Source organism: Tritonibacter sp. AK171 (genome assembly GCF_030127025.1).
Taxonomy (GTDB): domain Bacteria; phylum Pseudomonadota; class Alphaproteobacteria; order Rhodobacterales; family Rhodobacteraceae; genus Epibacterium; species Epibacterium mobile.
Genome location: NZ_CP126134.1, coordinates 2,491,545 through 2,546,565, shown reverse-complemented (window position 1 = coordinate 2,546,565; position 55,021 = coordinate 2,491,545). Strand labels below are relative to the sequence as shown.

Sequence of the window (55,021 nt, the reverse complement as noted above, 5' to 3'; positions counted from 1 at the left end):
GCGCGTCTGCTCTGGCCCTGACTGTCATCCTGCGCTAAGCCTTCGTGCAAAGACGGTTGCGGCAAGAAGGGGCTGGAATATGCGGGTTATCTTTATGGGAACGCCGGAGTTTTCTGTGCCGGTACTGGATGCCTTGGTGCAGGCGGGACACGAGATTGCTGCCGTATACTGCCAGCCCCCCCGTCCAGCCGGACGCGGCAAGAAGGACCGTCCGACACCCGTTCATGCAAGGGCCGAGGCACTGGGGCTTGAGGTGCGCCACCCGGTGTCGCTGAAAACCGCAGAAGCGCAGTCGGAGTTCACTGCGCTTGAGGCCGATATCGCCGTGGTGGTGGCCTATGGGTTGATCCTGCCACAAGCAATTCTGGACGCGCCGAAAAAGGGCTGCCTCAACATTCACGCAAGCCTTTTGCCGCGCTGGCGGGGGGCGGCTCCGATCCACCGGGCGATCATGGCCGGGGATGTAGAAACCGGCGTTTGCATCATGCAAATGGAAGCGGGTCTCGACGCTGGTCCGGTGCTTTTGCGCAAAAAAACGGCCATTGGAGCCGAGGAAGTCACATCTGAACTGCAAGATCGCCTCTCGGTGATGGGCGCGACACTCATTGTTGAGGCGCTTGAAACCCTGCCGGATCTCAGGTCCGAGCCGCAGCCCGATGCAGGCGTCACCTATGCCAGCAAGATCGACAAAGCTGAGGCGCAGATCGATTGGTCGCAGCCTGCCGAGGAAGTGGATCGCAAGATCCGGGGCTTGTCTCCCTTTCCCGGGGCTTGGAGTGAAGTGCAGGGGCAGCGGATCAAGGTGCTCGCATCGCGACTGGCTGAGGGCAAGGGGCCGGCAGGAACGGTGCTGGATGAAAACCTGACGGTGGCCTGCGGCAAGGGTGCGGTGGAGTTATTGCGCCTGCAACGCGCAGGCAAAGGCGCGCAGGATCGGGAGACTTTCTTGCGCGGGTTCCAGATGCCCAAAGGTATGCAGCTGTCGGCAGCGGAGGACACGCAATGATGCTGGCCCTTTTTGGTACCGTGGTGATTGCGGGTATTGTCGGTTACGCGTCCGAACGCAGTGGCTTTACGCAAAATGGTGTGGTGCAATCCATTATTATCTGTGTTGGCGGAGCGTTCCTGTTTTTCTTTTTGCGGCTGATGTTTGGGATCGGCTTCAACGCTCCGGGCTGGAATGCTGTGGCGTCATCAATCGGGGCGCTTATCATCGTGCCGTTTCATTGGCGCCGCTAAAGTCATCCCGTGGTGCAGGCGCGGTTTTGATCGGGGCCTGAGTGAATGTGAAACGAATGGCTCTGAGGTGAGCCGGAAAGTGGGGCGGAATGCCAGTTGTTTTCCTGATCATTGTCGGCGCGGCAGCCGGATTCATCGCAACGCGCATCATGCGAATTGAGACGGACGTGATCACGACCATTGTGATTGGTGTTGCTGGCGCTTTGATTGGCGGGCTGGTGTTGCGAACTCTGCTGGCGGTCATGGGGATGCTCGCAGGGCTTGTTGGGGCCATACTGGGAGCCGTGGTGCTGATCCTGCTGTGGCAGAAAATTCAAAATAAATAGCTATGTGTTGAGGTGTTTCGCTTCGGGCTTTGCCCGAAGCGACCAGCCCGGCAGCGCGCCCATAGGGCGCGCTGCCGGGCGAGACATAGGCTGGTGTCTGAAGATCCAAAAGACCAGCGTTTGTCTTGTTGGCGGTCGCAGCTATTGAGTTATTGCCGGGGTGGGCGGGGTTTATAGACGGGCAAGTGCCAGCCAAATGCCAGCGAACCCGCCCGCGTAACCCAAGTGACGCCAGCGCAGGCCAACAATGCGGTGGCGGCAGGAAGGTTCAGCCACACCAATGCAACGGCAGTGATCGCCCCGGCCATTGCACAGGAAATGTATAGCTCTCCCTGTTTCAAAACCAATGGCACCTCATTGCAGACAACGTCTCGCATCAAACCACCAAGACTGCCGGTCGCCATGCCCATCAGCACAACAATCACGGGGCCGTGCCCCAGCTCCAGCGCGGCACCTGTCCCTGCAGGAACCGCAATGGCAAGCGCGAAGGTATCGAGCCAGATCACCCAGCGCAGGCGGCTTTCGACGAGATGAGCCGTAAAAAACACCAAAATGGCCACACCGGAGGCAAGGAGGATCGGCATGGGATCGCCAACCCAGAACACAGGATGCCGGTCGAGCAGCACATCCCGCACAGTGCCGCCGCCAACCGCTGTCAGACAGGCGATGAACGCAAAACCTACAATGTCCAATTGCGCGCGGCTGGCGACCATCGCACCCGATGCCGCAAATACGATGGCTGCGGCGTAGTCCAGAAGGGTCAGAATGGTCATGCTGGAACCTCTGCGCCGGGTGCGCTCCTACCCGCGGTCAGACGCTCTCCACCGACTGCATGCGCAAAGGCCGGCCATTCTTCGCGACGAAGGACGACCGAACAAGCATTGCGCAGGAGGGATGCCATGTTTAACCCGCAGAAGCCTTGCCAGAAGATTTGAAAGGGGCCATGCCCGCGCGTGCCAACTCATCCGCACGTTCGTTTTCTGGGTGGCCTGCGTGCCCTTTGACCCATTCCCATGTGACATCATGGCGGGCCTGCGCTGCATCGAGTCGCTGCCATAGCTCGACGTTTTTCACAGGTTTTTTGGCAGCGGTCTTCCAGCCGTTCTTTTTCCAGCCGAAGATCCAACCGGTGACCCCGTTTTTCACATAGGCCGAGTCGGTGACGACGGTGATTTTTGAAGGCCGCGCAAGACTTTCGAGCGCGTGGATCGCAGCCAGAAGCTCCATCCGGTTGTTGGTGGTCTCTTGCTCGCCACCTTTGAGTTCGCGTTCTTTCACGACGGTCTCGCCGTCCATGGCACGCAAGAGGGCACCCCAGCCACCGGGGCCGGGATTTCCGGAGCAGGCTCCGTCGGTATAGGCAAATAAATCAGGCATGTGCGGTCAGTACGATAAAGGTCTCTTCTGCGCCAGCTAATCCTTTGCCATTGCCGCGTCTTGCGCCGAGGGGGGTGAAGCCAGCCTCGGATAGAAGAGTGCGCAGTTCGTCCTCGCTGTAGTACGCATAGAAACGGCCCAGCTCGTCACGCCCTTCCGCTGTGCCAAGCTTCATGCCCAGTGCCAACATGCCGCGTGGTCTGAGCGCGTTGTGCAGGCGCAACAGGTGGCCCGGGAACTCTGAGCGCGGAGCATGCAGCAGGCTGAAGAATGCCCAGATCCCATCATAGCTTGCCTCAGACGTGATATCCTCGAACCGGCCAACGGTTACTTCGAGGTCATAGGCGTCTTGTGCATATGTGGCCATTTCGGGCGATGCGTCCATTGCAGTGACAGTGTAGCCGTCATCGCGAAACCGCGCGGCCCAATGCCCCGGCCCGCAGCCCAGATCCAGCACTGAGCCGCCAGATGGGAGCCCTGCGGTAAAGGCCTCGTAATCGGGTTCGTGAAAGGTATCTTTGGAGCGGGCAAAACCCTTGGCATAATCCGCTGCGGCCTTGGCGTAGACGGCCATGGTTTCTTTGTCGCTCATAAGAACACCCCAACGCTGAGGCACAGGACAACAACGCTGGTGAGTAGCAGGCGTAGCTTGACCCACCACGAGGGCGTGAGACGCCACAGGCTAAACATCATATCGAGTAGCAATAGGCCTAAGAACCCCCAGATGAGGTTCATACCGGCGCTGACAGGCCCGCCCCCTGTCATGAAGAACGCCCAGAGGGCCGGGATCACCGAAAGGGCGTAGCAGGCCGCTGATTGTAGTCGACCTGAGGCGCGGGTGGCATAGCCCCAGAGGACGCCAGACATGAAGCTGAGGATCACCGAGCCGTAAAAAAGCTGCACATAGGGGCCAACGAAACGCGGACCTAGATTGTTGATGCCCCATCCCTGCAGGGAAGGCAGCAAAAGCGTTAGCGCGCCCCACACGAAAGGTATGAGTCCCGCAAGCCCCAGTGCGAGCGGGGCCGTCGGGATGCCACGCAGCATCAGGCGCGCTCCATCGCGAGGCGTAGAGCGAGTGCCGCAAAGATCGCCGCAAAGCTGCGGTTGAGCCATTTTACAACCGCTTCTGAACCGAGGATCAGACTGCGGGCCTGGGCGGCAAAGAGGCCGTACAGCGCAAAGACGGCAAAGGTCATACCCATGAAGACCGTGCCGAGGAGCATCATTTCCTGTGTCGCCGTTGCGGCGCTGCCGGATAGGAACGGCGGCATCAGGGCGAGAAAGAAAATCGAGAGTTTCGGGTTCAAAATGTTAATCAGCGCCCCACGTTTGGCGATGGTAATACCCGGCTGGGGGTCTGGTTTTGCCGCCGAAACAGAGAGTGCGCCGTCTGATTTCAGCATCTGCCACGCGAGATACAGCAGGTACAGAACACCTGCGATTTTTACGCCTTGGAACAGCAGCGCCGAGGAATGCAGGACCGCTGCGAGACCGAGCGTTGCGGCAATCAGGTGCGGCAGAATTCCGATAGTGCAGCCCAAAGCCGCCCAGATTGCGGCACGCCGACCGCGCCCAAGGCCAAGCGCGAGTGTGTAGATCACACCGGTTCCCGGCGCGAGGACGACGACAAATGCGGTGAGAAGAAATTGCAGAGAGATCAAAGCACCCGTTCCTTATAACTCAATAGACGGCACCCGAGAGGCGCACGGACCAAGGTAGCTGCGCTTTGTGAAGTTGCAAGCGAAGTTCAGTACCTTGAGGGGAGCCTGTTTCGGCGAGACATGCCGCTATGGGTTTTGTTTCGTTGGTGTCAGGCCGTGCGCAGGACGCGGGGCACTTTAAATTCGACGCGCTCCACTGCGGTTTCGACCAGTTCCACGGTCACATCATAACGCTCGCGAAAGGCGTCGATCACTTCGTTCACCAAGAGTTCTGGTGCTGACGCGCCGGCGGTAATAGCGATGGAGCGAATGCCGTCGAGCGAACGCCAGTCAATGTTCTCAGCGCGTTGAACCAATTGCGCATAGCTGCAACCGTTTTTGGCACCGACCTCAACCAAGCGACGGGAGTTCGAAGAATTTGGCGCTCCCACCACAAGAAGTGCATCAGATTTGGGTGCAACCTCTTTAACGGCTTCCTGACGGTTGGTGGTCGCGTAGCAGATGTCTTCTTTGTGCGGGCCGATAATCGCAGGGAAGCGCGTTTGCAGCGCGGCTACGATGTCTTTGGTGTCGTCGACAGAGAGCGTGGTTTGGGTCACGAATGCGAGGCGCTCAGGATCGCGCACGTCAACATGTGCCACATCCTCGACGGTCTCGACCAAGAGGACTTCTCCTTCGGGCAGCTGACCCATGGTGCCAATGGTCTCCGGGTGACCCTTGTGGCCGATCATGATCATCTGCAGGCCAGCCTCGGCGTGGCGCTGGGCCTCGATATGTACCTTCGAAACCAGCGGGCAGGTGGCGTCGACAAACACCATCTCGCGCGCCTGCGCGGCGGCGGGGACGGATTTCGGCACACCATGCGCAGAGAAAATAACCGGGCGATCATCGGGGCATTCTTCGAGTTCTTCGACGAACACGGCCCCCTTGTCGCGCAGACCATCGACCACGAATTTATTGTGCACGATTTCATGGCGCACATAGACTGGCGCGCCCCATTTCTCTAGCGCCATTTCCACGATTTTAATCGCGCGATCCACCCCGGCGCAAAAACCGCGCGGGGCTGCAAGGTAGAGCATGAGAGGAGGTTTGGCGGTCATTGGCGCGGGTCTCCGCAGGTCTGAAAGGAGGACATTGGCCAAGAGGTAAGGCTTGCACCGCCTGAGGTCCAGAGCTGGGCAAGTCCAGCGCGCAAAAGAAAACACCCGACGATGTGATTGCGCCGGGTGTATATCAGAGCTTGAAGGCCGGTAAGCGTCGACAGCGGGCGCTTTAGTCTTCGACTGTTGCGGCGCGCGGTTCGCTGGGGATGTCGCGCGGAGGACGGCCAATCACATCGCGCAACTCTTCGAGTTCGATGAAATTGTCGGCCTGACGGCGCAATTCGTCCGAGATCATCGGCGGCTGGCTGCGAATCGTAGAGACGACCGAAACGCGGACGCCCTGACGTTGCAGGCTGGCGATCAGAGGGCGGAAATCTCCGTCACCTGAAAACAGCACGATATGATCAACGCGGGGCGCAAGCTCCATGGCATCGACAGTCAGTTCGATATCCATGTTGCCCTTCACCTTACGGCGGCCCATGCTGTCAGTGTATTCTTTGGCGGGTTTGGTCACCATGGAGAAACCATTGTAGTGCAACCAATCCACCAAAGGCCGAATGGGAGAATATTCGTCGTTTTCCAGCAGCGCAGTATAATAGAAAGCCCGTACAAGTTTGCCGCGACGCATGAATTCTTGGCGCAGAAGCTTGTAATCGATGTCAAATCCCAATGCCTTTGCCGAGGCATACAAATTCGAGCCATCTATGAACAGCGCGAGCCGTTCGTCTTTGTAAAACATTAAATGTGTCCTTCTGGTGTCGCGGGCCAAAGTTCCGTGAGTGAGTTAAATAAATCTCCGGCTCCGCGGGTGGACTTAATTTAGGTTATTTGGCACTCCCCGCAAGAGTTAGGTCTTATGGAATTGGGGTCAACAATGGCCGAAAACCGGTCAAACTATCTTGTCGCTTTGGGGAGCAACCTCGAAGATGAGGGTACTACACCGCTCGAAATTCTGCAAACCTGCCTTGCGGAGTTTCACGCAGAGGGCCTTGATCTTTCGGCTGTTTCACGCTTCTTTGCGACACCTTGCTTCCCTGCGGGAGCAGGGCCTGACTATGTGAATGCGGCAGTGATGCTGGAAGGTAACTTTCCAGCAGCGGAAACGTTGCGTCGCCTTCACAAAATCGAAACTAAGTTCCATCGCACCCGAACGCAGCGCTGGGGCATGCGAACACTGGATCTGGATCTTCTTGCGGTGGGTCGAGAAATTATTCCAAACATTCAGTTGTTTAGATATTGGCGTGACCTGCCATCGGCGGAGCAACGTGTCAGCGCCCCGGATCAACTGATTCTTCCGCACCCTAGATTGCAGGATCGCGCATTTGTGCTCGTTCCGCTTGCGGACATTGCCGGTGATTGGGTCCATCCGGACTTGGAAAGGTCTGTGCGTCAGATGCTATTGTCGTGCCCTGCGAATGATGTTGAGCAGGTGAGACCACTATAACGGCGGCTTTTGCAGCATTCGTGCAATTGTGAACGCCTCCGCCTTGTCAAGCCCCGTGATTCATCATAGAAGCACGTCTTCTGGACCCAGAACTGTATTGGAGAGTCGCCCATGGCCCGCGTGACGGTCGAAGACTGCGTTGACAAGGTTCCCAACCGATTTGAGCTGGTGATGCTGGCCGCACATCGTGCGCGTGAGATCTCCGCCGGTGCTGAACTCACTGTGGACCGCGACAACGACAAGAACCCGGTCGTCTCCCTGCGCGAGATTGCCGAGGAAACTCAAAGTGCCGACGCCCTGCGTGAGCGCCTGATCGAGAGCAACCAATCTCAGATCGAGGTCGACGAGCCGGAAGAAGATTCCATGGCTCTGCTCATGGGTGGCGAAGCGGACAAACCTCAGGAAGACGACATGAGCGAAGAAAAGCTCCTGCGCGCCCTGATGGAGGCTCAGGGTCAAGGCTGATCCGGGCTGTTTGACATGAGAGAGGTTGCGGACCGGCGATGACTTCTGCTGACGACCTGATTTCCCTGGTCCGCGACTATAACCCGAAGACGAATGAACAGCGCCTGCGTGATGCCTTTGCTTTTGGCGAGGAGATGCACGAGGGGCAGTTCCGTCATTCGGGTGAACCCTATTTTACGCATCCCGTAGCGGTGGCCGCGATCCTGACGGAGCAGCGGCTGGACGATGCCACGATTATCACCGCGCTCCTTCACGACACCATCGAAGACACGAAGGCCAATTTTGAGGAGGTCTCTTCCCGCTTTGGCGAGGAAGTTGCGATGCTGGTCGATGGGGTCACCAAGCTGACCAACCTGCAGCTTTCGTCGCGCGAAACCAAGCAGGCGGAGAACTTCCGCAAACTGTTTATGGCAATGTCCAAGGACCTTCGGGTCATTTTGGTCAAGCTTGCGGACCGGCTTCATAATATGCGGACCATCCGCGCCATGCGTCCTGAAAAACAGGCTCAAAAGGCGCGGGAGACCATGGACATCTATGCGCCGCTGGCAGGCCGCATGGGGATGCAATGGATGCGTGAGGAGCTGGAAGACCTCGCGTTTAAGGTGCTGAACCCTGAAGGGCGCCAGTCGATCATCCGTCGTTTTGTCACCCTGCAACGGGAAACCGGCGATGTGATCCACCGGATCACCGGCGACATGCGGCTGGAGCTGGAAAAGGCGGGCATTGAGGCCGAAGTCTTTGGTCGCGCCAAGAAACCCTATTCGATCTGGCGCAAGATGCAGGAAAAGGATCAAGGCTTTTCCCGCCTCTCCGACATTTATGGGTTCCGCGTCATCACCCGCTCTGAGGAAGACTGCTACCGCACCCTTGGCACCATCCACCAGCGTTGGCGCGCGGTGCCGGGGCGGTTCAAGGATTATATTAGCCAGCCAAAATCCAATGGTTATCGCTCCATCCACACCACGGTGTCGGGGCGCGATGGCAAGCGGGTCGAGGTACAGATTCGCACCCGCCAGATGCATGACGTGGCCGAGTCGGGCGTGGCGGCGCATTGGTCCTATCGCGACGGCGTGCGCACCGAAAACCCCTTTGCCGTTGACCCTGCCAAGTGGATTGCATCGCTGACGGAACAGTTTGATGGCGAGGACGATCACGACGAATTTCTCGAAGCGGTCAAGCTGGAGATGTATTCGGATCAGGTGTTCTGCTTCACCCCCAAAGGGGATGTGATCAAGCTGCCCAAGGGCGCGACACCGATTGATTTTGCGTATGCGATCCACACCCGCATCGGTCATGCCTGTGTCGGCGCAAAGGTTGATGGCATCCGCGTGCCGCTCTGGACCCGTCTCAGAAATGGCCAGTCGGTGGAGGTGATCACCGCCGAGGGGCAAACTCCGCAAGTCAGCTGGTTGGAAATCGCCACCACGGGGAAGGCGCGCACAGCCATCCGCCGGGCCTTGCGCGAAGCAGACCGCGAGAGATTTGTGAAGCTCGGTCACGAGCTTGCTCGGTCTGCCTTTGAGCATGTGAACAAGAAGGCCACCGACAAAGCATTGGAAACCGCAGCGCGCGCCTTGCGGGTCAGTGATGTCACCGAGCTGCTCGCACGTCTGGGTGCTGCAGTGATCACCGCCCATGATGTGGTGCAGGCAGTTTATCCTGAACTGACCGACAAAGAAGGCGATGAGGTCTCGCCGCGCCGCGCGGTGATCGGTCTGGAACCCGGGCAAAAATTCGAACGCGCCTCCTGTTGTGAGCCGCTTCCGGGTGAGCGGATCATTGGCATCACCTCACGAGGGCAGGGGGTTGTGGTACACTCTGCTGATTGCGACCGTCTGGGAGAATTTGAAGATCAAATGGATCGCTGGGTGGATGTGCATTGGCATTCCGGCACCCATCCGGCCGTCTATGGTGTCACGCTGGAGTTGACCATTGGCAACGATGCGGGCGTTCTGGGGCGGATCTGTACGTTAATTGGTGAAAAAAAGGCCAATATTTCTAACCTTGAATTCAAGGATCGGAAACCTGACTTTTACCGCTTGATGATCAATGTGGAATTGCGTGATGTGGAACAGCTGCATTCGCTGATACTTATGTTGGAAGCTGAAAGCGACGTCGCCGCGGTCGCGCGCCACCGGGAAACGCCTGGAACGCAACTCCGTACGATCTAGGCTCTTCAGTACGAAGAATAGGGACGATCTTTTGGTATTCAGGCGCCGAGACAGACGCCCGCCGCATAGGGCGGTTGCGGAGTTTCTCTGGCCTCGTGGAGGTTGGGGAAGGGCGTTTTTGTATGTCAAACATCGGGTGCGCCGTCTGCCGGACAAGCCGGAGCGCATCGCGCGTGGCATCTGGGCCGGTCTCTTCACCACCTTTACCCCGTTTTATGGTCTGCATTTTCTTGTTGCCGCAACCATTGCGCGGGTCATGAACGGCAATATCCTTGCGGCGCTTTCTGCGACCTTTTTTGGAAACCCGCTGACTTATGTGCCAATCGGTGTGATTTCTTTGCAGACCGGGCACTGGTTGCTGGGCAGTCAGCCGGTGGCGGAGGTTGATGCGACATTGGCGGACAAGTTCCTCGCGGCAGGGTGGGACCTTTGGTACAACATCTACGCCTATGCGACTGGAACTCCCGTTGATTGGACGGGGCTAAAGATCTTTTATGACGAGGTATTCTACCCCTATATGATTGGCGGCATCATCCCGGGCCTCATTGTCGCGACTGTGGGCTATATGCTTTCTGTTCCATTGATCCGCACCTACCAGCAGCGGCGTCGCCGCAAGATCAAGGCGAAGTTCGAAGCGATCAAGAAACGTGCAGAACTTGAACCAGTCAACAGCCCACATGCACCGAGCGGAACCACCCCGCCGAGCCGCTCTCCGAAGATTGGCCGCACAGACTAAACGCGCTTGGCGGCGGGAGAATTGTATCACTCTAGTTCTTGTGCCTTGCCTCTTTGGCCTTGCCCGCTAGGCTCTGCCGCAAAAGACATCCCTGACAAAGAGACGTTCTCATGTCCCAAAACTCCCTGCGCCTTGGCGTCAATATCGACCATGTGGCCACAGTGCGAAATGCCCGTGGCGGAGCTTATCCAGACCCGATCCGTGCGGCGAAACTGGCAGAAGAGGCAGGTGCCGACGGCATCACCGCTCACCTGCGCGAAGACCGTCGCCACATCACAGATGCGGACATTGACGGGCTGATGGAGGCGCTGTCGGTGCCGCTGAATTTTGAGATGGCCGCAACCGATGAGATGCAAAAGATAGCGCTTCGGCATAAGCCGCATGCGGTCTGTATCGTTCCAGAAAAGCGTGAAGAGCGCACCACTGAGGGCGGTCTTGAAGTGGCCCGTGAAGAAAATCGTCTGGCCCATTTTATCGCGCCATTGCGTGATGCGGGGTGTCGGGTGTCGATTTTTATCGCCGCAGACCAAAAGCAGATCGAAGCCGCGCATCGCATCGGTGCCGAAGTCATCGAACTTCACACAGGGGCCTATTGCGACCACCACGCCGAAGGCAACTTTGCCGCGCGGGACAAGGAACTGGCCGCGCTGCAGGACATGGCAACGTTTGCGCATTCACTGGGGCTAGAAGTACATGCAGGGCATGGGCTTACCTATGAAACAGTCGCGTCCGTTGCGGCTTTTCCGGAGGTGATGGAGCTAAACATCGGTCATTTTCTGATTGGCGAGGCCATTTTTCGCGGTCTCACCCCGGCAGTGCAGGAAATGCGCCGCCTGATGGATGAAGCACGCTGAGGAGACAGCACATGAAGCTCGGGCGCTTTGCCGTAGTTTATCTCGCCATCATGGTCGCGTTGATGGTTCTGATCCTGCTGGTTCAGGCGATTTTCCGGTTCGACATCTCCAACGCAGGCATGGCGATTATCCCTGCGATGGGGGCTGCGATGGCGGAGGGGCAGGCCTTTGCCAAGGCAGAGGATCGCGCACCTGAGACCTCTGAAATGTGGGCGTTTGCGCGGCGTGCCGGGCTGGTCGTTCTTGGTCTGACGCTTTTGTCGACCGCGGCGTTCAGCATCGCCGTTCCAGAGATCAAATTTGTGCTCAGCCAACCCGGAGGCGCATTGGTGCTTCTGGCCGCGATCCTGTTCCAGACCTTGATTTCATTCGTGCTGGTGCGGTTCTTCTTGGCGACAGGTGCGAAATCCATACTGCGCGCCCAGAAGCGTGGCTGAGTATCAAGAACCTGATAAGAGGCCCAAATGATCCTAGGAATCGGCACTGATCTGGCAAACATAGAGCGCATTCAAGCTGTGCTTGATCGTTTTGGTGACCGGTTTCGAAACAGGGTGTTCACTGAGGTGGAGCAGGCGAAGTCTGAACGTCGCCTTGATGTAGCAGGCACCTATGCCAAGCGCTGGGCTGCAAAAGAAGCCTGCTCCAAGGCGCTCGGAACAGGGCTACGCATGGGGATCGCGTGGAAGGATATGTCCGTGTCCAATCTGCGCAGCGGCCAGCCGGTCATGCATGTGACGGGTTGGGCGAAGGAGCGGCTCGACCAGATGACCCCGGCTGGGCATGAGGCTGTGATCCATGTGACACTCACCGATGATCACCCCTGGGCTCATGCGATGGTCTTGATCGAGGCGCTGCCAGTGTCCCGGCCCAGTCCAGAGACCTAGACCACTTGTTTGGTGCGCATCGAAAGTGCGGCAGAGTTGCTCACTTCTGCGCCACATCCCATATGTCTTGCCTCCACCGCTTGACTTGCGCCGGACAGCCCCGCATGTACGCGCCTGACCCGTCCACAAATGACCGGAGAGCCTGATGGCGTCGAAAACCACGACCGGGAACTCAATCGTCGAGACGATCAAGACAATCGTCTACGCACTTTTGATTGCCGGTGTCTTCCGCACCCTGTTTTTTCAACCCTTCTGGATTCCTTCCGGCTCGATGAAAGAGACGTTGCTGATCGGCGATTTTCTCTTCGTCAATAAGATGGCCTATGGCTATTCCTATGCGTCCTGTCCAACCATCCGCATCGGTGCTGTTGGCCTCAATATCGATGCCAAAGACATCTGTGGCTTTATCGATGGTGACAACACGCGCATCCTCGCCAGTGAGCCAGAGCGCGGCGATGTGGTGGTGTTCCGCCATCCGGTGAATGGCACGGACTACATCAAGCGTCTTGTGGGGCTGCCCGGCGATAAGCTGCAGATGAAGGACGGCGTCCTCTACATCAACGGCACCGCGGTAGGGCTGATGGATGATGGCGAGTTCGAGGAAGAAATGGAACGTCAGGGGCCGCAGGGTAACTTCCCGCGCTGTGAAAACGACCCTGTCGGGCAGGGCGGGATCTGTAAGAAATCCCGCCAGATTGAAACCTTGCCGGGTGGAACTTCTCACGCTGTCATCAATATCGGCAACCAGTCGAGCGATCATACCAAGGTCTATCATGTCCCCGAGGGTCATTTCTTCTTTATGGGGGACAACCGCGACAATTCCACCGACAGCCGCGTGCCACAGGCCGTGGGCGGCGTGGGATATGTACCGTTTGAAAACCTGATCGGGCGCGCAGATCGCATCATGTTCTCGTCCGCTGGCCGCTCCATGCTGTTCTTCTGGACATGGCGCAGTGATCGGTTCTTTAAGGGCATCACATAGTCAACGGCGCTTTGTGACGTTGAACAAGGCCGTTGGCAGTCCCTGCCTGCGGCCTTTTTACTGTGGTAGGGGATGCGAGGTGCTATCTTAGCGCATGCGACACGCAGAGTGCTTTCCTCTGGCGCTTTGCTGGGATAAGGAACGAACCCACCGGGGCCGAAACGCCCCAATGATGCTCAAAGGACCACATGTGAAGCTATCTCGGGATATCCTCGCCTTTCAGGCAAGGCTGGGGCATGAATTTTCCAGCCCGGAGCTGTTGATCCGTGCGCTGACTCATCCTTCGGTTTCCTCGCCAAACCGTCAGGACAATCAGCGGCTGGAATTTCTCGGCGACCGCGTGCTGGGGCTGGTGATGGCGACGGCGCTCCTTGAGCATGACAAACACGCCACAGAGGGCCAATTGGCACCGCGGTTCAATGCGCTGGTGCGCAAGGAAGCCTGCGCGGATGTCGCGCGCCAGATTGATCTTGGTGCGGTGCTGAAACTTGGCCGATCTGAAATGCTATCCGGTGGGCGGCGCAAGCAGGCGCTGTTGGGCGATGCGATGGAGGCCGTGATTGCCGCCGTCTACAAGGACGCAGGTTTTGAGGCTGCCCAGAACGTGATCCTGCGCCTGTGGGGTAAGCGCGTTGGCACGGTTGAAGATGATGCCCGTGACCCCAAAACAGCGCTGCAGGAATTTGTGCAGGCGCGCCGTCAACCGCCACCCGCATATGTATTGATCGCCCGTACGGGCCCCGATCACGAACCCGTCTTCACCATCGCTGCCCGTCTTGAAGATGGAACCGAAGAACAGGCCACCGCAGGTTCAAAACGCCTCGCAGAGCAGGCCGCCGCCAAGGCCCTTTTGGCCAAACTGGAGCAAGAGACATGACCACACGCGCAGGCTTTATCGCCCTCATCGGCGAGCCGAACGCCGGGAAATCCACGCTTCTCAATCGCATGGTGGGGGCAAAAGTCTCCATCGTGACCCACAAGGTGCAAACCACCCGCGCGCGCATTCGTGGCGTGGCGATGGAAGGCGAGAGCCAGCTTGTGTTCGTCGATACCCCGGGCCTGTTCCAGCCGCGCCGCCGCTTGGATCGCGCTATGGTTGCGGCTGCATGGGGCGGTGCTGCAGATGCGGATGTGATCGTTCTGCTCATCGAGGCGCATCGCGGCATCACAGAAGGCGTAGAACGGATCATCGAAAACCTTGGCGAAGTTGTTCAGGGCCGCCGCGTCGCACTGGCGATCAACAAGATCGACAAGGTGCAATCCGATGTGCTGCTCGGCCTGACCAAGGATCTGAACGACCGTTTCTCCTTTGCTGAGACCTTTATGATTTCCGCAGAAAAAGGCTATGGCACCGACGATCTGCGCCAATGGCTCGCGGCCGAGGTGCCCGAAAGCCCGTGGCTCTACCCCGAGGATCAGATCGCGGATCTTCCACTCCGGATGATTGCCGCCGAGATGACGCGCGAGAAGCTCACCCTGCGCCTCCACCAGGAACTGCCTTACCAGCTCACGGTTGAGACTGAGAAATGGGAAGAGCGTAAGGACGGCTCTGCGCGCATTGATCAGGTGGTCTACGTGGTTCGCGATGGCCACAAGGGCATCGTGCTGGGTAAGCGCGGCGAGACAATCAAAGCCGTGGGACAAGCGGCCCGCGCAGAACTTGAGGAATTCCTGGATCGCAAAATCCACCTGTTCCTACAGGTCAAGGTCCGCCCGAACTGGCTAGAGGAATCCGAACGCTACTCGGAAATGGGGCTCGATTTTAAGGACGGGAACTAAACGCTCGCTCCATCATCTTTTTACAAATACCTCCGCCGGAGGCACATTAAGGGTGTCGCGCAGGTCGCAAGGAGCACTTATGTCCCGTCTCACTGCTCGGTTTTGGGTCGACGCCTATCTGGCCCGCTTGCGTTTTCAGGATATCCCCGCCTTTGTCACCGCACATGGCGATGACACCGCCGGCGCGGTGCTGGTGAAGCTCAATACGCTGGACGGTGAGGCCCGCGCGTATCAGCGCAGTTTCGATCTGATGACAGGAGATCGCAAATGGGTCGAACTGGTCGCGGGTTCGGACGAAGATGTGGAGGCATCAATCGCCAAGCAACGCCAGTTTGACAGCGATCTCTGGGTGATTGAGGTAGAAGATCGGCAGGGCAGACACCTGCTGGATGAGCCGGGGCTGGACTAGGAAATGGACTGGCGTGATCAGGGCATCTTGTTGACGGTACGTCGCCACGGCGAATCTTCCGCCCTGATCGAAGTATTCACTCAAGCACATGGTCGGCACGCGGGCCTCGTGCGCGGTGGGGCCAGTCGCAAGATGGCACCACATTTACAGCCGGGGGCGCAGTTGGATCTGACGTGGTCCGCCCGTCTCGAAGATCACTTGGGCACCTATAAGGCGGAACCGCTGCGCAGCCGTGCTGCTTCGGCGCTGTCGGGACGACTGGCGTTGTCAGGGTTGAATGCGGTCTGCGCGCTTCTGGCTTTTGCGCTACCGGATCGCGAAGCATATCCAGAGCTGTATCACCGCAGCGAAGCTTTGCTGGACCTGCTCGACAACGAAGATCTCTGGCCGCTGGGGTATCTGCGCTGGGAACTCTCGCTGCTTGAGGATCTTGGCTACGGTCTTGATCTGTCTTGCTGCGCGGTGACCGGCGCCACTGAGGGGCTCATGTATGTTTCACCCAAAACGGGCCGTGCGGTCTCTGAGGCGGGCGCGGGGGAATGGGCGGATCGCTTGTTGCCCCTGCCACCGGTGATGCGAGGCGAGGGCGATGGCGAAGACATAGAAATCCTGACTGCGCTGAGAACCACGGGGTTTTTCTTCGAATCAAAGCTGGCACCAGCCTTGGGCAATCGGCCTGTTCCCGAGGCGCGCGGGCGTTTTCTGGATGCGCTGTCGCGTCGCCTGTAGGCGCGTTCGGCGAAATATCGCATCCGCCCCTGGCAATCACCGCCGGAGCGGGATGGCGTCACACGCATGATACATCGCCCGGAGATGAACGCTGTCGCGGTTGGGCCCACGCATTTCGGGTCGCATCCCAGCCTTTATGACAGCTAGGAGCACAGTAAAATGGTTGAAAAGAGCCTTATCGATCTTTCGTGGGACGACTTTGATGAACATCGCGATCCCCGCCCGAATGAGAATCAGTTTGATGCCGTGGTTGAGCGTGCCGTCTCTCGCCGGGGCTTTCTCGGTGGTGCGCTGGCCTTTGGCTCTGGTGCGGCGGTCTTTGGCACTGGCTTGATGTCCTCCACCACAGCGTCGCGCGCGGAAGGGCACGCAAGATTTGCGTTCAAGCCCATCGATATTGCCACCGATCACGCGGTTCATGTCCCCGAGGGCTACACCTCACAGGTTTTGGTGCGTTGGGGGGATGCGCTTTGGTCCGAGGCCGAAGGGGCCTATTCTCCCGAAACCGGTGTGTCGGCAGAGATGTCCGACAAGGTCTTTGGCGAGAACACGGACGGTATGGAGCTCTTTGAGGTCGACGGGCGCGAGATCATTGCTGTGAACTCGGAATATGTGAACCCGAAGATCAACTTGCCTGCAGCCTCTGAGGGCGTGCCGCAATCTGCCGAGGAGGTGATGCTGCTGAAGAACCTTCAGGGCGTCACTGTCATGGAAGTCGCGCGGGGTGACAACGGCTATCAGGTGGTCAAAGACAGTCCCTACAATCGCCGGATCACCCATGAGACAGAAATTGTTCTGGCGGGTCCGCTGGCCGGTCATCCACTGGTGCAAACCCACGCCGACCCAGCGGGACGCCGGGTGAAGGGCACCATGAACAACTGTGGAGCGGGGAAGACCCTTTGGGGCACCTATTTGACCTGCGAAGAGAACTTTAACGGTTACTTCGGTGCCACCGGTGCAATGCCCGAAGGCGAAGGTTACATTCGTTATGGCATCGGCGGCGAAGGTCGCTATGCCTATGAAAAGTTCGACGAGCGGTATGATTTGTCGAAAGAACCCAACGAGCCACACCGCCATGGGTTTGTGACCGAAATCAACCCGGCGGATGCATCGTCCACACCGGTGAAACGCACAGCACTCGGCCGTTTCAAACATGAAAACGCCGAGATGGTGCAGGCTTCTGATGGTCGGATCGTCGTCTACCTGGGCGATGATGAGCGCGGCGAATATCTATATAAATACGTCTCGACCAACACTTGGGCCGAAGGTGAGCCAACCGAGGGTCTGTTGGATGATGGCCAGCTCTATGTGGCAAAGTTCAACGACGACCAGACCGGTGAATGGCTGGCATTGACGCCAGAGACGACCGGCATGGAGCAGGCAGAGATCCTCTGTTTCACGCGCATGGCGGCCTCTGCTGTTGGTGGTACCACCATGGACCGTCCGGAATGGGTGGCCTGCAACCCGCTCAAGGCGGAGGGCTATTGCGCGCTGACCAACAACAAGAACCGTGGCGTGAAGCCTAATGCGGGTGGGGATGATACCTCTGTCAACGGACCAAACCCCCGCGAGACCAACAACTTCGGGCAGATCGTGCGCTGGGCTCCGGCAGATGAGAATCACGCCGCAGAGGCCTTTACGTGGGATCTCTATGTGATGGCGGGCAATCCGAAGGTCTACAACAATGCCTACGCCGGGTCTGCCAACATCAACGAAGGCAACATGTTCAACTCGCCCGATGGCATGGCCTTTTCTTCCGACGGTATGCTTTGGATTCAGACCGATGGGGACGACGACAACGAAGGCGAATTCGAGGGGCAGGGTAACAATCAGATGCTGGTTGGCGACCCAGAATCCGGCGAGATCGCCCGGTTTATGACGGTGCCGAATGGTGCTGAGGTCACTGGCTTGTGCTGGTCGCTGGATAAAAAAGTGGCCTTTGTCGGCGTGCAGCACCCCGGCGGTGCATGGCCGGATGGCGCTGGCAAGCCGCGTTCTTCTATTGTTGCCGTCTGGCGCGAGGACGGTGCGCTGATCGGCTGAGGCGCGTACCCCCCCCTTGGGATTGGCCCTCATCGCGGGGCCAATCTCTGGGTGTCAGCGTTTGAGGTCTGCTGGGTAGACGCCCAGAATTTCCACATCGGTTGTGAAATAGTTCAGTTCATCCATGGCGAGGCGCACATTTTCGTCCTCGGGGTGGCCGTCAATGTCGGCGTAAAACTGAGTCGCTGTGAAAGAGCCGTTGACCATGTAGCTCTCCAGCTTGGTCATATTGACCCCATTGGTCGCAAAGCCGCCCATCGCCTTATAAAGCGCAGCGGGGATGTTGCGCACCTGAAAGACAAAACTGGTGATCATGCCGTTTTCGCCCCGGCGGCTGGTGTCTGCCTCACGCGCCATCGTCAAAAAGCGGGTGGTGTTGTTGCCTTGATCCTCGATGTGGCGGGCCAGCACGTTTAGACCGTAGATTTCTCCGGCCAGTTCAGAGGCTAGTGCTGCGTGGGTTACGTCGCCGCGTTCGGCCACTTCGCGCGCCGCACGCGCATTGTCGGGGCTCACCCGGCCCTGAATGTTGTGATCACGCAGGAAGCTTGCGCATTGTGGCAGCAAGACCAAATGCGAATGCGCCTCGCGGATGTCTTCGAGTTTTGCACCCGGAACACCAAGCAGATTGATGTGAACGCGCACGAAGGCCTCGTCAATGATCTTGAGACCAGAATGCGGCAGCAAGCGGTGAATATCGGCCACCCGCCCGTAGGTGGTATTCTCCACAGGTAGCATCGCCAACTCCGCCTCGCCCGAGCGCACAGCGTTGATTGCATCCTCAAAACCACGGCAGGGCAGCACCTCCATATCGGGCCGCTTGTTGCGGCAGGCCTCATGGCTGTAAGAGCCGAGTTCGCCCTGTATCGCGATTTTTTGGGTCATAGCTGCGTCATCTTTGCAAAAACTTGGGAATTTGGTCGTTTAGTCGCGGTGTCTATACCTTGCCAGTTGATAGGGGAAGCCTTAGACACCGTGGAAGACAGCTGAAATGGACACGCTATCATGTTTGACACAATGACACTCACCAAAGCGACTGCAGGTTTCTGTGGCGCGTTCCTTGTGTTCCTCTTGGGCAAATGGGTTGCCGAGGAGCTTTATCACGTTGAGGCACACGGCGAGGCGTCTTACGTCATCGAAGTGGCTGACGCTGGTGGCGCAAGTGACGAGCCTGAAGTGGACTTTGCGACGCTGATGGCGGAGGCTGATGTCGACAAAGGTGCCAAGGTCTTCCGCAAGTGTTCTGCTTGTCACAAGGTTGACGGCACAGATTCGACAGGTCCGCACCTCGATGGCGTCGTCGGTCGCGATATCGCTTCTGTAGCGGGCTTTGGTTATTCCGGCGCTCTCACTGGTCTCGAGGGCAACTGGACCCCTGAGCATCTGAGCGAGTTCCTCACCAAGCCGTCGGCATATGCGTCGGGCACCACCATGTCCTTTGCTGGCCTGAAAAAGGTCGAGGACCGGGTGAACCTGATTGCCTATCTGGAAAGCCTGGCAAACTGATCCTCCGATCACAGAATTCCTGAGAAAAGGCCGCAGCCCACGCTGCGGCCTTTCTTCTTGTGGCGACCTGTACCGCAGACAATTGCGGTGCATTCGCGCTGATCGGCGAGGATTGGCTTTCAAATCACTGCGAGGCGGCATTCTCGGCTTGAAAACAAGGCGCTCTGGCCTTTAGCTTTGTTAGAAGCAGATAAAACGTCAGATCCGGTGATACACGGACAATGGCGCCACATAAGAAGGGTTAGGCAGATGACGATCAGACACGCGCGTGGAATGGCTAAAGTGGCTGCGAAGTCCCGCACCCGATCGTGGATCAAGCCCTTCACCACTGCTGCGCTACTGTCCGCAGCGGCGCTGATGACATCTGTTCTTGCGGCGAGCAGTGCCGAAGACGGCGCCATCACAAAAAGCCACGGATATTCCTTCTACGGAGATCTCGACTACCCGGCGGATTTTGAGCACTTCGATTACGTGAACCCGGATGCGCCCAAAGGGGGGGAACTGGCAGTTCCTTTTATCGGCACACTGGACAGTATGAATCCCTACTCTGGCAAAGGGCGGGCGCATGCCTTTTCTGTCTACCCATATGAAAGCCTGCTTGCGGATGCAGCGCCTGCGGATAAATACGGCCAATCCTACTGCTTGCTGTGCGAAAGCGTAGAATATCCCGAAGACAAAAGCTGGGTCATTTTCCGCATGCGGCCTGAGGCGCGTTTCTCGGATGGCACTCCGGTGACAGCCCATGACATTGCCTTCAGCCATAACCTGCTGCTCGATCAGGGGTTGCAGTCCTACGCCGATTTTGTCCGCAAGCTGATCCCCAAGGTCGAAGTCATCGATGACTACACCATCAAGTTCTATTTTGCTGACGGTGTCTCCCGCCGCAGCTTGGTCGAACAGGTGGGCGGGGTGCCTGCATGGTCGAAGAAATGGTTCGAAGAGACCGGTCAGAAGCTCAACGAGAACTGGATTGAAGGACCTCCGGGCTCTGGCCCCTATGTGATTGATGAAATTGACCTGTCGCGTCGCATCGTACTCAAACGCAATCCCGATTACTGGGGAAAGGATCTTCCGGTTAATCAGGGGCGTCATAACTTTGATGCGCTGCGGGTTGAGATCTTTGCCGATGACACCGCCGCGTTTGAGGCGTTCAAGGCGGGCGAGTATACATTCCGTGCCGAGGGCGACAGCAAGAAATGGGCCAGCGGTTATGACTTCCCCAAGGTTGATAGCGGTGCTGTAAAGCTCGAAGAACTGCCCAATGGTGCACCGCCCACGGCCTCCGGTATTGTGTTCAATCTGGCATCCCCCAAGCTTCAGGACCGCCGTGTCCGTGAGGCGCTGGCCTTGGCGTTCAATTTTGAGTGGTCCAATGAAAGCCTACTCTATGGGTTGTTCGAACGCCGCGCGTCCTTCACCCAGAACTCGCCCTTGATGGCGACGGGCACTCCCGAAGGTGCGGAGCGTGAATTCCTCGAAAGTCTCGGTGATCTGGTCCCGCCAGAGATGCTGAGCGAAGAGGTCTATGTTCCGGCAACATCTGATCCTGCCCGACTGTTTGATCGCCGCAACGCGCGTAAAGCTGCCGCAATGCTAGAGGACGCAGGCTATGTTGTTGGCGACAACGGCAAGCGGGTGACGCCCGAGGGCGCACCGTTTGAACTGAATTTCCTGTTCTCCTCTTCGTCGTCACCTACCACGCGTGGCGTGATGGAGAATTTCGTTGATAACCTCGAAAATCTCGGCATTGCGGTTAATTTTGAGGTGGTCGACACCGCGCAATACACCAGCCGCGAGCGAGAACGGGACTATGATCTGGTCGTGGACAGCTACACGACCTTCCTTGGGACGGGTACGGGGCTGGAGCAGCGGTTCGGGTCTGAGGCCTCGACCTATTCGCTATTTAACCCAGCTGGTCTGGCCTCGCCGCTGATTGATGCGATCATCACAAAATCGCTGCGCGCGGAAACGCGCGAGGAAGAAACGGCGATCATGACTGCGCTTGATCGCGCGTTGCGGCATGAGTTCATCATGATCCCGCTGTGGTACAACCCGAACCATTGGGCGGCCTATTACGACCAATACGAACATCCGGCGGAAATCCCACCCTACAGCCTCGGGTATCTGGACTTCTGGTGGTATAACGAGGACAAGGCCAAAGCGCTGCGAGATGCTGGCGCGCTGAGGTAAATCCCCGATGCTAAACTATATTCTGCGGCGCCTCTTGCTGGTGATCCCGACCTTGATCGGGATCATGGTGGTGAATTTCGCGCTGGTTCAATTCGTTCCCGGTGGTCCGGTTGAACAGATGATCGCCCGTCTTGAGGGCGGCGGCGACGTCTTTGGGGGCTTTGCCGGTGCCGCAAACGATGGCGGCGCAGAAACCGTCGGCCAAGCTGAGAGCCAGTATGCCGGTGGGCGCGGCCTGCCGCCTGAGTTCATTGAGGAGCTGGAGCGCGAGTTCGGTTTTGACAAGCCACCGCTCGAACGTTTCCTCAATATGATGTGGAACTACGTCCGGCTCGACTTTGGCGAGAGTTATTTCCGCAATGTCGGGGTGATTGATCTGGTGATGGAGAAAATGCCGGTGTCAATCTCGCTCGGCCTGTGGTCGACGCTGATCGCATATATGATTTCCATTCCATTGGGAGTAAAAAAAGCGCTGCGTGATGGCAGCAAATTTGACAGCTGGACAAGCGGCGTGATTATCGCAGCCTACGCCATACCGGGCTTTTTGTTTGCGATCCTGCTGCTGGTGCTCTTGGCGGGCGGGTCGTATTGGCAGATCTTCCCGCTGCGGGGACTGACATCGGAAAACTGGGAAAGCATGAGCCTTTTGGGCAAGATTGGCGACTATTTCTGGCACATCACTTTGCCGGTTGTGGCCTCCACCATATCCGCCTTTGCAACGCTTACACTGCTGACCAAGAACTCCTTTCTGGATGAGATCAAGAAACAGTATGTCATGACCGCGCGCGCCAAGGGGCTCACCGAGAACCGGGTGCTCTATGGGCATGTGTTCCGCAATGCGATGCTGATCGTGATCGCAGGGTTTCCGGGTGTGTTTATCTCGATCTTCTTCACCGGCAGCCTGATCATCGAGACGATCTTCTCGCTGGACGGACTGGGGCGGCTTGGGTTTGAGGCCGCGGTGGCACGCGATTACCCTATTGTTTTTGGAACGCTTTTCATCTTCGGGCTAATGGGCCTAGTGGTGGGGATCTTGTCTGACATCATGTACGTGCTGGTCGATCCGCGCATCGATTTTGAAAAGCGGGAGGGGTGATATAATGGCACTGTCTCCTCTGAACCAACGCCGCTGGAACAACTTCAAGCGCAACCGCCGGGCCCTCTGGTCGCTCAGGATCTTTATTGTGCTGTTTGGCCTGTCGCTGTTTGCGGATGTATTGGCCAACGACAAACCGATCCTCGTGAACTATCGCGGCGAGTATTTTACTCCGATCTGGAACTTCTACCCGGAGACTGCCTTTGGGGGTGATTTCCAGACTGAGGCCGTCTATCGCGACCCGGAAGTGAAATGCCTGATCGCGTCCGGCGGCAGTCTGGACTGTTTCGATGATCCCGATGGCATCATCGCCGAAATTGATGCGAGCACCTATGCGGGAGAGGATTTTGTCGAGGGCTGGTCGCTCTGGCCGCCGATCCCCTACAGCTTTGACACGCCAGTAGATCGCTCCGGGGCCGCGCCGCTGCCGCCTAATGGGCAGAATTGGCTGGGCACCGATGACACCAAACGCGACGTGCTGGCGCGGGTCATCTATGGTTTTCGGCTCTCGATCGTCTTCACCCTCGTGGTTACGATCGCCGCAAGCCTGATCGGGATTGTGGCGGGCGCCGTGCAGGGGTTCTTTGGCGGCTGGGTGGATCTGATCTTCCAGCGCGTGATCGAGATCTGGTCCGCAACGCCATCGCTTTATGTCATCATCATCATGTTTGCGATCTTGGGGCGCAGTTTCTGGCTCCTGGTGTTTTTGATGATCCTGTTCAGCTGGACGGCGCTTGTGGGCGTGGTGCGCGCGGAGTTTCTACGGGCGCGCAACCTCGAATATGTACGCGCGGCCAAGGCGCTTGGCGTGGGGAACGTCACCATCATGTTCCGCCATATGCTGCCGAATGCGATGGTTGCGACACTCACCATGCTGCCGTTCATCGTGACCGGCACCATCGGCACCTTGGCGAGTCTTGATTTCCTCGGCTTTGGCCTGCCGTCTTCGGCGCCATCGCTGGGCGAGATGACCCTACAAGCCAAACAGAACCTGCAAGCGCCGTGGCTTGCCTTCACCGCCTTCTTTACCTTTGCAATCATGCTCTCGCTTCTGGTCTTCATCTTTGAAGGCGTGCGGGACGCGTTTGACCCGAGAAAGACTTTTTCATGAGCCATGCAGACATGAGGATTGAAAAACGCGCGACCTCTCGCCCGGGCGGGTCGCACCAATGACGCAATCTCCCATTCTTCAGGTCAAGGACCTTCGCGTTGCCTTTCGCCAAGACGGTCAGCTCACCGAGGCGGTTAAGGGCGTGTCCTTTACGGTGTCGCGCGGTGAAACGGTTGCACTGGTGGGCGAGTCGGGGTCTGGCAAATCGGTTTCCGCACTGTCCACGGTTCAATTGCTCGGCGACAGCGCACAGGTCTCCGGCTCCGTCACCTATGATGGGCAGGAAATGATCGGCGCAGATGAACGCACCCTGCGACGGGTGCGCGGCAATGATATCTCCTTCATCTTCCAAGAGCCGATGACCTCGCTCAACCCGTTGCACAGCATTGAAAAACAGCTGGGCGAGGCGCTTGCCCTACATCAGGGCGTAATGGGCGAAGACGCGCGCGGGCGCATTCTGGACCTGTTGAACAAGGTCGGTATCCGCGACGCCGAAACCCGGCTTGGCGCCTACCCACATCAGCTCTCGGGTGGGCAGCGTCAGCGGGTGATGATCGCGATGGCGCTTGCCAATAAACCAGACGTGCTGATTGCGGACGAACCCACCACGGCGCTTGATGTGACCATTCAGGCGCAGATCCTCGACCTTCTGGCGGATCTGAAATCAAGCGAAGGCATGGGGCTTTTGTTCATCACCCATGATCTGTCGATCGTGCGCCGCATCGCTGATCGGGTCTGCGTGATGAAATCCGGCGAGATCGTCGAAGAGGGTCCCACCGAAGAGCTGTTTGCCGATCCCAAACACCCCTACACACAGAAACTGCTGGCGGCTGAGCCCTCCGGCAGGCCGGGGTCGGTCCCTGAGAATGCGGAGGAGCTTGTCGCGGCAAACGACCTCAAAGTCTGGTTCCCGATCCAGCGCGGCCTGCTCAAACGTACGGTTGGCCATGTGAGGGCCGTGAACCCGATGTCGCTTTCGGTGCGCGCCGGTGAAACCCTCGGCATTGTCGGGGAATCCGGTTCTGGCAAAACCACGATGGCGCTGGCGATCATGCGTCTGATCGCTTCCGAGGGCGAAGTGCGTTTTCAGGGTCAGGACCTGCGCAAATGGTCGACGCGCGAGTTGCGCCGCCTGCGCAAGGATATGCAGATCGTATTTCAGGATCCCTTTGGGTCGCTGTCACCGCGGATGACCTGTCAGCAAATCATCGCCGAAGGCCTGGCCATCCACGAGGTCGATCAACACCGCAAACCACGTGAACTGGTGGCGGAAGTGATGGAGGAGGTCGGCCTCGATCCCGCCGCCATGGATCGCTACCCGCATGAGTTTTCTGGCGGACAACGCCAGCGTATAGCGATTGCCCGCGCCATGGTACTACGCCCGAAACTGGTGGTGCTGGACGAGCCCACATCGGCGCTTGATATGACGGTTCAGGTTCAGATCGTTGATTTGCTGCGCGATCTGCAGGCCCGTTACGGGCTGGCCTATCTCTTTATCAGCCATGATCTCAACGTGGTGCGCGCCATGTCGCATGAGATTCTGGTGATGAAAGCTGGCGATGTGGTGGAGCAGGGCGCTGCAGAAGAGGTCTTTGCCAATCCCAAAGAGGAATACACAAGGCATCTGCTTTCAGCCGTGACAGGCGTTTAACCCAAAGCACCTGTCGTATTTCTTCTAACTAAAAATATCCCGGGAGCGCGAGGGCAGCGCCCTCGCTTCCCTCGCCTTCCCAAAACGATGTCACCGGATATTATGTGGCCGCCTAGATGGCGGAACTGTGCCCGGCTTTGCTAAGATCATAAGCGTCAAAGTGGCGTGCAATCATGCGGGTCAGAGGTTTACCCTCCGGGCGAATACGGATCCCATCTACATGTAGATCAAGCATGTCGGGAAACGCAGCCGACACGTCACGATACATCCTGTCCAGTGCGGCAGGCGCAATGTCAAACGTCGTCAGTATTTCCTCCGAGGAAATCGCAAAGTCGCACATCAACCCCTCGATCATGCGCCCACGCAGCAGGTCTTCACCTGCAAAAACATGTCCACGTGCGGTCGAGAACTGCCCATCACGGATCGCCTTGGTATAGGCGGATGTGGAAGGCGCGTTTTGTGCGTAGCCTTGCGGGAAGCGCGAAATCGACGAGGCTCCCAATCCGATCAGCACCTCTGCGCGATCGTCGGTGTAGCCTTGGAAGTTCCGGCGCAGCTTGCCAGTTCGTGCCGCCACAGCAAGTCCATCATGGGGCGTGGCAAAGTGGTCGATGCCAATTTCGCGATATCCGTCCCACATGAACAAACGCTGAGCCGTTTCAAACAGTTGCAATCGTGCTTTCGGCGAGGGCAGGCTGTCGGTGGGGATCATATTCTGCCGTCGTGCCATCCACGGCACATGTGCATACCCATAGAGCGCAACCCGGTCAGGCGACAACGACAGGAGCTTCTGCACGCTCTCGGTCATGCGCATCCGTGTCTGATGTGGCAAGCCAAACAGGATATCAGCGTTAAGGCTGGCAATCCCACGTGCGCGGATCATGTCAACCGCATCACGGGTGAGATCAAACGGCTGGATGCGACCTATTGTTTCCTGAATTTCAGGGTCGAAATCTTGCACACCGATCGACGCGCGGTTCATCCCGGTTGCGGCGAGCGCATCTAGACGAGGTTCGTCAATCTCATTGGGGTCGATCTCTACCGAGAACTCGCCGCCCTTCGCCAGCGGGGTGACGGCGAATATCGCCTCTGCCAGTTCCGCCATCATTTCTGCAGACAGTAGCGTCGGTGTTCCTCCGCCCCAATGCAGCCGGGCCAGACTCACGCCCTCCGGCAGGTGACGCGCCAGAAGTGCAATTTCCTGCTTTAAAACGTCCAGATAAGCGCGCACCGGAGAATCCGATTGCGTGCCTTGAGTGCGACAAGCGCAAAACCAACATAGCCTGCGACAGAACGGCACATGCACGTATAAGGAGATCTCCGCACCGGGTTTAATGGCCTTGATCCAATCAGCGAATCCTTTTGCGCTTACATCATTTTTGAAATGAGGCGCAGTGGGATAGCTCGTGTATCTGGGCACCTTTGCGTCGAATAGTCCGAGCCGTGCCAATTGAGATTCCTGTGTCATAGGATTACGATAGGGATGGTCGGCATTGTCGGCTTTGACTCAGATCAACCAGAGGCGCGTATGTCCCTTGCCCAATTCCAGTCGATCGAGTGTGCGGATTGCCCAATTCGCCACCGCGCCGTGTGCGCCCGTTGTGATTCGGACGAGCTCGAGGCACTCGACGCGATCAAGTTCTATCGCAGCTATGAGGCTGGGCAGACCGTGATCTGGTCCGGAGATCAGATGAACTTTGTCGGTTCGGTGGTGTCTGGGATCGCGACTTTAACCCAGACGATGGAGGATGGGCGCACTCAGATGGTTGGTCTGTTGCTGCCGAGCGATTTTGTAGGCCGGCCCGGGCGCGATGGATCTGCATATGATGTCGTCGCGACGACAGACGTTGTAATGTGTTGTTTTCGAAAAAAACCTTTTGAAGATTTGATGACGCGAACACCTCATATCGCGCATCGATTGCTGGAAATGACACTGGATGAGCTTGATGCAGCGCGTGAGTGGATGTTGGTGCTCGGGCGTAAAACCGCGCGTGAGAAGATCGCCAGTCTCTTGTCGATTATCGCAAGGCGCGATGCGTCGCTCAGTGTGGATGCCGCCAGTGGTGCTGTCAGCTTTGATCTGAAGCTGACGCGTGAGGCGATGGCGGATTATCTGGGCCTGACCTTGGAAACCGTGAGCCGTCAAATCTCTGCGCTTAGGAAGTCGGGTGTGATCGAATTGGAAGGAAAGCGGCATGTTACGGTGCCCGATATGCGCCGCCTGATCGAAGAGGCCGGAGACGATAGCGACGGCGGTGTGCTTGGTTAGAGAATTTCCAGTGTCGCGTTGATTCGGCGTTTTTGAACGGGAATGGGCTGGCATTTGAATTTGGTCGGCCTGAGGCGAAATTTTCTCAAACCGGGTTTCTCAACCACCATCACTGGTTGAATTTACAAATTCGAATAATAAGCCCACGTCGCTTTCTAGGGCCATGATGTGAGGCGCCATCTCCAATAGATGAGGCCGGTCCCGATTTAGACCGGCCAATTGCCCAAAAACGCGCGACTGCGCGTGGTGCCATCAATGCGCCATCAGCACCGGGACTTTTGCATGCTCGAGCATATTGCGCGTTGCGCCGCCGAGGATCGACTCACGGAAGCGCGAATGCCCATAAGCGCCCATCACAATAAGCTCTGCATCCGTATCTGTTGCGTGACGGCACAGCACATCAGAGATGCGCGGCAGCGTTTTGCTGAGGACGTCAATCTCGCAGGCGACGCCGTGGCGGGCCAGCATCTGACACAACATGCCACCGGGATCTGAGCGTTCGATCCCGTGTTTTGGCGGATCAATTACAGTGATCCGAACCAGATCTGCAGACTGAAGGAGGGGCAGGGCTTTTCGTACGGCCGTGAGGGCTTCGATGCTTTCATCCCATGCGACGAGGACGGTTTTGGGTGATGCAGCAAGTGTTGTCCCCTCTGGCATCACGAGAACCGGGGTGCGCGTGTCAAAGAGGGCAGCCTCGACGATTGGCTCGACTTCCGGCCCCTGACCTTCGCCATAAGGCAGATCCATCACCACCAGATCGCTAAAGCGCGCATGATGCGAGGTGACCCGAGAAATATCGCCAAATGGGGCAATTGCGGTGGAGAGGCTGCGCGGCACGTCGCTACCAGAGAGATATTGCTTGGTGCTTTCTTCGGTTGCCTGCACTTCTTCACGGGCGCGATCCAGCATTGTGTTGATGGCAATCGCATTCGCACCGCCGTCATAGTACCCCACGCGGGTGCGATCTACCCCAAGGCACAGAACATCCAGATGCCCATCAGCGCGGCGCACCATGGTCTCGGCTTGGTCCAATGCAGTTGTCGATCCGTTTGGAGTGGATCGCACTGTCAGAATTGTCTTGTACGTCATGAGCTTACCTTTTCCCAAATCCCGTGATTCCGGTTGAAGGTAACGGGGCCTTGGTTCTCAGGTTACCCGTATCCCGTGAGGTGACATGACACATCCCAAACGCCAGCATCTTGATGCAGATCAATGTTTGCAAAACCTCGCTCTGGCATCAGGGACGGGGAAAACGACGCCCGAGGTGTATCTGCGAGGGGTACGATTCGGGTGAATCATTCAAAGGGGCATGAAATGTCTAATTATCTCAAGCTGATAGTGCTTGGCGTATTGACGGTCTTCTTCATGATCGCCGCCGGCTATGCCAGGGATCTGGCCTATCAGGTACATGCGGTGATCTTGATGCTCGTCGCAGGTGGCCTGTTTTTGTCAACGCTACGCAGTACCGACGAGCCGGTCGCGGCTCCCGTCACCGGGGAATACCTCGATGGCGTCGTGCGCGCGGGCGTCATTGCAACCGCGTTCTGGGGTGTGGCGGGGTTCCTCGTGGGAACGTTCATCGCGTTCCAGTTGGCGTTTCCGGTTCTGAACTTCGACTGGTCCGAAGGATTTGCGAACTTTGGCCGGTTGCGTCCATTGCACACTTCTGCAGTGATTTTTGCGTTTGGGGGCAACGCGCTGATCGCAACCTCTTTCTACATCGTGCAGCGGACGTCTGCGGCGCGGTTGTGGGGCGGTAACCTCGCGTGGTTCGTGTTCTGGGGCTATCAACTCTTTATCGTTCTGGCCGCGACCGGTTATCTTCTGGGCGGCACGCAGTCCAAAGAATATGCTGAACCCGAATGGTATGTTGATCTGTGGCTGACCGTCGTCTGGGTCGCCTATCTGGCCGTTTTCCTGGGCACTATCATTCGCCGCAAAGAGCGCCACATCTATGTGGCAAACTGGTTCTTCCTCGCCTTCATCGTGACCGTTGCCATGCTGCATGTGGTCAACAACCTGACCATTCCGGTGTCGATCTGGGGTTCCAAGTCGGTGATCGTCTGGCCGGGGGTGCAGGATGCCATGGTGCAATGGTGGTATGGCCACAACGCTGTGGGCTTCTTCCTGACCGCAGGTTTCCTCGGCATGATGTACTATTTCATCCCAAAACAAGCAGATCGTCCGGTTTACAGCTATAAACTGTCGATCATCCACTTCTGGGCGCTGATCTTCATCTACATCTGGGCTGGTCCGCACCACCTGCACTACACCGCGCTGCCGGATTGGGCTTCGACCCTCGGCATGGTGTTCTCGGTCGTGCTGTGGATGCCGTCGTGGGGTGGTATGATCAACGGTCTGATGACGCTTTCGGGCGCTTGGGACAAGCTGCGCACCGATCCGGTTCTTCGGATGCTGGTGATCTCGGTTGGTTTCTACGGCATGTCCACGTTTGAGGGTCCGATGATGTCGATCCGCGCGGTGAACTCGCTGTCGCATTACACGGACTGGACCATTGGTCACGTGCATTCCGGTGCGCTCGGCTGGAACGGTATGATCACCTTCGGTGCGCTCTATTACCTGACGCCGGTTCTGTGGAAGCGCGAACGGCTCTATTCGCTGAGCCTCGTCAGCTGGCACTTCTGGCTCGCCACCATCGGCATCGTGCTCTACGCGGCGTCCATGTGGGTGACCGGTATCATGGAAGGTCTGATGTGGCGTGAAGTGGACGCAAACGGCTTCCTCGTGTGGTCTTTTGCCGACACCGTGGCTGCGAAGCTTCCGATGTATGTGATGCGTGGTTTGGGCGGGGTTCTGTTCCTCTCCGGGTCGCTGGTCATGTGCTACAACCTCTGGATGACCGTTCGTCGGGCGCCGGCCAAAGAGGCCAGCCTGTCCGTCGCGGTCCCGGCTGAATAAGGAGGGCCGGAGAGATGGCAATTCTCGACAAGCATAAAATCCTCGAGACGAACGCAACGCTTCTGCTGATCTGTTCCTTTCTCGTCGTCACCATTGGTGGCTTGGTGCAGATCACCCCGTTGTTCTATCTGGAGAACACCATCGAGGAGGTGGAGGGCATGCGTCCCTACACCCCGCTCGAGCTGGCAGGGCGCGACATCTATATTCGCGAAGGCTGTTACGTCTGTCATAGCCAGATGATCCGCCCGATGCGCGATGAGGTCGAACGCTATGGCCACTACTCACTGGCGGCAGAGTCGATGTACGACCACCCGTTCCAGTGGGGCTCCAAACGCACCGGGCCGGATCTGGCCCGTGTGGGGGGGCGTTACTCGGACGAGTGGCACGTCGATCACCTGCGCGACCCGCAGGCGGTGGTGCCGGAATCGGTGATGCCGAAGTATGACTTCCTCGAGCGCACCCGCATCGACGGCAAGTATATCGGTGATCTGATGGCCACCAATGCCATTGTTGGCGTGCCCTACTCGGACGAGATGATCGAAGAAGCGCGCCGCGATTTCCGCGCTCAGGCTGATCCCGACAGTGACTATGACGGGCTGCTGGAGCGGTACGGCGAGAACGTCAACGTGCGGAACTTCGACGGTCAACCGGGTGTCTCTGAAGCGGACGCATTGATCGCTTATCTGCAGATGTTGGGCACGTTGGTCGATTTCTCGACCTTCACACCTGACGCAAGCCGGTAAGGGAGGATTGAGCCATGGAAACCTATTCCTTGCTGCGACAGTTCGCTGACAGCTGGATGCTTCTCTTTCTGTTCCTCTTTTTCATTGGTGTCGTGTTCTGGGCGTTTCGCCCCGGCTCCACCAGAACTTATGAGGACACAGCCAATATCCCCTTCCGCAACGCGGATAAGCCGGCGTCAGAGAGCGCCGCTCAACCGGAGGCCCAGAAATGAGTGAGACGGGCAACAAAAACACCGTAAAGATCCAAGAAGGTGACCCAAACACCACCGGCCATGAGTGGGATGGGATCATGGAGTTCGACAACCCGATGCCGCGCTGGTGGCTTTGGGTGTTCTACGCCACCATCGTCTGGGGGATCGGCTATAGCATCGCCTATCCGGCTTGGCCGCTGGTGAGTGAGGCAACCTCTGGCATGTTGGGCTGGTCCTCGCGCGCCAAGGTTGAAGCTGAAATCGCTGCGGTCGAAACGGCAAATGCACCGATCAACGCACAGTTGGAGGCACTGGAACTTGCGGCCATTCCGGGTCACCCGGAGCTTGAGGGCTATGCGGTGTCTGCTGGGGCTGCGGTGTTCAAGACCTGGTGTGCGCAGTGTCACGGCTCTGGTGCGGCGGGTGCCAAAGGGTATCCGAACCTCTTGGACGATGACTGGCTTTGGGGTGGTACGATGGAAGACATCCACACCACCGTGTCCTACGGTATCCGCAATGAGGAAAGCGACGATGCGCGCTTCTCCGCGATGCCTGCCTTCGGGCGTGATGGGCTGCTGGAAAAAGAGCAGGTCAGTCAGGTGGTCAACTATGTGATGTCCCTGTCGGATACGCCACAAGATGCAAGCCAAGTGGCAGCTGGTGCGGCTGTCTTTGAGGCGAACTGTGCCTCCTGTCATGGCGAAGACGCCTCGGGGGATATCTATCAGGGCGCTCCGAACCTCAAAGATGCCATCTGGCTCTATGGTGGCGATTACGAGACCGTCTATGAAACCGTCTGGAACTCTCGCTACGGGGTCATGCCGAACTGGGATACCCGCCTGAGTGAGGCCGAAATCCGCGCGGTGAGTGCCTATGTGCACCAGTTGGGTGGTGGCGAGTAAATCGCGATCTGACACGGAAAAAGCAGGCCGCTCCAAACGGGGCGGCCTTTTTAGTTGGGGACAGTAAATTGGATGTGCAGGCGCGCCGGACCTGTGCAAAACAGCGGCGTTTTTTGGTGTGAACTTTGGTCGAGTTGATCTGCATCAAGGCTGCGCAAGCATGCAGATGACAAAACGGTATCAAGACGAAATTCAGGGCCATGGTTGGGAAGGCTATCGTGTCAGGCCTCGGATTTCGCCGTGCCCCGCTGGGTTGACTGGCGGGTCTTTACGACGCCGGTTCCCTGCTTGTTCGCGCGTTTCCTGGGGAGCCGGCGTCTTTTCCCTCTAATCACTACTAAGGCTATTTGCAGGTCGCGATGTGCGGTTGGCAGGGAGATTGGCTATCGCGTGTCTCTTTCCGCGCCTTGATCAGGGCGGTCACGATACGACGCCATATGCCGGGGCGGACCTTGGGGCTGCGGTAGGCCACTGGCATTGGCCGTTGCGGAAGATCGCTGTGGCGGGTCGCGTTCAACAGGGTGCGGGCATAAATATCAACTAACATGTTCACTCTCCTCGGCATGTGATCCACACGCTGGATCTGTGCTCATGCTTGCCTGAAGTCGTGTTTTATGCGAGTCAGGAAGAAATCTAACATGTAAGGATAACTTACATATGAACTGGCGTGATATGCCTTCAATGGCGGCCCTTCGGGCTTTTTCGGTTTTTTCTGAAACCGGGAACCTGCAACAAGCGGGCGCGCAGCTGAACGTCAGTCACGCAGCAATCAGCCAACAATTGCGTCAGCTTGAGGCCCATATGGGAGTGCCGCTCTTGGACAGGTCAGGTCGCGCATTGCGACTGACGCCGGAGGGCGAGCAGCTCGCACAGGCCTTGACGCTGGGGTTTGGTGCAATTCGCATGGCGGTACAGGATTTGACAACGCGCGGCGCAGGGCAGCCGCTCCATGTAACCTGTACGCCGATGTTTGCCACCCATTGGTTGATGCCGCGTCTGGCCGGGTTTCGGCAGGCCTATCCTGAGGTGGATCTGGTGATTGATCCCACCGGCGAGGTGGTACAGCTCACACCCGGTGGCATCGACGTTGCGCTGCGATACGGAAGCGGCGCTTGGCCCGGTCTTGAGGCCGAGATGCTGCTGGCGTCGCCTATGGTGGTGGTGGCAGCTCCGGGCCTTTTGGACCAGCGAGCGGTGAAACAGCCGGAGGACCTGCTTGACCTGCCGTGGCTGGAGGAAATCGGCACCAATGAAGCCTCTGTTTGGCTCCGCTCCCGCGGGGTGGAAGACAGCCTTAAAGCAGGGCGAGTCGTTTTACCCGGTAACCTCTTGATGGAGGCCCTGCGGGCGGGGCAGGGGGTTGCGGTCTCGGTGCGCGAATTCGTCGCGCCGGATGTTGCCGCAGGGCGTCTGACCGAGCTTTTTTGTGAAGAACAAGGGCGTGGATACCATATTGTCCATCGTCCCGGTGTGCTGCGCCCCGGTGCGCGGCATTTCGTCAACTGGCTGCGCCGAGAGCGCGGATCTACCCCCTTGATCTGACCGCACAGTTTGTGTGCGGCGCTCCCGCAGGGCTGCGACATTTGTGCAAAATGCACATATGGGATGCGAATTTTGATCCACGTCAAAGTCTCGATCCCCGGTCTCTGGGAGAACACAATCAGACCTGTCACAGGATCGGAGCCAGAAGTTGAGCGATTCGAGCCAAGCCCCCAGCCTTTACGCCGCAAGGGAGCCAATCTTTCCCCGCCGAGTCTCGGGAAAGTTCCGCACTCTCAAATGGGTGATCATGGCGGTTACCTTGGGCATCTATTACCTGCTGCCTTGGATCCGTTGGGACCGTGGTCCCGAACTGCCGGATCAGGCGGTGTTGCTCGATCTTGCCGGGCGACGGTTTTATTTCTTCTGGATTGAGATCTGGCCGCATGAATTCTATTTCGTCGCGGGCCTGTTGATCATGGCGGGCCTTGGCCTGTTTCTGTTCACCTCGGCGTTGGGGCGGGTCTGGTGCGGCTATGCCTGCCCGCAGACTGTCTGGACTGATCTTTTCATTCTGGTTGAGCGCTGGATCGAGGGGGACCGAAACGCGCGCTTGCGCCTGCACCGTCAGAAAAAATGGGATTTCAAAAAAGCGCGCCTGCGGATGACCAAGTGGGTGGCCTGGCTTTTGATTGGCTTGGCAACCGGTGGGGCATGGGTGTTCTACTTTGCCGATGCACCAACCCTGCTGCATGATCTGGTGACGGGTCAGGCACACCCGGTGGCGTACACCACAATGGCGATCCTGACCTTCACGACCTTCTTCTTCGGTGGCTTTGCCCGCGAACAGATCTGTATCTATGCTTGCCCGTGGCCGCGTATTCAGGCGGCGATGATGGATGAGGATACGCTGACCGTCGGGTATCGCGATTGGCGCGGCGAGCCGCGCGGCAAGCACCGGAAATCGGCCGATGCTGATCAAAAGGGCGATTGTATCGACTGTATGGCCTGTGTGAACGTCTGTCCCATGGGGATCGATATTCGCAAGGGCCAACAGATGGAGTGCATCACCTGTGCGCTTTGTATTGATGCCTGCGATGACATCATGGCCAAAGTGGGTAAGCCACGTGGGCTCATTGATTATATGGCGCTGTCGGATGAAACCAATGAGCGTGCGGGCAAACCACCGCGCCCGGTCTGGAAGCACATCCTGCGCCCGCGCACGATTATGTACACGACGCTTTGGGGGGGTGTGGGGCTGGCGCTTGTGTTCGCACTCTTCATCCGTGCCGACATCAATATGACCGTAGCGCCGGTGCGGAACCCGACCTATGTCACGCTCTCGGACGGCACCATTCGCAACACTTACGATGTGCGACTGTCAAACAAACACGGTGAGGCGCGACTGTTTGAGCTGTCGATCGTCGGTGATCCGGCGCTCTCTGTCTCGCTCGAGGGGGAAGAAAGTGTTACGGTTCAAGTCCCTGCTGACAGCGCAAGCCTGCAACGGGTCTATATCGCTGCGCCGCGCGGGAGTTCCCCGGCAGAAGCCGAGAACACCGGGCTGCGGATTTGGGTCGAAGATCTGACATCGGGCGAACGCGCTTACCGCGACACCACCTTCAACGGACGGGGGAATTGATCCATGACGGGAGAGACCACACGAAAACCTCGCGAGTTCACAGGCAAGCATATGCTGGCGCTTTGTGTGGGGTTTTTCGGGATCATCATCACGGTGAATGTCTACATGGCCTATAGCGCTGTGAGCACGTTTCCCGGCCTTGAAGTGAAGAACTCTTATGTCGCGAGCCAACAGTTTGATACACGCCGCGCCGCGCAGGAGGCGCTGGGGTGGTCGGTTTATGCCTCAGCGATTGGGGAAGAGGTGAAGCTTGAGATCACCGATCGTGACGGCCAGCCGGTAGAAGTCGCCTCGCTGACCGCGACACTTGGTCGGGCCACCCATGTGAAGGACGATCAGAACCCGCAGTTTGTATTCGATGGCTCCGCATATGTCGCACCTGCGGAACTGGCACCGGGAAACTGGAACATTCGAATGATCGCGCGTGCCAAGGATGGCACCGAGTTCACTCAGCGTGTGATCCTGCACGTCAAAAAGTAGCACTGACGCCTGACACCACCGTGTAAGATGCGCGTTTGCACGCAGTATCCGTGATCAGCGTCCCTCAGAGGTAGAACCATGACTGCTCCGATGCGTCATCAAACGGCTGTGTGCCCCGGTTGCGTGGCTGCCCCGACAGAGGCGGTGGAGGATGCACCCACCGAGGCGCGCCTTGCGATCTCTTTGCCGACAATCCACTGTCAGGCCTGTATTTCCAAAGTGGAGCGCGGGTTGTCGCAAGTCCCGGGCGTGCGAACTGCACGCGTCAATCTGACCCTGAAACGGGCTCTCATTGAGGCTGACCCGGACATGCGGGCGGCGGATCTGGTTCCGGTCTGCGAGGGGCTTGGTTACGAGGCACATGAATTGGATCTTGCGGCCTTGGCTGCGACTGAAACAGATCGCGCAGGGCGTGAATTGTTGCTGCGGCTTGCGGTGGCAGGCTTTGCGTCCATGAATGTGATGCTGTTGTCGATCTCAGTCTGGTCCGGCGCGTCTGACGCGACCCGTGATATGTTCCACTGGATTTCCGCTGCGATCACCTTTCCAGCCATCATCTATTCCGGGCAACCGTTTTTCCGAAATGCATGGCATGCGCTGCGGGCACGTCGTCTCAATATGGATGTGCCCATCGTGTTGGCGTTGTTGCTCGCGTTGGTGACTTCGCTGTGGGAGACATCGCTTTCGGGGGAGCATGCCTATTTCGATGCGGCACTGACGTTGACGTTCTTCTTGCTGGCGGGGCGCTATCTTGACCACCGAACCCGTGCTGCGGCCCGATCTGCTGCGGAGGAGCTTGCAGCACTCGAGGTCCCGCGTGCCTGGCGTCTGGATGAGCAGGGACAAGAGGTCGAGGTCTCCGTTGCTGATCTGGCGATTGGTGATCTGATCCGCGTGCGCCCCGGCGGACGCATGCCGGTAGATGGCGAGATCGTCGAGGGGCGTTCTGAGCTGGATCGTTCATTGCTGACCGGGGAGACATTGCCTGTCCTCGCAGAGCCGGGCACCGAGGTTTCCGCAGGTGAGGTCAATTTGACCGGACCGCTGACCATCCGCGCCACAGCTGTTGGCGCTGAGACCTCGCTGCATCGTATGGCGGATTTGGTGGCAATCGCAGAGTCGGGGCGGTCTCGTTACACCTCGCTCGCGGATAGCGCGGCGAAACTCTATGCGCCCGGGGTACATATCCTGTCGGCGCTCGCCTTCGTTGGGTGGTATCTATACACCTTTGATCTGCGCACGGCCCTGAATATTGCGGCTGCGGTACTGATCATCACATGCCCCTGTGCATTGGGCCTTGCCGTCCCTGCGGTGACCACGGCTGCCTCGGGTCGACTGTTTCGGGCGGGCCTGCTGGTTAAACATGCCACTGCGCTGGAGCGGCTCGCCGAGGTGGACACAGTGGTGTTTGACAAGACCGGAACATTGACGGCGGGAGCGCCGGAGGTTGTGAACCTTGATGAGTTGAACGCCCAACAGCTGTCCATCGCGTTGGCCTTAGCCGAAGGGTCGAGCCACCCACTGGCGATTGCGCTGACCCGTGCGGCAAAGGCGGCAGGGGTTGAGGCTGTGGTGTTGGAAGATTTGCAAGAAGTGCCCGGCTACGGCACGCAGGCGTGCCTTGCGGGGCAGGTCGTGCGGCTGGGGCGTGCCGCTTGGGTTGGGGCGCAGGGGTCGTTGGAGCAGACAGCCACCTGGCTGGATCTGGGCGATGGCATGCCAGTTGCAATCCGTTTTACGGATGCCTTGCGCCCCGGTGCGCAGGAAGCGGTTTCAGCGCTTCAAGATGCAGGTATGGGCGTGATGCTTATATCCGGCGATACGGTGGCGGCAGTCCGCGATCTGGCAGAGCGGTTGGGTATTCAGAGTTGGGTGGCCGAAGCGCTCCCAGATGAAAAGGCTGCGCGCGTGTCACAACTGACCGAGGCAGGCCATAAGGTGCTGATGGTTGGGGATGGTCTCAACGACACGGCCGCGTTGGCGGGTGCGCATGTCTCGATCTCGCCTGCTTCGGCGCTTGATGCTGCGAGGGTGGCGTCTGATATTGTTTTGCTGGGCAAAGATCTGTCTCCGATTTCGAAGGCATGCGGTGTGGCCAAGCGTGCCACCAAGCGTATTCGCGAGAACTTCCAGATTGCAACGCTGTACAATGTGATAGCCGTGCCTCTGGCGATTGCAGGTCTGGCCACGCCCTTGATTGCGGCGCTGGCGATGTCTACGTCATCGATTACCGTATCACTCAACGCACTGCGCCTGCGTTAGGCGCGCTGGGGAGCGACATGACCGTTTTGTCTTATCTTATTCCTATCTCCCTGATCCTTGGCGGGGCCGGGTTGATTGGGTTTATCTATACCGTGCGTTCAGAACAATACGACGACCCAGAGGGGGATGCGCGTCGGATCTTGAGCGATGAATGGGACGACCACCCCAAGCCCTGACCGCTGGTGGGGCGCTGCCCCCTCTTGCCCGTGCCGGGCAATTCACCCCCGGGATATTTGGGGTTAGAAGAATGAAATAGCCGCTGCCCCGGGTGATGGTGCAGCGGCTATTATTTTTTAGATGCTGTTGGCAGGCCTTGGCTCGGTCGCTTGGGGGTTAGGACGCCGGCCCCAGTGTTTCACAGGTTACATTGCGAGAGTTGAGGCGGCGGCAGGCAAGTTCCGCGCTTTCCTTGGTCATACCGAGGAAGTTTGCATCAAAGCCGCGCGGGCTCTGTACCACTTTGCGGAGTGAGCCATCGAGTGTTTCCATTTCAGCCAAAGCGGTGCGCAACAGGACTTTCTCGGCCTGAAAACGGTTCGTGTAGCGACCGACATTGATACCCCAGTAGCGCCCGCCTGAGGTCGACAGGCGTGTCACAACTACAGGTTCCTCGGCCGAAGCAACCTGTGTTTCCAGCCCCGTCGGGCGCACCTGCGGGCGCGGTCCCGTGTAGCGACGCTGGGTTGGGGCCTCGACCGCGCGGGCAACGGCGGTTCGAATTTCGGCTTTCAGAGCTTCTTCGCCCTCCACATCTGCTTGACGTTGGGCAGGACGTGCGAGGGGTTGAATTGCCGACACTTCAGAAACCTCGGTGACCTCAAGAAGCGCGCTGTTGATGCCGGATTGAAGCGCGTCTGTGTCCAACGCGGCGATCTGCACCTCTTCTTCTGCGGTTTCGGGCGCAACCTCTGCTTCGGCCACCAGCAATGCCGGATCGACCTCGGGTGCGGGGCGGGCACGCGGGCGCATGGTTTCAGAGATCACACCGCTTACGCGAATGGTTTTGCCAGCAAGCCCATGAGTGTCATCCTCTGCCAGGCGCACGCCGCTGTTGCCCACATAAGGTGGCATCGGGGGTTTTTGCAATTTGGCATAGGCAGGCGCGCGACGGAACCCAAGGTCCAGAAGTTCGGCAACCTTGGCGTTGCGTGCCGCGGTGGATTGGCCGCCAAATACGGTCGCGATGATGCGCTCATCTCCGCGTTTGGCTGAGGACACAAGGTTAAAGCCAGCCGCACGAGTGTAGCCGGTCTTAATGCCGTCCGCGCCGCGATAGGCTGCGAGAAACCGGCGGTTGGTGTTGTACACCACTTTGGTTCCCGCGTTGGTCGATTTGCGCGAGAACAGGTTATAGTACTCAGGATAATCATAAAGCATATGACGCCCGAGGATGGTCATGTCGCGTGCCGTAGACATATGCCCATTGGCGGTCAGACCATGCGCGTTTTTAAATGTGGTGCGGGTCATACCCAGCGCTTTGGCCGTGCGATTCATGCGCCGGGCAAAGGCGGCTTCGGAGCCGGAGATTGCCTCGCCGATGGCAGTTGCGGCGTCATTGGCAGATTTCACTGCGGCCGCACGGATCAGATAGCGCAGGGCGATTTTCTGGCCACGCCGCAAACCTAGTTCTGAGGGCGGCTCTGCTTCGGCGTTACGGGATACCGTGATTTCTGTATCGAGGGTTATTTCTCCGTTCCGCACCGCCTCAAAGGCGATGTAGAGCGTCATCATTTTAGTGAGGGAGGCCGGGTGCAATCGTGTGTCGGCGTTACGGGAGTGCAAGACCTCCCCCGTGCGCGCATCCATCACCATTGCAGCATAAGGTGCCGCTGCCGCCTGTTCTGGAGCGACCGCAACCAGCCCGACTGCGAGCGCCAGACCCTGTATGGTGCGTTTGCACAGCCCTACCGCGCCTTGGAGAATTGTTTGCCCTGAATTGCGACGTTGCCCACGGCCACACTTCACCCAACGGGAGAAGAGACGACCGCCGTCGACCTGAGAAATCACTGCCATGTTTGCCTCGTGTCGCCGGTTTTCCGGCTGACGTTTTGTCTGCTTATGCAAGCGTATCATAGCCGGTCTGACGAATAAACCAGTTGTGAAGGAACATCTTGTTGTGCTGGACGGGCGAAACCTAAGGGTTGTCGACATCTAGTAGTCGCACGCCTCAACCTCGCTAAATAAAGCGATAGCGGCGGCAAAAATGTCAGCAATTTTCTGTCTGCTTGGCAGTGCTGCAACCGGTATCACGCCTTATTTCACAGGTGAAATGAAGCGTTGAGGTCACAGTAGTGAATGATTGGTTAACATAACCCGGTTTTCCGGCGGGTTTTAGCCGAGTCGCTCGATGAGAGTGGGCAGGGCGCTCAGATCGGGAATCTCGTGGTAGCGCGGGCTGTGTTCTGGGGCGTCGGCGTGCTCGACCTCCCACACGAGTCCATGGGGAACATAGACGCCATGCCCACCTGCCTCCACCACGGGGACGACATCGGAACGCATGGAATTTCCGGCCATCAAGGCACGCGCGACACCGTCGCCATGGCGATTGAAGATATCGATATACACCTGAGGCGTCTTTTCAGAGACCACCTCGACCGCGTCGAATAACTCGCCAAGGCCAGATTGCGCCAGTTTGCGTTCCTGATCCAATAGATCGCCCTTGGTAATCAGGACAACGCGATAGTCGTCTGCCACGGCCTCGACTGCTGTTCTTGCGTGTGGCAACAGTTCGATCGGAAAGGAGAGCATCATCTGCCCCGCTTCCAGTAACTCTTTGATAACAGAAGATGGAACCCGGCCTTCGGTGACGTCGATGGCGGTTTCGATCATCGAAAGGGTGAAGCCTTTGACGCCGTAGCCATAGGCCCCAAGATTGCGCTTTTCAGCATCCAGCAGTTTGCGCTCCAAGGCCTCTGGCCCCATATCTTCCGGTGTGTGATCCATCAGCAGTTCAGCAAAGCGATCCTGTGTCACCCGAAAGAAACGCTCGTTGTGCCAGAGCGTGTCATCTGCGTCAAAACCGATGGTCGTGAGCGTTCTAGGCATTATCCCGGCCTCAATCTCTTTTCCTTATGGGGTCTTCCCCTATATAAGCCGGTGACGAACGCAGATGCACGACTGGAAAATTTTGATCCCATGCTAAAGCACCCCGTAATGATGTCGGACAATCCGGATGACGAGAGCGACCTTGGTGTTCTGACCAAAACCCGCCCGCGTACGCAACGGCCGCCGCGCTACAAGGTGCTGCTGTTAAACGATGACTACACACCGATGGAGTTTGTGGTCATCGTGCTGGAGCGGTTCTTTGGGCTCAACCATGCGCAAGCCTTTGAAATCATGCTGACAGTGCATAAAAAGGGTCTCGCCGTTGTTGGTGTTTTCAGCCACGAAGTTGCTGAAACCAAAGTGGCGCAGGTGATGGATTACGCGCGTCGCCACCAGCATCCTCTGCAATGCACCATGGAAAAAGACGACTGACCCGATCATAGCGGGTTGGTTCTGGAAAGGTCTCTCAAGATGTCTCAACGCCTGAGCCTCGCGGTTCATTCAGGCGATTTCGCCGTTCCTGAAACGGGGCGAATCGCTGTTTTTCTTCCGCGTGAGGGCCATGACCTCTCGGCTCTGCCTCAGGGGCAGCTAGAGGTGATCCAGCCGCTGAAGCCGGAAAATGACTATTGGACCGCGCGCGGTTTGACCTGTGTGGCAGAGGCGGAGGCAGGGGCGACCTATGCTGCGGCGGTTGTGTTCATTCCGCGTGCCAAACCGCTTGCGAGGCAGCTTGTGGCGCAGGCGGTTGCTGCAACCCAAGGTCCGGTACTGATTGATGGTGCCAAAACCGACGGTATCGATTCCCTCCTGAAAGAGCTGAAAAAGCGAACCACGCCCTCTGCAGCCACGTCAAAGGCACATGGCAAGGCTTTTTGCATTGAGGGAGGTTTGGATCTGTCTGACTGGATCTTGGGGGCGCAGGAAGTTTCTGGCGGCTTTGTCACCGCGCCGGGTGTATTTTCTGCAGATGGTATTGATCCTGCATCGGCGCTATTGGCTCAGGCGCTTCCGGCCAAGCTCGGTAAAGAGGTTGCGGACCTAGGAGCTGGTTGGGGCTATCTTTCTGCGCAGATTCTTTGTCGCGACACCGTGGAGACGCTGCATCTGGTGGAAGCAGATCATATCGCGCTGACCTGCGCACGTCGCAATGTGGATGATACACGCGCGCAGTTTCACTGGGCGGATGCACGCCAGTGGGATGTGAAAGGCAGTCTGGATGCGGTTGTCATGAACCCGCCATTCCACACCGGTCGCGCCGCCGAGCCTGCGCTGGGACAGGCGTTTATCGCCAATGCGGCGCGGTTGCTGAAACCGGCAGGCCAGCTTTGGTTGGTGGCTAATCGGCATCTTCCGTATGAGACGCCACTGAACGAGGCATTTGCGTCGCTCACTGAGGTTGCAGGAGACAATCGTTTCAAGATTCTGCATGCCGCTCGCCCACGCCGCAGCCGCTAGGGCCTGCCCTCACGGCAAGGCCGCAAAACCTGTTCAAATCTCAAATCCTTCGGGCTATCGTCGCGACAACACGCGCACCAACTTGGGTGCTTTTTGTTCTGAAACCTGGCCCAAGGAACAGGCGCATCGCCTGACGCAAGCAAGGATCTTTATCCCATGAGTTTTTCCATCTCTGGCAAGACCGCCATCGTAACTGGTGCCGCAAATGGCATTGGTTTGGCGATTGGTCGACAGTTCGCGCGCGAAGGCGCGAATGTTATGTTCGTGGACCATGATGAGGCCGCACTCCTGCAGGAACTGGGCAGTGACGTCGAAGATGGCAATATCCGCCATTTCGCCGGGGATCTGCGAGAGCGCCTGACCATTGCCAACCTTTTATCGGCCACCATTGATGCCTTCGATCAGATCGACATTCTGGTCAATGGGGCGCGCAAGGTTGTGCCCAGTGAGCCACTCAACCCAGATGATGAGAGTGTCGAATTTCTGTTGCACCAGAACCTGATGTCGACATTGCGCCTGTCGCAGCATGTGGCCAAGCGGATGATCCGCCAGGGCGAGGAACGCGACGACGAAGGCGCAAATGGCGCCATCATCAACCTGTCGTCAATTGCCGCCCGGCGCACCCACCCGGATCTGATGGGGTACTCCGTGACCTCGGCTGCGCTGGACCAGATGACACGCTCGCTGGCGGTGTCGCTGGCGCCGCATAAGATTCGGGTGAACTCCATCGCTTTCGGCTCTGTGATGAGTGCATCGATGCAGGCCACGCTCAAGGACAACCGCTCCCTGCGGCAGGACATTGAGGAGCACACGCCCCTGAACCGGATCGCACCGCCCACCGAACTGACCGAGACGGCGCAGTTTCTGGCGTCTGAGGCCTCGGGATTTATGACCGGGCAGGTGTTGACGCTGGATGGTGGGCGCACGCTGCTTGATCCCGTCACCGCGCCGGTGCATTGAGGCGACACGCCCGAATTACGATCTGACTCAGGAGGCCCGGATGGCAGAGAGTGCGACAGAGATGCGCGCAGAAAAAGCGCGCGCGGCAGCATGGTTCCGGGAGCTGCGCGATCAGATCGTTGCAGCTTTTGAGGGGCTGGAGGACAGCCATGCAGACGGTCCCTTTGCCGATATGGAGGCGGGTCGGTTTGACGTGAGCGAGACCAAGCGCACGGCGGAAGATGGCTCTGACGCGGGCGGTGGCCTGATGAGCGTCATGCGCGGCGGCCGCGTTTTTGAAAAGGTCGGCGTCAATATTTCCGAGGTCTACGGTACACTTGGCGAACGCGCGCAAAACGCGATGGCGGCCCGCAAGGGACTACCGGGCATGAAGGAAGATCCGCGGTTCTGGGCCTCGGGCATTTCGCTGGTGGCGCATATGCGCAACCCGCATGTGCCGGCGGTGCATATGAACACGCGCATGTTCTGGACGCCGCATGGCTGGTGGTTCGGGGGCGGGTCTGACCTCAACCCCTGTATCGAGTACGACGAGGACACGGCACATTTCCACGGCGTGCAGCAAGCGCATCTCGACCCGCATGGCGGCGACCTCTACCCCCGGCTGAAGGCCTGGGCGGATGAGTATTTCTTCATCCCGCATCGCGGTCGCGCGCGCGGTGTTGGCGGCATTTTTCTGGACGATCACAACACCGGCGACTGGGCGGCGGATTTTGCGCTGATCCAGGACATTGGCCGTGCCTTCCTGCCTGCCTTTGTACCTCTGGTGGAAAAACGGCGAGTGCAGACTTGCTCTGAGGCGGACAAAGACGCGCAGCTCATTCACCGCGGGCTCTATGCGGAATACAACCTCGTTTATGATCGCGGCACCAAGTTTGGTCTGGAGACCGGGCATGACGCCAATGCGGTGTTGATGAGCCTGCCGCCGCTCGCGAAATGGGTGTGACTGTCGCATCGGTGTAAACCCGCTCAGCGCGCGGGAAAGCGGACCCTATTCGGCATTCTGCATTGAAGGATCTGCCTGTCTCCGGCTCTATGGAGGCAGGCAGTTTTCTTTGGCAGGTAGATATGAAATTTCATCAACTGATTGGTTTGGGGATGCTCGCGGCGCTGGCCGCCTGCGGCAGTGCAACGCGGGAGCCGGTGCCGCCGCCGCCTCTGGAGGGGGAGGTCGAGCGGGTGATAGACCCCGCATTTGCGCGTGCCTATGCGGCGCTCGCGACCTATCCGAAATACGGCGACAATGACCCCCACGACTGGGACGGGGGCACGCCATGGGGCTATCCGATCCATGGCATCGATGTGGCACGCTATCAGGGCGATATCGACTGGCGTCAGGTGGGCGCGGCGGGCGTGTCCTTTGCATGGATCAAGGCCACGGAAGGGGGCGATCACCTGGACCCGGAGTTCAAGTCCAACTGGCGCGCGGCACGGCGTGCAGGTCTGCGACGCGGAGCCTATCATTTCTATTATTTTTGTCGCAGCCCGGAAGAGCAGGCGCGCTGGTTCATCCGCAATGTGCCCAAGGAGGCGGGCAGCCTGCCACCGGTGCTGGACATCGAGTGGAACCATGCCTCGCCGAGCTGTAAACGCCGCCCGTCCGGGGCCGAGGCGCGGCATGAGGCGGAACGCTTCATCCAGAAGATCGAGCAGCACTATGGTCGCAGGCCGGTGGTGTATACCACGGTGGATTTCTATCGCGACACCGGGATTGGGCAGCTTCAGGGGGTGGATTTTTGGCTGCGGTCGGTCGCCGGGCATCCGGAACAGGTCTATCCCGGCGCGCACTGGGTGTTCTGGCAATACACGGGCACAGGCTCTGTTCCCGGCATCGAGGGAAATGTGGACTTGAACGCCTTTGCGGGCAGCGCGGAGAACTGGCTCCAATGGCTTGGGTATCGGAAATACCTGCCGGTGGAGGTGCCCACGGCAGAGGCGGAGGGCTGATCCAGGCGCGGTGCAAGAGGTTTTGCGCTCCGCTTGCGCGGATCGCCGGGGGGCAGGGGCAGCGCCTTCGGCGCTGCCCCTGCCGGGCCCAACGCTTTTGGGGGAGACTTGTCTCACCCGCAAAGGGGCGGGAGTGCCCCCTTGCCCGGTGCGGGAGCAGTGGCGGTGTGGTCAGGTGCCACGGCGGTGCCAGCCCGCTTCGATCAGGGCCTGTCCATAGCTTTTTGCCACACGCATGCGCGCGCCGTATCCTTTCGCCAGTAAAAGAGCGTGCATCTTTGGGAGCTGCCAGCAGGGGACATGCATGACCATGTGGTGTTCGAGGTGATAGTTGACCCAATAGGGTGCGACCAGGGCACGGGCCAGCGGGCCGGCATAGGTGGTGCGCACGTTCTGGAACGGGTTTTCCGAGCGCTCCACCGCGCCATGTTCGGCGATATTGCGCAGGCGCACGACGAACTGGAACCATGTCAGATAGGGCAGGAGCCAGAAGGCCAGCCCCCACCACCAGCTGCCCAGCAGGCTCATGACCAGCATCGGCAGCAGGAACAATGGCAGGGCGGGCAGCAGGCGCGGGCTCTTGAACGTCTGCGCAAAATCGCCCGAGGCGGCTTCCATCGCCTCGTGATCACCGGCCAGAACGAGGGACATGCGGATCTGGCCAAAGAGCTGCTTGAGACCGGTTTGGCCCGTGAGGTCGCGGGTGAACTTGCGCTTGAGGGAGGCGCGTGTGGTCGGGAAGGCCAGCGACAGCGCCAAATCCGGGTCCTTGTCGGTCTGGGTATAGCGGTGATGGGTCAGATGATAGTGGCGATAGGCCGGCAGGTCGGCCAGGATCGGACGCGCGCAGAACCATTGCCCGATGCGATCATTCAGCCTGCGGGATTTGAACAGCGCATTATGCGCGGCCTCATGCATCAGGATGGCCAGTCCCAACTGGCGCGAGCCGATGAGCATCACGGCAATAAGCGCCGTCAGGAGGTTGGGCCAGAGTGCAAACAGCGCCACCGCCGCCGCAATCACGCCCCAGCAATGCAGCACCAGCCACGCGCCCATCAGGTCTGATCGCGCAGCAAGCGGGCGAATGTCGTCGCTGCTGAGATAGGCCTTGCTCGGTGTCATCATGCGCCCTCCCCGCCGCCTGATCCTGTCGTCTCAGGCTGGCAGCGTAACGGGCCTTGCGTCAATCGGGGCGTGGCGTCACGCAGGTTGCGACCGGCTCTGACAGTCGCAACCGCGCGAGCGCGGGCCCGTCGGTCAGTGGCTGAAAAACCCTTCTCCCGCCCGCGCGCGCAGAGCCTCGCCCATGCGGCGACCGAGTTCGGCACCGTCCTCGATCGCGCAGCTTTGCTGATCCGCCAGCGCCTCTGATCCGTCGGGGCGTAGAATTTGGCCGCGCAGCTGCAAGGTGCCGCCGGAGAGGTCGGCCAGCGCGGCAATCGGCGTTTCGCAGGATCCATCCAGCGCGGCCAGAAACGCGCGCTCGGCCGCGAGGCGCAGGCTGGTCTCGGCGTGGTGGATGGCCTCCAGCATGGCGGCCGCGGTTGTGTCGTCGCTGCGGCGTTCGATGCCGATTGCGCCTTGGGCCACCGCAGGCAGCATGTCCTCGGGCGCGATGGGCGTGGCGGGAACCTCCTCGGCCATGTTGAGGCGACGCAGCCCGGCCATGGCGAGGAAGGTGGCGCTGGCCACGCCATCTTGGAGCTTTTGCAGGCGGGTCTGGACGTTGCCCCGGAACTCCACCACCTGCAAATCCGGGCGCCGGTGCAGCAGTTGCGCGCGCCGGCGCAGGGAGGAGGTGCCCACGATCGCGCCCTCCGGCAAATCGGCAATCGCACGGATCTGGGGGGAGACAAACGCGTCGCGGACATCTTCGCGCGGCAGGTAGCAATCCAGCATCAGCCCTTCGGGCTGCTCGGTAGGCATATCCTTCATCGAATGCACCGCGAGGTCGATGCCGCCGGAGGTCAGAGCCTCTTCGATCTCCTTGGTGAACAGCCCCTTGTTGCCGATCTCTTTCAGCGGGCGATCCGCGTCGATCATGGCGCGGTTGTCGCCGGTGGTCTTGATCACCACGATATCAAAGGCCGTGGGCTCCAGCTCAAAGGCGCGGGCCAGCCGGTCGCGGGTCTCATAAGCCTGAGCGAGCGCCAGCGGAGAGCCGCGGGTGCCGATCTTCAGGGGCGAAGCGGGAGAGGGCAGGGTCAAGGTCATGGGGCACAGGATTAGTCGCGACATTATGCCGTGGCAAGCGCCAGTCTGTGCGGGCGGGCAAGCCTTGACAATTTGCCGCTGAGGCTAGACCTCAGAGTGACCGCAATTAAAGGGGCAGAGCATGGGCCAGAAAAAGACGATCCTTCGCGCATTGGCAGGCGAAACACAGGCTGTGCCACCGATTTGGATGATGCGGCAGGCGGGTCGCTACCTGCCCGAATATCGCGCAACACGGGCGCAGGCCGGCGATTTCCTGAGCCTGTGCTACAACCCGGAACTGGCCGCTGAGGTGACGTTGCAGCCCATCCGTCGCTACGGTTTTGACGCGGCGATCCTGTTTGCCGATATTCTTCTGGTGCCGCAGGCGCTGGGTGCGGAGTTGTGGTTCGTCACCGGTGAAGGGCCGCGCCTGTCCACCATCACGACGGAGGCGGATTTTGCCAAGCTTGGCCCCGCCAGCGACGTGCATGAGACCTTGAACCCGATTTACGAGACGGTGCGCATTCTGTCGCGGGCGCTCCCCTCTGAGACCACGCTGATTGGGTTTGCGGGGGCGCCGTGGACCGTGGCGACCTACATGATCGCGGGACGCGGGACACCGGATCAGGGTCCTGCACACGCATTGATGCAGGAAAATACCGCTCTTTTTGAGGCTCTCTTGGCGCGTATCACCGAAGCCACTATTCACTACCTTTCGGCGCAGATTGAAGCGGGCGCAGAGGTCGTGAAGATCTTTGACAGCTGGGCTGGATCGCTCAAAGGCCACGCATTTGAAAAATACGCGCTGGAGCCTGCGCGTGAAATCACAGCGGCACTGAAGGCACGCCATCCCGGTATTCCGGTCATCGGTTTTCCACGTGAGGCCGGAGAGAAATATGTAGGCTTCCATAAGGCGACCGGTGTGGATTGCGTGGCACTCGACAATTCTGTTGATCCGGAATGGGCGGCGGCGCAGGTGCAGGTGGATGGTTGCGTGCAAGGCAATCTTGCGTCGCGCCATATGGTGACTGGCGGCGAAGAGCTGGTCGCGGATACACGCCGGATCGTGCAGGCGTTCTCAAAAGGGCCACATATTTTCAACTTGGGCCACGGGATCACGCCGGATGCCAACCCTGACAATGTTCAGCTTATGATTGACACAGTTCGCGCGGGGGCCACGGGGTAATCTGGCTTGGCCCGATCAAATGCCGTTTCAGCTTTGCTATGATGAGGGGGCTCTGCCCCCTCAAACGCCCCCGGGATATTTCTGGTTAGAAGATGATGTGAGGCGATCAGCGAGGTCTGCGAGAATATGCGCGCGATGCTGATCGCGGTATGGCGATGTCCCGACCGGGCGGGTTTTACCATCAAAGCGCGGCGCGGGAGCAGCCTGAAGATGGCCATCCTGTGTAAGCCATGTTTTGCGGCTGTTCATTGCATCTTGCGCAGCTTCTGCCGGGGAAAGAACGGCCGTTACGCAGGCGTCACAGTCGTTGAACATGTCTGCCCAGTATTCGCGCGGGTGCTCTGCAAAGCGGCCTGACAGGCGGGCTGTGAGTTCAGGCCAGAGTGTTTTGTCGAATTGGTGAAGGAAATCAGGATCGTCGCCAAGGCCCAGTTTCGCAAGGAAGATGGCGTAGAATTTGGGCTCAAAACACTGGACCGCGATATATCCTCCACCTTTGCAGAGATAGGTTCGGCTCCAATGCGGGCCGTCCAGCAGGTTTTCCCCGCGTGTTTCTCCAAATCCACCCGCTTGGCGTAGCGCCATAAGCAGGTTCATCATATGCGCAGACCCATCATAGATTGCCGCGTCGACCACGGTGCCCACGCCGGTTTGTGCGGCGCGCAAGAGCCCCGCCAGCAGCCCTGCGACGAGGTAGAGCGCGCCGCCACCGATATCTCCTACGAGGGTCGGTGGCGTCAGGGGCGTATCGTTCGGGGCTGAGGCTGACCAGAGTGCCCCGGACAGGGCAATATAGTTCAGATCATGCCCAGCCTGTGTCGCGCGAGGGCTTTGTTGCCCCCAGCCCGTCATCCGGCCATAGATCAGCTTGGGGTTTTTCTGATGCATTTGCGTGGGGCCGAGCCCCAAACGCTCCATGACACCGGGGCGAAACCCCTCGATCAGGCCGTCTGCGGTGGCAATCAATTCCTGTGCGATCTGAAGATCTTGTGCATTCTTGAGGTCAAGCGCGATGGATTTCTTACCACGATCCAGAATTGAGCGCTCTGGCATGCCGGGAGGTGCGGCGGTTTCCTTGCGATGAATGCAAATGACATCAGCTCCCAAGTCAGCAAGCATCATTGCTGCAAATGGTGCGGGGCCCAATGCTTCGATTTCGATGATGCGAATCCCACGGAGCATGTCTGTCCCTCATTGTTGTGCTGATGGGTGTAAATTGCATTCGCGCAGGCCATAGCGTGCGCTGTCAATCTATGTGGCAGGCCATGACGCCACGTTGCGGCCCTTTGCTGTCGATGTGGATCGCGGCAAGAGGTTCTTGGCAGCGCGACAAATTTCCGGCTAGGTGGAGACTGATGTGCCGTTTGGCCCGCAGGTGCAGAGCAAAGGGAGTTACGCCATGCAGATGAGTGATCAAAAAGAAATTGCGGCAGATCCGGCGAGTGTTTACGCGGCCCTGCTCAATCCTGAAGTGCTGAAGGCCTGCGTTCCCGGCGCGCAAGAAGTCACCGGCTCACCGGAAGAGGGATTTGAGGCGAAGGTGACCCAGAAGGTTGGTCCGGTAAAGGCAACCTTCACCGGCAAGGTGACGCTCTCTGATATGGTGCCGGGTGAGAAGCTGACCATTACTGGCGAGGGGAAAGGGGGCGCTGCTGGTTTTGCCAAAGGCGGCGCCGAGGTGACGCTGACACCCAGTGATACCGGCACTCTGCTTTCTTATGACGTTGAGGCGAAAGTTGGTGGGAAACTGGCGCAGCTTGGCAGTCGGATTATCGACGGTTTTGCCAAGAAGATGGCAGATCAGTTCTTTACGAACCTCCAAGATGCACTTGCGCCAGCACCACCAGAGGGTGAAGCCGAGGCACCGGATGCCGACGCTGGCGATGCTAAGCCAAAGGGCTGGTTCAGAAAATTGTTGGGCGGAACCCCGGACGAGAGCGCCTAAATCTGCGATCCCTTTACGCGCGTTCGTTTATGCAGAAGGTAGCGCCGCATTGAGTTCAAGGCTGCGTCAATGCACAGTGGAATGCGCGGCGATGGGGGTGGTGGTTTGCTCACGTGAGCGTTACCAGTAATACAAAGCGTGAACAAAATGGTTCATGCTTTGATTGCCCGTATTCGAGCACGATCCGAAGTGGAGGCCGCATGAGCACCATCCTGTCCATAACTGACCTGCGTAAATCCTATGCAGGCGGGTTTGAGGCGTTGAAAGGCGTTAACCTTGAGATTGCGGAAGGCGAGATTCTCGCACTTCTTGGTCCCAATGGCGCTGGGAAAACGACTCTCATCTCAACAATCTGCGGGATTACCACCGCGACCTCCGGCTCTGTCACCGTGGGGGGGCACTGTATCGAACGGGAGTATCGCGCGGCGCGGGCGATGATTGGTTTGGTGCCGCAGGAGATCAATTTGGAACCGTTTGAAACGGTGATGAATTCGGTCCGGTTCTCGCGCGGACTGTTTGGTAAACCGAGAAATGACGCGCTGATTGACGACATCCTCAAGAAACTCTCGCTCTGGGACAAGCGCTCTAGTCAAATCAAGGAACTATCTGGTGGTATGAAGCGCCGTGTGCTTATCGCCAAGGCGCTGAGCCATGAGCCGCGTGTGCTGTTCCTCGATGAGCCTACCGCGGGTGTCGACGTAGAATTGCGCAAAGACATGTGGGACGTTGTGCGTGAACTGCGGGAAAGCGGTGTCACCATCATCCTCACCACTCATTACATTGAAGAAGCGGAGGCAATGGCCGACCGCGTTGGAGTTATTGCTGGGGGAGAGATCCTGCTAGTGGAAGAAAAATCCGACCTGATGGCGCGGATGGGCAAAAAGGAATTGCAGGTGTTCCTTGTCGATCCGGTTGCGACTGTACCGGAGGCTTTGGATCAGCATGAGTTGCGTCTGGGCGAGGACGGGCACTCCCTGATCTATACCTATGACGTGAAGGCCGAGCGCACCGGTATCACCACGCTGCTGAACGATGTGGCGGCTGCGGGACTGGTGCTTTCGGATGTGTCGACGCGGCAATCAAGCCTTGAGGACATTTTTGTCGGCCTTGTTTCGGGAGAAGATGCATGAACTGGACGGCCGTATCTGCCATATACAAATTTGAAATGGCGCGCTTTTTTCGAACTCTTGCACAGAGTTTTCTGTCACCGGTCTTATCGACCTCGCTCTATTTTGTGGTGTTTGGGGCCGCCATCGGCAGCCGCATAGATCAGGTAGAGGGCGTGTCTTATGGGGCGTTTATCGTGCCGGGACTTATCATGCTCAGCGTGATCACGCAGGGTATCTCTAACGCGTCTTTCGGGATCTATTTTCCAAAGTTTATCGGTACAGTTTACGAGTTGCTGTCGGCTCCGGTGAACTTTTTGGAAATCGTGCTTGGGTATGTGGGCGCAGCCGCGACCAAAGCGTTGTTTATCGGGGTGGTCATTCTTGCCACGGCGCATCTGTTCGTCGACATCACCATTGCGCATCCACTCGCGATGCTGCTCTTTTTGGTGCTGACCTGTATCAGCTTCGCGCTCTTGGGGTTTATCATCGGGATCTGGGCGAAGAATTTTGAGCAGTTGCAACTGGTGCCGCTTCTGATCATCACGCCGCTGATTTTTCTTGGGGGGTCATTTTACTCGATTTCGATGTTGCCGCCAATCTGGCAGACAATCACCCTGTTTAATCCTGTCGTTTATTTGATTTCAGGGTTCCGCTGGTCTTTCTTTGGTGTGTCGGATGTCCCGGTCGGCTTCAGCTTGTTGGCGATTGCGGTGTTCACGGGTCTGTGCTTGGCGGTTATCGGCTGGATATTCCGGACTGGCTGGCGCCTGCGCTCGTGAGGATTGCCGGGTGATCTCCCGCCCGGCAGAACTGCATTGTAAATGCCGCCCTGCCCGTTGGGCCGAGCGCCGCCCCCCCCACTGAGGGGGCGGCGCGGTTGCATAAGAACGCAGATATTGTGACCTGAATTGAACGAGGATTACGTTGCATTTTTACCCTCCGGAGGGCTGCAAACGTAACATCGCAACAATTCCTCTATGCCGATACCTTGTTTCCGGGGGGTGGGCATTCTACATCGGCGCCATGAGTGTTCGATTGCCCTTCAAAAAACGCCCGCCTCTTGTGGCGGTAGTGCGCCTGTCCGGAGCCATTGGCATGGCAGGTCGCGGAAGTCTGAACGACACAACGCTTGCTCCGGTGCTGGAGCGCGCCTTCAAGAAAGGCAAGCCACAAGCTGTCGCACTAGAGATCAATTCTCCTGGTGGAAGCCCGGTGCAAAGCGCCCTGATCGGTGCCCGTATTCGCCGTCTCGCCGAAGAACACGACGTTCCTGTTTTTGCGTTTGTCGAGGATGTTGCGGCTTCTGGCGGATATTGGCTTGCGGCAGCAGCAGACGAGATTTTTGCCGATGCAAGCTCGGTCGTTGGCTCTATCGGGGTTATCTCCTCCGGTTTTGGTGCGCATATCTTTTTGGCGCGGCAGGGGTTTGAGCGCCGTGTACATACGGCCGGTGAAAGCAAGAGCATGCTCGATCCATTCCGCCCGGAAAACGAAGGCGATGTTGCACGCCTGAAGGTGCTTTTGAACGATATACATGCCAACTTCATTGATCATGTCACTGAGCGGCGCGGCACCAAGCTCACGAGTGATGAGAAACTCTTTACCGGTGAGGTTTGGCTGGCACGCCGGGCTATTGGGCTGGGGCTCATAGATGGGATCGGGCATCTGAAGCCGGTGCTGCAAGAGAGATTTGGAAAGAAAGTCCGCCTGCGCCGCTATGGCGTGAAGAAGCCGTTTTTAAGCCGATTTGGCCTCTCGATGGCCGAAGACGCGCTGGCTGCGGTGGAGGAGCGCGCGCAGTTTGCGCGTTTTGGCCTGTGACGTGATCCTAAAGATCGTCTCTCTGTTTCTGGTGGCCATGGCTGTCCTCGCCATGTTTGGACGTTTGCGTTTTCCGGGACAAAAGAAACTCAATTCGGCCCGCTGCCCGTCCTGTGGACGTTTCAAAATTGGCAGAGGCGCCTGTGACTGTGGACGAGGAGGTCCAAAAACATGATGCCCTGGCTGTTTTCTGCCCTAGGCCTGGTGATCCTGTTACTGGCCGGTGACGCGCTGGTGCGCGGCGCTGTGAACCTCAGTCTGCGGGTGGGTATTCCTGCGCTGATCGTGAGCTTGACCATCGTGGCCTTTGGCACCTCCGCGCCCGAGCTGTTGATCGCAATACAAGCGGTGCATGAAAATGCCGATGGCATCGCGCTGGGCAATGTGGTCGGGTCCAATACTGCAAATATTCTGTTGGTTCTGGGCCTGCCTGCTTTGCTGCGCGCGTTGCACACCAGTGAATGTGACAGCCGGAAGAACTACATCTTCATGGTTGCGGCTTCCGTATTGTTCATTGCACTCGCCTTTGTCGGAACCTTTACGTGGGTGTCCGGTCTGATCCTGCTGCTTGCGCTGTTTGGCGTGCTGTTTACGGCCTTTCGCGAAGCCAAGGCGCACCGCGCAGCGGGGGAAGAGGACGAGCTGGAAGACATCGACGAAGCAGATCCGAATATGCCGTATTGGCGTATCGGGATCTATTTGGTGCTGGGT

Annotated in this window: 58 protein-coding genes (1 of these 58 running past the window's edge); 42 read left to right on the top strand and 16 right to left on the bottom strand. The window is 58.4% G+C overall.

Annotated elements, in window-relative coordinates:
* Window positions 1-79: 79 nt before the first annotated feature.
* The 3 genes from fmt to QNI81_RS11940 all read left to right on the top strand — a co-directional run bounded on the left by fmt (window position 80) and on the right by QNI81_RS11940 (window position 1,565).
* Window positions 80-1,006 (top strand): methionyl-tRNA formyltransferase, encoded by a 927-nt coding sequence (fmt, locus tag QNI81_RS11950; protein WP_283966630.1) that lies wholly within the window; start codon window positions 80-82, stop codon window positions 1,004-1,006.
* Window positions 1,003-1,239, top strand: a complete 237-nt coding sequence (locus QNI81_RS11945; protein ID WP_005615068.1) for a hypothetical protein — start codon at window positions 1,003-1,005, stop codon at window positions 1,237-1,239. Before fmt ends, QNI81_RS11945 begins: the two co-directional genes overlap by 4 nt.
* An 89-nt stretch (window positions 1,240-1,328) precedes the next feature.
* Entirely contained in the window at window positions 1,329-1,565 is a 237-nt protein-coding gene (locus QNI81_RS11940) for a GlsB/YeaQ/YmgE family stress response membrane protein (protein WP_283966629.1), read from the top strand.
* Between the two features lie 149 nt (window positions 1,566-1,714).
* Here QNI81_RS11940 and QNI81_RS11935 read toward each other — a convergent pair whose 3' ends face one another.
* From QNI81_RS11935 to QNI81_RS11905, 7 genes are all read right to left on the bottom strand, one after another.
* Window positions 1,715-2,338: a trimeric intracellular cation channel family protein gene (locus QNI81_RS11935; RefSeq protein WP_005615062.1), complete on the bottom strand. Its 624-nt coding sequence runs from the start codon at window positions 2,336-2,338 to the stop codon at window positions 1,715-1,717.
* Between the two features lie 130 nt (window positions 2,339-2,468).
* Complete coding sequence (gene rnhA, locus QNI81_RS11930; protein WP_065321091.1) at window positions 2,469-2,942, bottom strand: ribonuclease HI; 474 nt, start codon at window positions 2,940-2,942, stop codon at window positions 2,469-2,471.
* Complete coding sequence (locus tag QNI81_RS11925) at window positions 2,935-3,534, bottom strand: class I SAM-dependent methyltransferase (RefSeq protein ID WP_283966628.1); 600 nt, start codon at window positions 3,532-3,534, stop codon at window positions 2,935-2,937. Before QNI81_RS11925 ends, rnhA begins: the two co-directional genes overlap by 8 nt.
* Window positions 3,531-3,989, bottom strand: a complete 459-nt coding sequence (locus QNI81_RS11920) for a DUF3429 domain-containing protein (protein ID WP_009178258.1) — start codon at window positions 3,987-3,989, stop codon at window positions 3,531-3,533. Before QNI81_RS11920 ends, QNI81_RS11925 begins: the two co-directional genes overlap by 4 nt.
* Window positions 3,989-4,606, bottom strand: coding sequence for a LysE family translocator (locus QNI81_RS11915; RefSeq protein ID WP_283966627.1), 618 nt, complete (start codon window positions 4,604-4,606; stop codon window positions 3,989-3,991). The genes QNI81_RS11920 and QNI81_RS11915 overlap by 1 nt, the downstream gene beginning before the upstream one ends.
* A gap of 149 nt (window positions 4,607-4,755) precedes the next feature.
* Window positions 4,756-5,706, bottom strand: coding sequence for a 4-hydroxy-3-methylbut-2-enyl diphosphate reductase (ispH, locus tag QNI81_RS11910; protein WP_283966626.1), 951 nt, complete (start codon window positions 5,704-5,706; stop codon window positions 4,756-4,758).
* A gap of 172 nt (window positions 5,707-5,878) precedes the next feature.
* Entirely contained in the window at window positions 5,879-6,448 is a 570-nt protein-coding gene (locus tag QNI81_RS11905; RefSeq protein WP_005615043.1) for a LabA-like NYN domain-containing protein, read from the bottom strand.
* Between the two features lie 117 nt (window positions 6,449-6,565).
* On the opposite strand from QNI81_RS11905, the gene folK reads away from it, so the two are divergent.
* The 13 genes from folK to QNI81_RS11840 all read left to right on the top strand — a co-directional run bounded on the left by folK (window position 6,566) and on the right by QNI81_RS11840 (window position 18,205).
* Window positions 6,566-7,153: a 2-amino-4-hydroxy-6-hydroxymethyldihydropteridine diphosphokinase gene (gene folK / locus QNI81_RS11900; protein ID WP_283966625.1), complete on the top strand. Its 588-nt coding sequence runs from the start codon at window positions 6,566-6,568 to the stop codon at window positions 7,151-7,153.
* Window positions 7,154-7,264: 111 nt separating this feature from the next.
* Window positions 7,265-7,618 (top strand): DNA-directed RNA polymerase subunit omega, encoded by a 354-nt coding sequence (gene rpoZ, locus QNI81_RS11895; RefSeq protein WP_005615037.1) that lies wholly within the window; start codon window positions 7,265-7,267, stop codon window positions 7,616-7,618.
* A 38-nt stretch (window positions 7,619-7,656) separates the two neighbouring features.
* On the top strand, window positions 7,657-9,789 hold the full coding sequence (locus tag QNI81_RS11890) for a RelA/SpoT family protein (RefSeq protein ID WP_005615032.1): 2,133 nt from the start codon (window positions 7,657-7,659) through the stop codon (window positions 9,787-9,789).
* A gap of 31 nt (window positions 9,790-9,820) precedes the next feature.
* Window positions 9,821-10,525, top strand: coding sequence for a DUF2062 domain-containing protein (locus QNI81_RS11885; RefSeq protein ID WP_283966624.1), 705 nt, complete (start codon window positions 9,821-9,823; stop codon window positions 10,523-10,525).
* A 110-nt stretch (window positions 10,526-10,635) separates the two neighbouring features.
* The gene (locus QNI81_RS11880; protein ID WP_283966623.1) at window positions 10,636-11,379 is read left to right on the top strand and encodes a pyridoxine 5'-phosphate synthase; all 744 of its coding nucleotides are present in this window, start codon (window positions 10,636-10,638) and stop codon (window positions 11,377-11,379) included.
* Between the two features lie 11 nt (window positions 11,380-11,390).
* Complete coding sequence (locus tag QNI81_RS11875; RefSeq protein WP_283966622.1) at window positions 11,391-11,816, top strand: ABZJ_00895 family protein; 426 nt, start codon at window positions 11,391-11,393, stop codon at window positions 11,814-11,816.
* Between the two features lie 27 nt (window positions 11,817-11,843).
* Entirely contained in the window at window positions 11,844-12,263 is a 420-nt protein-coding gene (gene acpS / locus QNI81_RS11870) for a holo-ACP synthase (protein ID WP_283966621.1), read from the top strand.
* A gap of 145 nt (window positions 12,264-12,408) precedes the next feature.
* Complete coding sequence (gene lepB, locus QNI81_RS11865; RefSeq protein ID WP_283966620.1) at window positions 12,409-13,245, top strand: signal peptidase I; 837 nt, start codon at window positions 12,409-12,411, stop codon at window positions 13,243-13,245.
* A 190-nt stretch (window positions 13,246-13,435) separates the two neighbouring features.
* A complete protein-coding gene (rnc, locus tag QNI81_RS11860) occupies window positions 13,436-14,122 on the top strand; it encodes a ribonuclease III (protein ID WP_009178078.1) in 687 nt (228 codons plus the stop codon).
* Entirely contained in the window at window positions 14,119-15,024 is a 906-nt protein-coding gene (gene era, locus QNI81_RS11855) for a GTPase Era (protein ID WP_283966619.1), read from the top strand. Before rnc ends, era begins: the two co-directional genes overlap by 4 nt.
* Window positions 15,025-15,103: 79 nt before the next feature.
* Window positions 15,104-15,433, top strand: coding sequence for a DUF1491 family protein (locus QNI81_RS11850; RefSeq protein ID WP_065328598.1), 330 nt, complete (start codon window positions 15,104-15,106; stop codon window positions 15,431-15,433).
* A 3-nt stretch (window positions 15,434-15,436) separates the two neighbouring features.
* The gene (recO, locus tag QNI81_RS11845) at window positions 15,437-16,162 is read left to right on the top strand and encodes a DNA repair protein RecO (RefSeq protein ID WP_114962264.1); all 726 of its coding nucleotides are present in this window, start codon (window positions 15,437-15,439) and stop codon (window positions 16,160-16,162) included.
* Between the two features lie 159 nt (window positions 16,163-16,321).
* Window positions 16,322-18,205 (top strand): PhoX family protein, encoded by a 1,884-nt coding sequence (locus QNI81_RS11840; protein WP_283966618.1) that lies wholly within the window; start codon window positions 16,322-16,324, stop codon window positions 18,203-18,205.
* 54 nt (window positions 18,206-18,259) lie between these two features.
* Here the strand turns inward: QNI81_RS11840 and QNI81_RS11835 are convergent, their stop codons facing one another.
* Window positions 18,260-19,090: a prephenate dehydratase gene (locus QNI81_RS11835; RefSeq protein ID WP_283966617.1), complete on the bottom strand. Its 831-nt coding sequence runs from the start codon at window positions 19,088-19,090 to the stop codon at window positions 18,260-18,262.
* Between the two features lie 120 nt (window positions 19,091-19,210).
* Between QNI81_RS11835 and QNI81_RS11830 the strand changes: the two genes are divergently transcribed.
* The 5 genes from QNI81_RS11830 to QNI81_RS11810 all read left to right on the top strand — a co-directional run bounded on the left by QNI81_RS11830 (window position 19,211) and on the right by QNI81_RS11810 (window position 25,759).
* The gene (locus tag QNI81_RS11830; RefSeq protein WP_126137667.1) at window positions 19,211-19,711 is read left to right on the top strand and encodes a c-type cytochrome; all 501 of its coding nucleotides are present in this window, start codon (window positions 19,211-19,213) and stop codon (window positions 19,709-19,711) included.
* A gap of 249 nt (window positions 19,712-19,960) precedes the next feature.
* A complete protein-coding gene (locus tag QNI81_RS11825) occupies window positions 19,961-21,901 on the top strand; it encodes an extracellular solute-binding protein (protein ID WP_283966616.1) in 1,941 nt (646 codons plus the stop codon).
* 7 nt (window positions 21,902-21,908) lie between these two features.
* The gene (locus QNI81_RS11820) at window positions 21,909-22,997 is read left to right on the top strand and encodes a microcin C ABC transporter permease YejB (RefSeq protein WP_005614998.1); all 1,089 of its coding nucleotides are present in this window, start codon (window positions 21,909-21,911) and stop codon (window positions 22,995-22,997) included.
* A gap of 4 nt (window positions 22,998-23,001) precedes the next feature.
* A complete protein-coding gene (locus tag QNI81_RS11815) occupies window positions 23,002-24,108 on the top strand; it encodes an ABC transporter permease (protein ID WP_283966615.1) in 1,107 nt (368 codons plus the stop codon).
* Window positions 24,109-24,166: 58 nt separating this feature from the next.
* A complete protein-coding gene (locus tag QNI81_RS11810; protein ID WP_283966614.1) occupies window positions 24,167-25,759 on the top strand; it encodes an ABC transporter ATP-binding protein in 1,593 nt (530 codons plus the stop codon).
* 112 nt (window positions 25,760-25,871) lie between these two features.
* Here the strand turns inward: QNI81_RS11810 and hemN are convergent, their stop codons facing one another.
* Complete coding sequence (hemN, locus tag QNI81_RS11805) at window positions 25,872-27,227, bottom strand: oxygen-independent coproporphyrinogen III oxidase (protein WP_283966613.1); 1,356 nt, start codon at window positions 27,225-27,227, stop codon at window positions 25,872-25,874.
* A 60-nt stretch (window positions 27,228-27,287) separates the two neighbouring features.
* On the opposite strand from hemN, the gene fnrL reads away from it, so the two are divergent.
* Window positions 27,288-28,028: a transcriptional regulator FnrL gene (gene fnrL / locus QNI81_RS11800; protein ID WP_039983362.1), complete on the top strand. Its 741-nt coding sequence runs from the start codon at window positions 27,288-27,290 to the stop codon at window positions 28,026-28,028.
* 252 nt (window positions 28,029-28,280) lie between these two features.
* Here fnrL and QNI81_RS11795 read toward each other — a convergent pair whose 3' ends face one another.
* Window positions 28,281-29,120 carry a universal stress protein gene (locus tag QNI81_RS11795; protein ID WP_283966612.1) on the bottom strand — a complete coding sequence of 280 codons (840 nt, stop codon included), beginning with the start codon at window positions 29,118-29,120 and terminating at the stop codon, window positions 28,281-28,283.
* A gap of 225 nt (window positions 29,121-29,345) precedes the next feature.
* On the opposite strand from QNI81_RS11795, the gene ccoN reads away from it, so the two are divergent.
* Genes ccoN through ccoP form a run of 4 tightly spaced genes read left to right on the top strand, consistent with a single transcriptional unit; the run spans window position 29,346 to window position 32,786 of the window.
* Window positions 29,346-30,950: a cytochrome-c oxidase, cbb3-type subunit I gene (gene ccoN, locus QNI81_RS11790; RefSeq protein WP_005629923.1), complete on the top strand. Its 1,605-nt coding sequence runs from the start codon at window positions 29,346-29,348 to the stop codon at window positions 30,948-30,950.
* 14 nt (window positions 30,951-30,964) lie between these two features.
* On the top strand, window positions 30,965-31,693 hold the full coding sequence (gene ccoO, locus QNI81_RS11785; protein WP_005629926.1) for a cytochrome-c oxidase, cbb3-type subunit II: 729 nt from the start codon (window positions 30,965-30,967) through the stop codon (window positions 31,691-31,693).
* A gap of 14 nt (window positions 31,694-31,707) precedes the next feature.
* Complete coding sequence (locus QNI81_RS11780) at window positions 31,708-31,905, top strand: cbb3-type cytochrome c oxidase subunit 3 (protein ID WP_283966611.1); 198 nt, start codon at window positions 31,708-31,710, stop codon at window positions 31,903-31,905.
* A complete protein-coding gene (ccoP, locus tag QNI81_RS11775; RefSeq protein ID WP_065321074.1) occupies window positions 31,902-32,786 on the top strand; it encodes a cytochrome-c oxidase, cbb3-type subunit III in 885 nt (294 codons plus the stop codon). Before QNI81_RS11780 ends, ccoP begins: the two co-directional genes overlap by 4 nt.
* Window positions 32,787-33,129: 343 nt before the next feature.
* Here ccoP and QNI81_RS11770 read toward each other — a convergent pair whose 3' ends face one another.
* Window positions 33,130-33,333, bottom strand: a complete 204-nt coding sequence (locus QNI81_RS11770; protein WP_283966610.1) for a hypothetical protein — start codon at window positions 33,331-33,333, stop codon at window positions 33,130-33,132.
* A 110-nt stretch (window positions 33,334-33,443) separates the two neighbouring features.
* Between QNI81_RS11770 and QNI81_RS11765 the strand changes: the two genes are divergently transcribed.
* From QNI81_RS11765 to ccoS, 5 genes are all read left to right on the top strand, one after another.
* Entirely contained in the window at window positions 33,444-34,328 is an 885-nt protein-coding gene (locus tag QNI81_RS11765) for a LysR substrate-binding domain-containing protein (RefSeq protein ID WP_065328608.1), read from the top strand.
* A 148-nt stretch (window positions 34,329-34,476) separates the two neighbouring features.
* Window positions 34,477-35,907: a cytochrome c oxidase accessory protein CcoG gene (gene ccoG / locus QNI81_RS11760; RefSeq protein WP_065328609.1), complete on the top strand. Its 1,431-nt coding sequence runs from the start codon at window positions 34,477-34,479 to the stop codon at window positions 35,905-35,907.
* 3 nt (window positions 35,908-35,910) lie between these two features.
* On the top strand, window positions 35,911-36,387 hold the full coding sequence (locus tag QNI81_RS11755) for a FixH family protein (protein ID WP_126137657.1): 477 nt from the start codon (window positions 35,911-35,913) through the stop codon (window positions 36,385-36,387).
* A gap of 78 nt (window positions 36,388-36,465) precedes the next feature.
* Entirely contained in the window at window positions 36,466-38,649 is a 2,184-nt protein-coding gene (locus tag QNI81_RS11750; RefSeq protein WP_283966609.1) for a heavy metal translocating P-type ATPase, read from the top strand.
* Window positions 38,650-38,666: 17 nt separating this feature from the next.
* Entirely contained in the window at window positions 38,667-38,825 is a 159-nt protein-coding gene (gene ccoS / locus QNI81_RS11745) for a cbb3-type cytochrome oxidase assembly protein CcoS (RefSeq protein WP_005629952.1), read from the top strand.
* A 157-nt stretch (window positions 38,826-38,982) separates the two neighbouring features.
* On the opposite strand, the gene QNI81_RS11740 is transcribed toward ccoS, so the two are convergent.
* Together QNI81_RS11740 and QNI81_RS11735 are read right to left on the bottom strand one after the other, a co-directional pair.
* Window positions 38,983-40,662 (bottom strand): D-alanyl-D-alanine carboxypeptidase family protein, encoded by a 1,680-nt coding sequence (locus QNI81_RS11740; RefSeq protein ID WP_283966608.1) that lies wholly within the window; start codon window positions 40,660-40,662, stop codon window positions 38,983-38,985.
* A 318-nt stretch (window positions 40,663-40,980) separates the two neighbouring features.
* Window positions 40,981-41,694, bottom strand: a complete 714-nt coding sequence (locus QNI81_RS11735) for an HAD family hydrolase (protein ID WP_126137654.1) — start codon at window positions 41,692-41,694, stop codon at window positions 40,981-40,983.
* 90 nt (window positions 41,695-41,784) lie between these two features.
* Here QNI81_RS11735 and clpS point away from each other — a divergent pair, with 90 nt between their 5' ends.
* From clpS to QNI81_RS11710, 5 genes are all read left to right on the top strand, one after another.
* The gene (gene clpS, locus QNI81_RS11730; RefSeq protein WP_172599694.1) at window positions 41,785-42,126 is read left to right on the top strand and encodes an ATP-dependent Clp protease adapter ClpS; all 342 of its coding nucleotides are present in this window, start codon (window positions 41,785-41,787) and stop codon (window positions 42,124-42,126) included.
* Between the two features lie 39 nt (window positions 42,127-42,165).
* Complete coding sequence (locus QNI81_RS11725) at window positions 42,166-43,152, top strand: class I SAM-dependent methyltransferase (protein WP_283966607.1); 987 nt, start codon at window positions 42,166-42,168, stop codon at window positions 43,150-43,152.
* 156 nt (window positions 43,153-43,308) lie between these two features.
* The gene (locus QNI81_RS11720) at window positions 43,309-44,112 is read left to right on the top strand and encodes an SDR family NAD(P)-dependent oxidoreductase (protein ID WP_009177899.1); all 804 of its coding nucleotides are present in this window, start codon (window positions 43,309-43,311) and stop codon (window positions 44,110-44,112) included.
* Window positions 44,113-44,152: 40 nt separating this feature from the next.
* Window positions 44,153-45,055, top strand: a complete 903-nt coding sequence (hemF, locus tag QNI81_RS11715) for an oxygen-dependent coproporphyrinogen oxidase (RefSeq protein WP_283966606.1) — start codon at window positions 44,153-44,155, stop codon at window positions 45,053-45,055.
* A gap of 122 nt (window positions 45,056-45,177) precedes the next feature.
* Window positions 45,178-46,056, top strand: coding sequence for a glycoside hydrolase family 25 protein (locus tag QNI81_RS11710; protein ID WP_283966605.1), 879 nt, complete (start codon window positions 45,178-45,180; stop codon window positions 46,054-46,056).
* 171 nt (window positions 46,057-46,227) lie between these two features.
* On the opposite strand, the gene QNI81_RS11705 is transcribed toward QNI81_RS11710, so the two are convergent.
* Together QNI81_RS11705 and hemC are read right to left on the bottom strand one after the other, a co-directional pair.
* The gene (locus QNI81_RS11705) at window positions 46,228-47,178 is read right to left on the bottom strand and encodes a fatty acid desaturase family protein (RefSeq protein ID WP_283967886.1); all 951 of its coding nucleotides are present in this window, start codon (window positions 47,176-47,178) and stop codon (window positions 46,228-46,230) included.
* 135 nt (window positions 47,179-47,313) lie between these two features.
* A complete protein-coding gene (gene hemC, locus QNI81_RS11700) occupies window positions 47,314-48,270 on the bottom strand; it encodes a hydroxymethylbilane synthase (RefSeq protein ID WP_283966604.1) in 957 nt (318 codons plus the stop codon).
* A 121-nt stretch (window positions 48,271-48,391) separates the two neighbouring features.
* Here hemC and hemE point away from each other — a divergent pair, with 121 nt between their 5' ends.
* Window positions 48,392-49,435 carry a uroporphyrinogen decarboxylase gene (gene hemE / locus QNI81_RS11695; protein WP_283966603.1) on the top strand — a complete coding sequence of 348 codons (1,044 nt, stop codon included), beginning with the start codon at window positions 48,392-48,394 and terminating at the stop codon, window positions 49,433-49,435.
* A gap of 60 nt (window positions 49,436-49,495) precedes the next feature.
* On the opposite strand, the gene QNI81_RS11690 is transcribed toward hemE, so the two are convergent.
* Entirely contained in the window at window positions 49,496-50,617 is a 1,122-nt protein-coding gene (locus QNI81_RS11690) for a CaiB/BaiF CoA transferase family protein (RefSeq protein ID WP_283966602.1), read from the bottom strand.
* Window positions 50,618-50,834: 217 nt separating this feature from the next.
* Between QNI81_RS11690 and QNI81_RS11685 the strand changes: the two genes are divergently transcribed.
* From QNI81_RS11685 to QNI81_RS11665, 5 genes are all read left to right on the top strand, one after another.
* Complete coding sequence (locus QNI81_RS11685; protein ID WP_283966601.1) at window positions 50,835-51,380, top strand: SRPBCC family protein; 546 nt, start codon at window positions 50,835-50,837, stop codon at window positions 51,378-51,380.
* A gap of 200 nt (window positions 51,381-51,580) precedes the next feature.
* Window positions 51,581-52,510 (top strand): ABC transporter ATP-binding protein, encoded by a 930-nt coding sequence (locus QNI81_RS11680; RefSeq protein WP_009177590.1) that lies wholly within the window; start codon window positions 51,581-51,583, stop codon window positions 52,508-52,510.
* On the top strand, window positions 52,507-53,268 hold the full coding sequence (locus tag QNI81_RS11675) for an ABC transporter permease (protein WP_005614286.1): 762 nt from the start codon (window positions 52,507-52,509) through the stop codon (window positions 53,266-53,268). Before QNI81_RS11680 ends, QNI81_RS11675 begins: the two co-directional genes overlap by 4 nt.
* Before the next feature lie 244 nt (window positions 53,269-53,512).
* Window positions 53,513-54,310, top strand: coding sequence for a S49 family peptidase (locus QNI81_RS11670; RefSeq protein WP_283966600.1), 798 nt, complete (start codon window positions 53,513-53,515; stop codon window positions 54,308-54,310).
* Between the two features lie 171 nt (window positions 54,311-54,481).
* On the top strand, window positions 54,482-55,021 hold the 5' portion of the coding sequence (locus QNI81_RS11665) for a calcium/sodium antiporter (protein ID WP_005614283.1). Its footprint extends 405 nt past the window's final position; the window shows 540 of its 945 coding nt (coding positions 1-540); its start codon is at window positions 54,482-54,484; its stop codon lies off the right edge, out of view.

Excerpts from the sequence above, each read along its gene's own strand:
- QNI81_RS11840 (WP_283966618.1), top strand. The coding sequence starts at position 16,322 with ATGGTTGAAAAGAGCCTTATCGATCTTTCGTGGGACGACTTTGATGAA.
- lepB (WP_283966620.1), top strand. The coding sequence starts at position 12,409 with ATGGCGTCGAAAACCACGACCGGGAACTCAATCGTCGAGACGATCAAG.
- hemF (WP_283966606.1), top strand. The coding sequence starts at position 44,153 with ATGGCAGAGAGTGCGACAGAGATGCGCGCAGAAAAAGCGCGCGCGGCA.
- QNI81_RS11795 (WP_283966612.1), bottom strand. The coding sequence starts at position 29,120 with ATGACGTACAAGACAATTCTGACAGTGCGATCCACTCCAAACGGATCG.
- QNI81_RS11850 (WP_065328598.1), top strand. The coding sequence starts at position 15,104 with ATGTCCCGTCTCACTGCTCGGTTTTGGGTCGACGCCTATCTGGCCCGC.
- QNI81_RS11705 (WP_283967886.1), bottom strand. The coding sequence starts at position 47,178 with ATGACACCGAGCAAGGCCTATCTCAGCAGCGACGACATTCGCCCGCTT.
- era (WP_283966619.1), top strand. The coding sequence starts at position 14,119 with ATGACCACACGCGCAGGCTTTATCGCCCTCATCGGCGAGCCGAACGCC.
- QNI81_RS11825 (WP_283966616.1), top strand. The coding sequence starts at position 19,961 with ATGACGATCAGACACGCGCGTGGAATGGCTAAAGTGGCTGCGAAGTCC.
- QNI81_RS11940 (WP_283966629.1), top strand. The coding sequence starts at position 1,329 with ATGCCAGTTGTTTTCCTGATCATTGTCGGCGCGGCAGCCGGATTCATC.
- QNI81_RS11675 (WP_005614286.1), top strand. The coding sequence starts at position 52,507 with ATGAACTGGACGGCCGTATCTGCCATATACAAATTTGAAATGGCGCGC.
- QNI81_RS11670 (WP_283966600.1), top strand. The coding sequence starts at position 53,513 with ATGAGTGTTCGATTGCCCTTCAAAAAACGCCCGCCTCTTGTGGCGGTA.
- QNI81_RS11770 (WP_283966610.1), bottom strand. The coding sequence starts at position 33,333 with ATGTTAGTTGATATTTATGCCCGCACCCTGTTGAACGCGACCCGCCAC.
- ispH (WP_283966626.1), bottom strand. The coding sequence starts at position 5,706 with ATGACCGCCAAACCTCCTCTCATGCTCTACCTTGCAGCCCCGCGCGGT.
- ccoN (WP_005629923.1), top strand. The coding sequence starts at position 29,346 with ATGTCTAATTATCTCAAGCTGATAGTGCTTGGCGTATTGACGGTCTTC.
- QNI81_RS11880 (WP_283966623.1), top strand. The coding sequence starts at position 10,636 with ATGTCCCAAAACTCCCTGCGCCTTGGCGTCAATATCGACCATGTGGCC.
- QNI81_RS11710 (WP_283966605.1), top strand. The coding sequence starts at position 45,178 with ATGAAATTTCATCAACTGATTGGTTTGGGGATGCTCGCGGCGCTGGCC.
- hemE (WP_283966603.1), top strand. The coding sequence starts at position 48,392 with ATGGGCCAGAAAAAGACGATCCTTCGCGCATTGGCAGGCGAAACACAG.
- QNI81_RS11680 (WP_009177590.1), top strand. The coding sequence starts at position 51,581 with ATGAGCACCATCCTGTCCATAACTGACCTGCGTAAATCCTATGCAGGC.
- QNI81_RS11720 (WP_009177899.1), top strand. The coding sequence starts at position 43,309 with ATGAGTTTTTCCATCTCTGGCAAGACCGCCATCGTAACTGGTGCCGCA.
- QNI81_RS11765 (WP_065328608.1), top strand. The coding sequence starts at position 33,444 with ATGAACTGGCGTGATATGCCTTCAATGGCGGCCCTTCGGGCTTTTTCG.
- rnhA (WP_065321091.1), bottom strand. The coding sequence starts at position 2,942 with ATGCCTGATTTATTTGCCTATACCGACGGAGCCTGCTCCGGAAATCCC.
- QNI81_RS11725 (WP_283966607.1), top strand. The coding sequence starts at position 42,166 with ATGTCTCAACGCCTGAGCCTCGCGGTTCATTCAGGCGATTTCGCCGTT.
- folK (WP_283966625.1), top strand. The coding sequence starts at position 6,566 with ATGGAATTGGGGTCAACAATGGCCGAAAACCGGTCAAACTATCTTGTC.
- QNI81_RS11810 (WP_283966614.1), top strand. The coding sequence starts at position 24,167 with ATGACGCAATCTCCCATTCTTCAGGTCAAGGACCTTCGCGTTGCCTTT.
- clpS (WP_172599694.1), top strand. The coding sequence starts at position 41,785 with ATGCTAAAGCACCCCGTAATGATGTCGGACAATCCGGATGACGAGAGC.
- QNI81_RS11750 (WP_283966609.1), top strand. The coding sequence starts at position 36,466 with ATGACTGCTCCGATGCGTCATCAAACGGCTGTGTGCCCCGGTTGCGTG.
- QNI81_RS11925 (WP_283966628.1), bottom strand. The coding sequence starts at position 3,534 with ATGAGCGACAAAGAAACCATGGCCGTCTACGCCAAGGCCGCAGCGGAT.
- hemC (WP_283966604.1), bottom strand. The coding sequence starts at position 48,270 with ATGACCTTGACCCTGCCCTCTCCCGCTTCGCCCCTGAAGATCGGCACC.
- ccoP (WP_065321074.1), top strand. The coding sequence starts at position 31,902 with ATGAGTGAGACGGGCAACAAAAACACCGTAAAGATCCAAGAAGGTGAC.
- fmt (WP_283966630.1), top strand. The coding sequence starts at position 80 with ATGCGGGTTATCTTTATGGGAACGCCGGAGTTTTCTGTGCCGGTACTG.
- hemN (WP_283966613.1), bottom strand. The coding sequence starts at position 27,227 with ATGACACAGGAATCTCAATTGGCACGGCTCGGACTATTCGACGCAAAG.
- QNI81_RS11820 (WP_005614998.1), top strand. The coding sequence starts at position 21,909 with ATGCTAAACTATATTCTGCGGCGCCTCTTGCTGGTGATCCCGACCTTG.
- QNI81_RS11735 (WP_126137654.1), bottom strand. The coding sequence starts at position 41,694 with ATGCCTAGAACGCTCACGACCATCGGTTTTGACGCAGATGACACGCTC.
- QNI81_RS11875 (WP_283966622.1), top strand. The coding sequence starts at position 11,391 with ATGAAGCTCGGGCGCTTTGCCGTAGTTTATCTCGCCATCATGGTCGCG.
- fnrL (WP_039983362.1), top strand. The coding sequence starts at position 27,288 with ATGTCCCTTGCCCAATTCCAGTCGATCGAGTGTGCGGATTGCCCAATT.
- QNI81_RS11740 (WP_283966608.1), bottom strand. The coding sequence starts at position 40,662 with ATGGCAGTGATTTCTCAGGTCGACGGCGGTCGTCTCTTCTCCCGTTGG.
- QNI81_RS11890 (WP_005615032.1), top strand. The coding sequence starts at position 7,657 with ATGACTTCTGCTGACGACCTGATTTCCCTGGTCCGCGACTATAACCCG.
- ccoO (WP_005629926.1), top strand. The coding sequence starts at position 30,965 with ATGGCAATTCTCGACAAGCATAAAATCCTCGAGACGAACGCAACGCTT.
- recO (WP_114962264.1), top strand. The coding sequence starts at position 15,437 with ATGGACTGGCGTGATCAGGGCATCTTGTTGACGGTACGTCGCCACGGC.
- QNI81_RS11685 (WP_283966601.1), top strand. The coding sequence starts at position 50,835 with ATGCAGATGAGTGATCAAAAAGAAATTGCGGCAGATCCGGCGAGTGTT.
- QNI81_RS11945 (WP_005615068.1), top strand. The coding sequence starts at position 1,003 with ATGATGCTGGCCCTTTTTGGTACCGTGGTGATTGCGGGTATTGTCGGT.
- QNI81_RS11835 (WP_283966617.1), bottom strand. The coding sequence starts at position 19,090 with ATGACCCAAAAAATCGCGATACAGGGCGAACTCGGCTCTTACAGCCAT.
- QNI81_RS11935 (WP_005615062.1), bottom strand. The coding sequence starts at position 2,338 with ATGACCATTCTGACCCTTCTGGACTACGCCGCAGCCATCGTATTTGCG.
- QNI81_RS11905 (WP_005615043.1), bottom strand. The coding sequence starts at position 6,448 with ATGTTTTACAAAGACGAACGGCTCGCGCTGTTCATAGATGGCTCGAAT.
- QNI81_RS11920 (WP_009178258.1), bottom strand. The coding sequence starts at position 3,989 with ATGCTGCGTGGCATCCCGACGGCCCCGCTCGCACTGGGGCTTGCGGGA.
- QNI81_RS11690 (WP_283966602.1), bottom strand. The coding sequence starts at position 50,617 with ATGCTCCGTGGGATTCGCATCATCGAAATCGAAGCATTGGGCCCCGCA.
- QNI81_RS11755 (WP_126137657.1), top strand. The coding sequence starts at position 35,911 with ATGACGGGAGAGACCACACGAAAACCTCGCGAGTTCACAGGCAAGCAT.
- QNI81_RS11815 (WP_283966615.1), top strand. The coding sequence starts at position 23,002 with ATGGCACTGTCTCCTCTGAACCAACGCCGCTGGAACAACTTCAAGCGC.
- QNI81_RS11830 (WP_126137667.1), top strand. The coding sequence starts at position 19,211 with ATGTTTGACACAATGACACTCACCAAAGCGACTGCAGGTTTCTGTGGC.
- ccoS (WP_005629952.1), top strand. The coding sequence starts at position 38,667 with ATGACCGTTTTGTCTTATCTTATTCCTATCTCCCTGATCCTTGGCGGG.
- QNI81_RS11780 (WP_283966611.1), top strand. The coding sequence starts at position 31,708 with ATGGAAACCTATTCCTTGCTGCGACAGTTCGCTGACAGCTGGATGCTT.
- rpoZ (WP_005615037.1), top strand. The coding sequence starts at position 7,265 with ATGGCCCGCGTGACGGTCGAAGACTGCGTTGACAAGGTTCCCAACCGA.
- acpS (WP_283966621.1), top strand. The coding sequence starts at position 11,844 with ATGATCCTAGGAATCGGCACTGATCTGGCAAACATAGAGCGCATTCAA.